General features: G+C 65.7%; 34 protein-coding genes (2 of these 34 cut by a window edge). 20 read left to right on the top strand and 14 right to left on the bottom strand.

The window, feature by feature from the left end:
- On the top strand, positions 1–349 hold the 3' end of the coding sequence (bioA, locus tag EO156_RS04725; protein WP_016851465.1) for an adenosylmethionine--8-amino-7-oxononanoate transaminase. It extends 1,070 nt beyond the left edge of the window; the window shows 349 of its 1,419 coding nt (coding positions 1,071–1,419); its start codon lies off the left edge, out of view; the stop codon is at positions 347–349.
- Positions 340–1,074, top strand: a complete 735-nt coding sequence (locus EO156_RS04720; protein ID WP_003482429.1) for a 16S rRNA (uracil(1498)-N(3))-methyltransferase — start codon at positions 340–342, stop codon at positions 1,072–1,074. The genes bioA and EO156_RS04720 overlap by 10 nt, the downstream gene beginning before the upstream one ends.
- 459 nt (positions 1,075–1,533) lie before the next feature.
- Here EO156_RS04720 and EO156_RS04715 read toward each other — a convergent pair whose 3' ends face one another.
- Positions 1,534–2,532 carry a glucokinase family protein gene (locus EO156_RS04715; protein WP_016851464.1) on the bottom strand — a complete coding sequence of 333 codons (999 nt, stop codon included), beginning with the start codon at positions 2,530–2,532 and terminating at the stop codon, positions 1,534–1,536.
- Positions 2,533–3,252: 720 nt separating this feature from the next.
- Between EO156_RS04715 and EO156_RS04710 the strand changes: the two genes are divergently transcribed.
- The 14 genes from EO156_RS04710 (at position 3,253) to EO156_RS04645 (ending at position 32,722) form a co-directional block, all read left to right on the top strand.
- Positions 3,253–5,916 carry a TonB-dependent receptor gene (locus EO156_RS04710; RefSeq protein ID WP_011052016.1) on the top strand — a complete coding sequence of 888 codons (2,664 nt, stop codon included), beginning with the start codon at positions 3,253–3,255 and terminating at the stop codon, positions 5,914–5,916.
- Positions 5,917–6,123: 207 nt separating this feature from the next.
- A complete protein-coding gene (locus EO156_RS04705) occupies positions 6,124–7,809 on the top strand; it encodes an alpha-L-fucosidase (protein ID WP_016851463.1) in 1,686 nt (561 codons plus the stop codon).
- Positions 7,810–7,812: 3 nt separating this feature from the next.
- Entirely contained in the window at positions 7,813–8,880 is a 1,068-nt protein-coding gene (locus tag EO156_RS04700) for a glycosyl hydrolase family 18 protein (protein WP_016851462.1), read from the top strand.
- Between the two features lie 257 nt (positions 8,881–9,137).
- Positions 9,138–11,585, top strand: a complete 2,448-nt coding sequence (locus tag EO156_RS04695) for a family 20 glycosylhydrolase (protein WP_016851461.1) — start codon at positions 9,138–9,140, stop codon at positions 11,583–11,585.
- A 21-nt stretch (positions 11,586–11,606) separates the two neighbouring features.
- Positions 11,607–14,297 (top strand): glycoside hydrolase family 2 protein, encoded by a 2,691-nt coding sequence (locus EO156_RS04690; RefSeq protein WP_016851460.1) that lies wholly within the window; start codon positions 11,607–11,609, stop codon positions 14,295–14,297.
- 209 nt (positions 14,298–14,506) lie between these two features.
- Complete coding sequence (locus tag EO156_RS04685) at positions 14,507–17,167, top strand: glycoside hydrolase family 3 C-terminal domain-containing protein (protein ID WP_016851459.1); 2,661 nt, start codon at positions 14,507–14,509, stop codon at positions 17,165–17,167.
- A 746-nt stretch (positions 17,168–17,913) separates the two neighbouring features.
- On the top strand, positions 17,914–20,805 hold the full coding sequence (locus EO156_RS04680) for a TonB-dependent receptor (RefSeq protein ID WP_026007294.1): 2,892 nt from the start codon (positions 17,914–17,916) through the stop codon (positions 20,803–20,805).
- Positions 20,806–20,902: 97 nt separating this feature from the next.
- A complete protein-coding gene (locus EO156_RS04675) occupies positions 20,903–22,816 on the top strand; it encodes a beta-galactosidase (protein ID WP_016851457.1) in 1,914 nt (637 codons plus the stop codon).
- On the top strand, positions 22,810–24,177 hold the full coding sequence (locus EO156_RS04670) for an APC family permease (RefSeq protein ID WP_016851456.1): 1,368 nt from the start codon (positions 22,810–22,812) through the stop codon (positions 24,175–24,177). The genes EO156_RS04675 and EO156_RS04670 overlap by 7 nt, the downstream gene beginning before the upstream one ends.
- Positions 24,156–25,091, top strand: a complete 936-nt coding sequence (locus EO156_RS04665; protein WP_230578031.1) for a sugar kinase — start codon at positions 24,156–24,158, stop codon at positions 25,089–25,091. The genes EO156_RS04670 and EO156_RS04665 overlap by 22 nt, the downstream gene beginning before the upstream one ends.
- Positions 25,088–26,512, top strand: a complete 1,425-nt coding sequence (locus tag EO156_RS04660; RefSeq protein ID WP_029829302.1) for a 6-phospho-beta-glucosidase — start codon at positions 25,088–25,090, stop codon at positions 26,510–26,512. Before EO156_RS04665 ends, EO156_RS04660 begins: the two co-directional genes overlap by 4 nt.
- A gap of 277 nt (positions 26,513–26,789) precedes the next feature.
- Positions 26,790–28,253: a glycoside hydrolase family 125 protein gene (locus tag EO156_RS04655; protein WP_029829304.1), complete on the top strand. Its 1,464-nt coding sequence runs from the start codon at positions 26,790–26,792 to the stop codon at positions 28,251–28,253.
- Positions 28,254–28,339: 86 nt separating this feature from the next.
- Positions 28,340–30,682, top strand: coding sequence for a GH92 family glycosyl hydrolase (locus EO156_RS04650; RefSeq protein WP_016849777.1), 2,343 nt, complete (start codon positions 28,340–28,342; stop codon positions 30,680–30,682).
- A 198-nt stretch (positions 30,683–30,880) separates the two neighbouring features.
- Positions 30,881–32,722 carry a beta-galactosidase family protein gene (locus EO156_RS04645; RefSeq protein WP_005924753.1) on the top strand — a complete coding sequence of 614 codons (1,842 nt, stop codon included), beginning with the start codon at positions 30,881–30,883 and terminating at the stop codon, positions 32,720–32,722.
- 49 nt (positions 32,723–32,771) lie between these two features.
- On the opposite strand, the gene xopK is transcribed toward EO156_RS04645, so the two are convergent.
- Entirely contained in the window at positions 32,772–35,426 is a 2,655-nt protein-coding gene (gene xopK / locus EO156_RS04640; protein ID WP_267965706.1) for a type III secretion system effector XopK, read from the bottom strand.
- 505 nt (positions 35,427–35,931) lie between these two features.
- Here xopK and EO156_RS04635 point away from each other — a divergent pair.
- Positions 35,932–36,132 carry a hypothetical protein gene (locus tag EO156_RS04635; protein WP_003482459.1) on the top strand — a complete coding sequence of 67 codons (201 nt, stop codon included), beginning with the start codon at positions 35,932–35,934 and terminating at the stop codon, positions 36,130–36,132.
- Positions 36,133–36,189: 57 nt separating this feature from the next.
- On the opposite strand, the gene EO156_RS04630 is transcribed toward EO156_RS04635, so the two are convergent.
- Entirely contained in the window at positions 36,190–36,519 is a 330-nt protein-coding gene (locus EO156_RS04630) for a RebB family R body protein (protein ID WP_005924745.1), read from the bottom strand.
- Positions 36,520–36,980: 461 nt separating this feature from the next.
- On the opposite strand from EO156_RS04630, the gene EO156_RS04620 reads away from it, so the two are divergent.
- Both EO156_RS04620 and EO156_RS04615 read left to right on the top strand, forming a co-directional pair.
- Positions 36,981–38,141 carry a sialidase family protein gene (locus EO156_RS04620; protein WP_016849774.1) on the top strand — a complete coding sequence of 387 codons (1,161 nt, stop codon included), beginning with the start codon at positions 36,981–36,983 and terminating at the stop codon, positions 38,139–38,141.
- A gap of 355 nt (positions 38,142–38,496) precedes the next feature.
- Positions 38,497–40,113 (top strand): hypothetical protein, encoded by a 1,617-nt coding sequence (locus EO156_RS04615; protein WP_026006970.1) that lies wholly within the window; start codon positions 38,497–38,499, stop codon positions 40,111–40,113.
- Positions 40,114–40,214: 101 nt separating this feature from the next.
- Here the strand turns inward: EO156_RS04615 and EO156_RS04610 are convergent, their stop codons facing one another.
- The 11 genes from EO156_RS04610 to pilG form a co-directional block, all read right to left on the bottom strand.
- Positions 40,215–40,946 carry a copper homeostasis protein CutC gene (locus EO156_RS04610; RefSeq protein WP_016849772.1) on the bottom strand — a complete coding sequence of 244 codons (732 nt, stop codon included), beginning with the start codon at positions 40,944–40,946 and terminating at the stop codon, positions 40,215–40,217.
- Positions 40,943–42,007 carry a N(4)-(beta-N-acetylglucosaminyl)-L-asparaginase gene (locus EO156_RS04605; protein WP_005915130.1) on the bottom strand — a complete coding sequence of 355 codons (1,065 nt, stop codon included), beginning with the start codon at positions 42,005–42,007 and terminating at the stop codon, positions 40,943–40,945. Before EO156_RS04605 ends, EO156_RS04610 begins: the two co-directional genes overlap by 4 nt.
- Before the next feature lie 837 nt (positions 42,008–42,844).
- The gene (locus EO156_RS23905; protein ID WP_230578030.1) at positions 42,845–43,042 is read right to left on the bottom strand and encodes a hypothetical protein; all 198 of its coding nucleotides are present in this window, start codon (positions 43,040–43,042) and stop codon (positions 42,845–42,847) included.
- 136 nt (positions 43,043–43,178) lie between these two features.
- Entirely contained in the window at positions 43,179–43,817 is a 639-nt protein-coding gene (locus EO156_RS04590; RefSeq protein ID WP_003482472.1) for a GNAT family N-acetyltransferase, read from the bottom strand.
- Positions 43,818–44,048: 231 nt separating this feature from the next.
- Entirely contained in the window at positions 44,049–44,525 is a 477-nt protein-coding gene (locus EO156_RS04585) for a chemotaxis protein CheW (protein ID WP_003482475.1), read from the bottom strand.
- A gap of 33 nt (positions 44,526–44,558) precedes the next feature.
- On the bottom strand, positions 44,559–45,746 hold the full coding sequence (locus EO156_RS04580; protein ID WP_003482477.1) for a chemotaxis protein CheB: 1,188 nt from the start codon (positions 45,744–45,746) through the stop codon (positions 44,559–44,561).
- A gap of 7 nt (positions 45,747–45,753) precedes the next feature.
- Positions 45,754–53,010: an Hpt domain-containing protein gene (locus EO156_RS04575; protein WP_029996347.1), complete on the bottom strand. Its 7,257-nt coding sequence runs from the start codon at positions 53,008–53,010 to the stop codon at positions 45,754–45,756.
- A gap of 113 nt (positions 53,011–53,123) precedes the next feature.
- Entirely contained in the window at positions 53,124–55,160 is a 2,037-nt protein-coding gene (locus EO156_RS04570) for a methyl-accepting chemotaxis protein (RefSeq protein WP_003482481.1), read from the bottom strand.
- Between the two features lie 39 nt (positions 55,161–55,199).
- Entirely contained in the window at positions 55,200–55,730 is a 531-nt protein-coding gene (locus tag EO156_RS04565; RefSeq protein WP_003482487.1) for a chemotaxis protein CheW, read from the bottom strand.
- A complete protein-coding gene (locus EO156_RS04560) occupies positions 55,730–56,092 on the bottom strand; it encodes a response regulator (protein WP_016849857.1) in 363 nt (120 codons plus the stop codon). Before EO156_RS04560 ends, EO156_RS04565 begins: the two co-directional genes overlap by 1 nt.
- A gap of 17 nt (positions 56,093–56,109) precedes the next feature.
- Positions 56,110–56,511 carry a twitching motility response regulator PilG gene (pilG, locus tag EO156_RS04555; protein WP_005913706.1) on the bottom strand — a complete coding sequence of 134 codons (402 nt, stop codon included), beginning with the start codon at positions 56,509–56,511 and terminating at the stop codon, positions 56,110–56,112.
- A gap of 236 nt (positions 56,512–56,747) precedes the next feature.
- Here pilG and gshB point away from each other — a divergent pair, with 236 nt between their 5' ends.
- Positions 56,748–57,671 carry the 5' portion of a glutathione synthase gene (gene gshB, locus EO156_RS04550; protein ID WP_016849856.1) on the top strand. The gene runs 27 nt beyond the window's last position, so the window shows 924 of its 951 coding nt (coding positions 1–924); it begins with the start codon at positions 56,748–56,750; its stop codon lies off the right edge, out of view.

Raw genomic sequence — 57,671 nt, 5'->3', positions numbered from 1 at the left:
GAAGATCTTCGCAGACGACGACGTGATTGCGCGCAACCAACCCATCGCCGCGCGCATGCGCGCGCTCGCTGCGCAGATCGGCGAACACCCGTCCGTGGCGGACGTGCGCCAGGCCGGCATGATCGTGGCCTTCGAGCTGACCCAGGGCGGTAACAAGCGTACGCCGTTTGCGTCTGCCGCACGCGTCGGCCTGAAGGCGTATCGCGCGGCGCTCGAAAAAGGCGTGGTGCTGCGCCCGCTTGGCGACGTGCTGTACTGGATGCCGCCGTATTGCGTGGACGAGGCGCAGCTTGCGTTGTTGGCCGACACCACCCGCCATGCCATCACGGAAGCGGTCGCATGCGCCTGACCCGTTCGCATGTCGCGCTGCCGCTGCACTGCGACCAGGAAGTGACATTGCCGGAAGAGTCGGCCAATCACCTGCTGCGGGTACTGCGGCTGCGCGAGGGCGATGCCTGCATCCTGTTCAACGGCGACGGCAGCGACTACCACGCACGCATCACCGTGGCGGGCAAGCGCGATGCACGTGCGCGGGTGGAACGCGCCGAGCCGCTCTCCAACGAATCGCCGCTGCGTATCACCTTGATGCAAGGCATCGCGCGCGGCGAGAAGATGGATCTGATCCTGCAGAAGGCCACCGAATTGGGCGTTGCGGCGATCGTGCCGGTGATCGCCGAGCGCACCGAGGTCAAGCTCGATGCGGCGCGCACCGAAAAACGCGTGGCGCACTGGCGCAGCGTGGTGGTGTCGGCCTGCGAGCAATCCGGGCGTGCACGTCTTCCCAGCGTGGCCGCGCCGCAGGGCCTGCAGGACGCGGCGCAGGCCAGCGACGCGCATGCGCTACGGCTGACGCTGGACCCACAGGGCGAGCATCGCCTGGGCACGTTGGCATCGAGCATCCAGCAACACATCGTCGTAGCGATCGGGCCGGAAGGCGGCTGGTCGCCACGCGATCGCGCACTGCTTGCCGAGGCGGGTTTCAGCGGACTGCAGCTGGGGCCGCGCATTCTGCGCACCGAAACGGCGGGGCTGGCGGCGATTGCGGCGCTGCAGTCGCGGTTCGGGGACCTATAGCGCCATGACGCCGTAGGACCGCACCCGGGCGCGACCAGGCGTTTATCGGCAACGCCGCGTCGCGCCCGGGTGCGCTCCTACCGGAATGTGGGAATTGCTCGGCATTGCGTCGTCCGTTGCATGTGGACGGCTCCGTCTGCGTGTTCCGGCCTGACACCCGCGCTGGCTCGTAGGAGCGCACCTGGGCGCGACCAGGCGTTTATCGGTAGCGCCTCGTCGCGCCCAGGTGCGCTCCTACCGGAATGCGGGAATTTGCTCGGCGTTGCGTCGTCCGTTGCATGTGGACGGCTCCGTCTGCGTGTTCCGGCCTGACACCCCCCCGCTGGCTCGTAGGACCGCACCTGGGCGCGACCAGGCGTTTATCGGCAACGCCGCGTCGCGCCCGGGTGCGCTCCTACCGGAATGCGGAGTTGATCGATCTGGTGCAGCCGGCTCGCTGCACCTGCCGTATGCGAGCGCTCAGCGGCCGCGCTGCAGGAACCAGCTGGCAGCACCGATGACGCCAAGCTGGCCGTGCTCGACGATGCTCACCGGCACCTGCTCCAGCGCGGGACGCAAGGCGCCCTTGTCGAGCAGGCGCGCGACGAAGTCGCTATCGGCGATAAAGGTGGCGATTTGCGGCAGGAAACCGCCAGCCAGATAAACGCCACTGCGCACGCCATACAGCAGCATCAGGTCGCCGACCACGCTGCCCATAAATCCGCAAAACGCCTGCAAGGCGTCGTGCGCCAATCCATCGTTGCCGGCCATTGCGGCCGCGGTGATATCGGCCGGGCTGGCGTGCACCACGGTGTCCCCACGCAAGGCCGCCAGCGCGGTGTACAGATTCAACAGGCCCGGGCCGGACAACAGCGTTTCGGTCCCCACGTGGGTGCGCGTGCGCCGCAGTTCCTGCAGCAACGCCATTTCCAGATCGCTGGCCGGCGCCAGTGCCGCGTGGCCGGCTTCGGTGGGCAGCACCACCGGATGACCATCGTTGGGGATCCACAGCGCCGCGCCCAGGCCCGTGCCCGGACCAAGCACCAACGCCGGGCCTGCGGCACCCTGCACCGGGCCAGACAACTGCATGACCTGGTTGCCGCTCATGTAATTGGCCGCATAGGCGACCGCTTCGAAATCGTTGACCAGATGCAGGGCCTGCATGCCGAGCTGGCGGCGAATCTGCTCCGGCGCCAGTACCCAGGGCAGATTGGTGGTGATCACGCTACCGTCTTCCAGCGCGTAGCCGGCGCTGGCGATCACGCCCCGGCGTACTGGTGCACAACCCAGTTCCGCGAAGAACGCGGCCATGATGTCGGCAAGGCCCGGATAGTCGGCGCAGCGGTACTTGCGATAGTCCAGCACCGTGATCGGCTTGCCCGCGTCATTGCTCTCGCATACCAGCGCCAGGCGCACGTGCGTGCCGCCCACATCGGCGGCAACGAAGGTTTCGGGGCGCGGAAAGGCCACCGCTTCCATTGGACTGCTTGCGCTCACGCATTCTCCTGATCAGTGCCGGCGGCTGGCTCGTCGTCCGTTATCCGACGAACGGCAAACGGGTAGACAACGTTGTCAGCAATCGTCTTGTAACGCAACCGTGGCAACCGCGACATGGCCCGAGCGGAACGGCACGCCTCATTCGCCAAAAATCTGCAGGCGCGCCGGCGATTCCAGCACAACTCCAGGGCGAACCGGTGGTGTTGCGGTCTTTACGATAGTACGCGCCGATGGTAGCAGTCGCGCTCGCAAAGCGCATTGCGCAAAATGCTGCGGCGCAGCGTTTGCCTTTGCCCGGAAATGCTGCATTGCAGCGCAGTCGCGACCACATCAGAGATCTGTGACGACGTGTTGACAACGCTGTCAGGGCTACGCGAGACTCGATTCAAATCGGGGTTCTGGCAGGAGGGGCCATGGACTGTTCGGTACTGAAGAACGGGCATTCCCTCGCCTGGCATTCCAGATTCGCGAGTCGTGCGTCGCCAGACGTTCCCGCTCGCTGATGTGCGTTTAGCTCCACCGCTTCACCACACGGGGGACACCTCCTTCACCACGCGAATCGCCTGCACTCTGCTTCGAAAGAAGCGTGCCAGCGCAATTATCGCGATCGGTCAGGGCGTGTTGTTTTGCCGGCCACGCCGAGCGCGTTGCGCCCTATCTGCAGGGCAGCGCGCTCACAGCACTAACCAATGAGGTTTAGCCATGCACAGCCGCACCACGACGTTAGCACTCTGTATCACCGCCGCTCTGTACTGCTCCGGCTCTGCAATGGCTGCCGGACAAGAACAACAAGCACCGGCCGGCACGCAGTCGAGCACCACCGAGCTGGATACCATCACCGTCACCGGCTACCGCGCGTCGCTGGAGAAGAGCCAGGCGGTCAAGCGCTCGGCCAATTCCATCGTCGATGCGATCAGCGCCGAAGACATCGGCAAGTTCCCGGACACCAATGCGGCCGAATCGCTGGCGCATCTTCCGGGCATCAGCGTCGACCGTCAGTTCGGCGAAGGCGAAAAGGTCAGCATCAATGGCACCGACCCGGCGTTGAACCGCGTGCTGCTCAATGGCCAGACCATCGCCTCGGGCGACTGGGGCGGCAACCCGACCGACACCAGCGGCCGTACCTTCAACTACACGCTGCTGTCGCCGGAAATCATCGGCCTGATGGAGGTCTACAAGACCCCCGAAGCGCGCATCGACGAAGGCTCGATCGGCGGCACCGTGATCGTGCACACCCGCAAGCCGCTTGATCTGCCCAAGAACACCATCCGCGGCTCGGTCGGCTACAACTACAACGACCGCTCCGAAGAAGGCAATCCGCGCGGCTCGGCGCTGTGGAGTTGGAAGAACGACGACGAAACTTTCGGCGCGTTGATTTCGGCCACGCACGACAAGCAGGATCTGGCACGCGCCGGTATCGAGTTCTTCGGCTACAACACCGGCGCAGGCATCCCGGCGACCGCGAACATCTCCGGCGACGGTGGCAGCGTCGCGACCGCCAAGATTCCGGTCGGCATCAACAGCGCCTTCTTCCAGCAGACCCGCGAGCGCAACGGCCTGCAGGGCGCACTGCAGTGGAAGCCGAACGAGCAGAACGAATTCAATCTGACCGGCATCTACATCAAGGGCAAGTACAACAACTTCAGCGAATCGCGTTACGTTTGCCCAGGCTGCGGCGACCAGGACAAGATCACCAGCGCGACCGTTCAGAACGGCTATATCACCCAGGCCACGGTCACCGACGGCGCCGGCAATGGCAACCAGCCCTATGCGCAGTTGGACACCAACTATCGCGAAAGCACCGTCACCACCAAGAGCCTGAACCTGCGCCACGATTTCTACGGCGAGAATTGGGTGTTCACCACCCAGGTCGGCGACACCAAGGCCACCGGCGGCAAGAATCCCGAGTACCTGATGAAGTTCTTGCTGCAGGACGGCGGCTATGACTTCGCCTACGACGGCAGCCATACCGACGTGAACTACCAGAACGGCGCTGCATCCAACTGGGGCCTGCCGGGCAGCCCGGCAGGATTGCCGGCAGGTTCGACCGCCACCGGCGCCATGCAGGCCGGTGGCATCTACTACGCCAAGAGCGAGGACCAGGAAAAGTACTTCCAGTGGGATGCCGCGCGCGACCTGAGCTGGGGCCCGTTCAACAAGCTGCAGTTCGGCTACAAGTACATCAACCACGATAACGGCGTCGATGCCCGCGGCAATCGCATCAACACCACCGATGCGGTGTCGCTGACCCAGTTCAGCCCAGGCACGACGCCGAGCGGCCTGTACGACGGCCTGGGCGCCAGCGGCGACCTGACCAACTGGTCCACCGCCAACCTGCGCTCGGTGATCAACTACCTGCGCAGCCAGCCGCAAGGCCCCTACAGCATCGACTACGGCTCCTCGTTCGATGTCAAGGAAATCACCCATAACTTCTATACCCAGCTGAACTTCGAGTCCGGCAAGTGGCGCGGCAACCTTGGCGTGCGCTTGGTCGACACCAAGGACAAGTCGCTGTACTGGCAGAACAGCGGTGGCAACAACTACAGCCGTGTCGCGCAGAACACCGACTACTTCAAGCCGTTGCCGAGCTTCAACATCGCCTATGACATGACCGACGATTCCGTGCTGCGCTTCTCGGCAGCCAAGGTCATCGCGCGTCCGCGCTATGGCGATCTGGCCGGTGCGTTCACCTTCAACAGCACCAACAGCCAGAACCTGACCGCCAGCGGCGGCAACCCCAACCTGAAGCCGTACGAATCGACCAACTACGACCTCGCGGCGGAATGGTATTTCGCTCCGTCGAGCATGCTGTCCGGTGAAGTCTTCTACCGCGATATCGGTTCCTACATCGTGACCGACACCAGCGAGCAACAACTGACCGATCCGGTCAGCGGGGTCACCGGGCTTTACACGGTCAGTTCGCCGATCAACGTGTCCAATGCAAAGGTCAAGGGCGCATCGATCAACTACCAGCAAGCCTTCGGCTACGGTTTTGGCTTGCAGACGAACTACACCTATGCCGAAGCCGATGCCAGTGAAGGCCTGAACCTGCCCTACCTGTCGCGCAATACCTACAACATCATTCCGTACTGGGAACAGGGTCCGTGGACGGTGCGCGTCAACTACAGCTACCGGTCCAAGTACTTCACCCAGATCGGCCGGCTGGATTCGAAGGTCTTCACCGACGAATACAAGCAGCTGGATCTGACCGCTTCCTATCAGATCAACGACTGGATGGGTATCAGCTTCAGCGCGACCAACCTGCTGGATTCGACGTACTACTGGTACAACGAAGTGAAGTACGCACCGATCGGCATGTACAAGAACGGCCGCGGCTACCAGGCCCAGCTGAACTTCAAGTTCTGACGTAGTCCCGGCGCGCCACCGACCCTCCACGGTGGCGCGCTTTTTTTTTGGACCTGTCGCTGTCCGCAGCGGCAGGTCGATGTCGCACCAAGGAGTGGTACTGGCCACGCCCCTTCGCCGCCGAGGGGGCGTGGCCAGGCCCGCTTTCGCCATCCACGCGCGGCCGCAGCATGACCGACGCGTTTCGCTTACAGGAGTGCAGTTCCCATGACGACCGATAGCCGCCAGTTCGCGGCTCCATCCCGCCGCCACGCCGGAGCTGCACCCAGGAGCCGAATGCTCGCGTTCGCTCTCTTGCTCGCGCTGCCCGCGCTGCACGTCAATGCGGCGCAATCGCCGACCGCCCCCACCGCCGCCACGCTCAGCCCCGAAGCGATCGACCAGCAGTGGCTCGATGCCACCGCTGCCTATGCGCCCGAACGCGAGCGCCTGGTGCGCGAAGCCGAAGCCGGCGCGCGCAAGGGGCCGTTCCGTCCCGATTGGGCGGCACTGAAGGCCTATCAATCGCCGGCGTGGTACGACAACGCCAAGTTCGGCATCTTCATCCACTGGGGCGTGTTCTCGGTGCCGGCGTTCGGCAGCGAGTGGTATTCGCGCAACATGTATCTGCAAGGCTCCAAGGAGTTCGCCCATCACGTGGCGACCTACGGGCCGCAGGCGCGTTCCGGCTACAAGGATCTGATTCCCAAGTTCACCGCGCCCAAGTTCGACCCGACTGGCTGGGCCAAGCTGTTCCGGCAATCCGGCGCGCGCTACGTGGTGCCGGTGGCCGAACACCACGACGGTTTTGCGCTGTACGACTCCAGGTTGTCCGACTGGACCGCGATGAAGATGGGGCCCAAGCGCGACCTGCTGGGCGAGTTGTCCAAGGCCATTCGCGCACAGGGGCTGCATTTCGGGCTGTCATCGCACCGCGCCGAACACAACTGGTTCTTCGATGGCGGCCGCACCTTCGATTCGGACGTCAACGATCCGCGTTACGCCGGGCTGTATGGTCCGGCGCAGGTGCGCTTGCCGGGCAAGGACGATGCCGATGTGGCCAACGACTGGACGCCGGTCTCGCAGGCCTGGCTGGACGATTGGCTGGCGCGCACCACCGAGTTGATCGACACCTATCAACCGGACCTGATCTATTTCGATTGGTGGATTGCCCACCCCACCTTCCGCCGCAGCCTGCCGACGATGCTGGCGTACTACTACAACCAGGGCGCGGCGCGGAACGAAGCAGACCGCGGCGTGGTGGTGAACTACAAGCTCGGCGCCTTCCCCGAAGGCGCAGGCACGCTGGATATCGAGCGCGGCCAGCTCACCGGCATCCACCCCACGCATTGGCAGACCGACACCTCGGTGAGCAACGCCTCGTGGGGCTATATCGAAAACGACACCTACAAGTCGCCCACCTTCATCATCCACATGCTGGCCGACGTGGTGGCCAAGAACGGCAACCTGATGCTCAACATCGGCCCGCGCGCCGATGGTTCGATCCCGGACACCGAGCGCGGCATCCTGCTGGCGATCGGCAAGTGGCTCAAGACCAACGGCAGCGCGATCTACGACAGCACGCCGTGGCGCGTGTACGGCGAAGGCCCCACGGAAGTGGTGGGCGGCACCTTCCAGGACATCAAGACCAAGCCGTACACGGCCGAGGATTTCCGCTTCACCACGCGCGATGGCGCGCTGTATGCGATCGAGCTCGGCTGGCCCAGCAATGGCGAGGCGGTGATCCGCTCGCTCAAGGCCGCCGACGGCGTACGCGCCGTGACCTTGCTGGCAAACGGCAAGAAGATCCCGTTCGAACAACGCGCCGACGGCCTGCATCTGCGCCTGCCGGTCAAGCCGGTTGGCGAGAGTGCCTACGTCTTCCGCATCGACCTTTCCTCCCCCACTCCCTGACGGATGTTGTCTTTCATGAGTAAGCGATTGACCTGGATGTTGCTCGCGCTGGCACTGACCTGCGCCCCGGCCTTGGCCAAAAACCCCACGGCGTTGTTCTATCTGATGAACACGCAGAAATCGACCAACTCCTTCATCGCCAACGTCGACAAGATCGATGTGGTGGTGCCTACCTGGTATGGCGTGGACCAGAACGGCCTGGTCAACGGCACCCCCAACATGTATCTGTACGACATCGCCAAGCAGCACAAGCTGCGGGTCATGCCGATCCTGTCGATGACCACCGGTCGCGAAGGCTTCCACAAGCTGATGCATGACGAAGCCGCCAAGAAGCGCATGATCGAATCGCTGCTCATCCACGGCAAGCAGCACAAGTACTACGGCTTCCAGTTCGATTTCGAAAACATCGCCTGGACCGACCGCGACGCCTACACGCTGATGGTCAAGCAGACCGCAGACGCGCTGCACAAGGCCGGTTTCAAGATGTCGGTCGCCGTGGTGCCGAACGCACCGGGCTATGCCGAAGGCGGCCAGTTCTCCAAGTGGATGTGGGAATACTGGCGCGGTGCGTACGACCTCAAGGCGCTGGGCCAGGCGGTGGATCTGGTCAGCCTGATGACCTACGACCAGCACACGCGCTGGACCACACCGGGCCCGGTCGATGGCATGGTGTGGATGAAGAAGCACCTGGATTACGCCATCACCCAGGTGCCGAAGGACAAGCTGTCGCTGGGCATCGCCACCTACGGCTATCGCTGGTATACCGGCAACCCGGTGAAGGACGACGGCACCGAGGCGTCGAATATTTCCGCAACGTATATCGATGCAGACGAGTCGTTCCCGCTGGCGCAGGAACAGAACGCCACCGTGCAGTGGGATCCGGTCGAGCAGGAATCATGGTTCTACTTCTATCGCGACGACATGCGCGAGTGGGTGTTCCGCCCTGACGCACGCAGCTTCAAGGCACGTTACGAGCTGACCAGACAATACGGCCTGGAAGGATTCAGCTGCTGGGTGCTGGGCGCCGAAGACCCGAAGGTGTGGGACGAGCTACCGACCGCGCAGCGCTGAGCGCAGCTGACGCAACGACGGCACCGTGATCGGGCGGGCGCGGCTGGTGCAAGGAATCGGACTGCCTGGCTGCATTCCGGTTCCAGCGTCGCCCGCGCCGGTTTTGCAGCGACCGACGCCCCTGACGTGATCGCATGACCACGCAGCGCCCGCGCTGCGCAGCGGGACGAAGCGTGCGCCAGTCACTGCGTCTTCCGACACGGCTTTGCTACTGTGCGTGGCTGCCGTGTACCGCCGCCACATCGGGATCTGATTGCATGATGTCGAACTCCGCACCCACCGCACGCCTGACAGCCGTCTCGCCGTTATCCTCGCGCCTGCTTGCGCTTGCATTCGCGGCAGCGTCGCTGGCCGGTTGCGGTCAACGAGCGCCAGGCACCTCGCCGGCCGTTGCAACCGCGGGCGCACCTGCTGCAGCCGCAAACACTGCGGGTACCGCGTTGCCGCTGATTCCTGCGGCAGTGGAGGTCAAACGCGGTAGCGGCAGCTTCACGGTGGGCGCCGGCACGGTGATCTCGATCGTGCCCGGCGATGCCGATGCACGCCGCAGTGCCGAACATCTGGCCGATCTGCTGCAACGCACACGCGGGCTGCGGTTGGAAGTGCGCGCCGAAACCAGTGCCTCGCCGGGCAGCATCCGCCTGGAGCGCAGCGCGCAGGCGCCGGTAGGGCATAAAGAAGGTTACAGCCTGGAAGCCGATGCCAAGGGCGTGCGCATCGCCGCGCGCGATGGCGCCGGCTTGTTGTATGGCGCAATCAGCGCCTGGCAATTGATGACACCGGACGCGCGCAAGGGCGAGGTCCAGGTCCCGGCGGTGGCGATCCGCGACTGGCCGCGTTTCAGCTGGCGCGGCCAGCACCTGGATGTGGCCCGGCATTTCCATGATGTGGACACGGTCAAGCATGTGCTCGATACGATGGCCCTGCACAAGCTCAACGTGCTGCATTGGCATCTCACCGATGATCAGGGTTGGCGTATCGAGATCAAGCGCTATCCCAAGCTCACCGAGGTGGGCGCATGGCGCACGCCGCCCGGCGCCGGCCAGCACGGCACGCCGCAGCGGTATGGCGGCTTCTACACCCAGGAACAGATCAGCGAGATCGTCGCCTATGCGGCGCGTCTGCACATCACCGTGCTGCCCGAACTGGACATGCCCGGCCATGCACAGGCAGCCGTTGCTGCCTACCCCGAAGAAGTGGGCGTACCCGGCGCACGCACGCAGGTGGGCGTGGATTGGGGCGTCAACCCGTATCTGTTCAACACCAGCGAACGCAGCCTGACCTTCATCACCAACGTACTGGACGAGGTGCTGACCTTGTTCCCGTCGACCTACATCCACATCGGTGGCGATGAGGCGGTGAAGGATCAGTGGGAAGCCTCGCCGGCGGTGCGCGCGCAGATGCGCAAGCTCGGGGTCAAGGACGCGCACGCGATGCAGGGCTGGTTCAACGAACAACTGGCGGCCTACCTCACCCAGCACGGCCGGCGCATGATCGGTTGGGATGAAATTCTCGAAGGCGGCGTGCCGGCGAGTGCGTCGGTGATGTCGTGGCGCGGCATCGAAGGCGCAGTGACCGCAGCACAGCAAGGCCACGATGTGGTGCTGGCGCCGGGCGACTGGCTGTATCTGGACAACCTGCAGACCACCCGCAGCGACGAACCGAACGGCCGCCTGACGGTGTTGCCGCTGTCGAAGGTCTACGCATTCGACCCGGTGCCGGCCGAGCTCAGCGCCGAACAGGCCAGGCATGTACTGGGCGCACAAGGCGCGTTGTGGTCCGAATACATCCCCTCGCGCTGGCACGTGGATCACGCACTGTTTCCGCGTCTTGCTGCGGTAGCGGAAGTGACCTGGTCACCGCCGGCAGCGCGCAACTGGAACAGCTTCCTGGCGCGCATGCCGGCGCAGCTGCAGCGCTACAAGGCGCTGGGCATCGACTACAGCGATGGCGCATTCGCTGCCGATATCGCCCTGGAAGGCGGACCCAATCCGGTGCTCGCCGGCGGGCCGGCCAAGGTGGCGCTGAGCACGCAAGCCGGCGCGGGCACGCTTCACTACACCGTCGACGGCAGCGAGCCCACGCCGGCATCGCCGCGCTACAACGCGCCGTTTACGATTCGGTTGCCGACGACGGTCAAGGCGACTGCGTTCGATGCCAACGGAACGCCGCTGGCGGCCACGCGTCGCCGCAGCTTCGATCGCGCGAGTTTGTTGCGGGTGGATACGCAGGGATTGCAGCACTGCGTTGAAACCGGCGCGCTCGGCTTGCGCCTGCCGCTGTTGCCGGAAATGACCGGCGCCGACACGCCGGTGTACAACGTCGACCTGTTCCGTGCCTGCCGCCTGTATCCGCAGGCACGGCTGGACGGTATCGGCGCAATCCGCATCGAAGCCGCACGCTTGCCCAACAACTTCGGACTGGCGCACGAGCAATCCAAGGTCGTGCAATACCCAGCCAAAACCCGCGGCGGTGAGCTGGAAGTGCGTCAGGGCTGCGACGGCGAGTTGATCGCCAGCGTGCAGCTGCCGCGCAGCGACACCCTGGGCGAGCAATTCACCCTGGAAACCGCACTGCCTGCACGCACCGGCGTCCACGATCTGTGCCTGCGCTTCACCGCGCCGATTCGCGGCCCCCTGTACGCCATCGGCGCCGTTCAATTGATTGAAACCACTGCGCAGGCGCCCCCCGCCGCCACGCGCTGAGCCACCCTAGGAGAGTCACGCATGCCCCTGTCCCGTCATCGTGTTGTTCCCACCCCCGCCCGTCTCGGGCTTGCCCTGGCCCTGGCCATCTCGCAGGCCTGGGCAGCGCCGCCCACGGCGGTGACGCTGGATGGCGGCTGGCGGGTGCGGCTGGTGCCGGGTCAGGAGCAGGGCAAGACGTATCCGAAAGCAGCGGCGTGGCTGCCGGCGCAGGTGCCCGGTGCGGTGCAGACCGACCTGATCGCCGCCAAGATCGTGCCCGACCCGTTCTATCGCGACAACGAAGGCAAGATCCAGTGGGCCGGCCTGAGCGATTGGCAATACCAGACCCGCTTCACTGTCGATGCGGCCACGCTCAAGCGCGAACATGTCGAGTTGGTGTTCGACGGCCTGGACACATTTGCCGAGGTCACCCTCAATGGCAAGCAGCTGCTCAGCGCCGACAACATGTTCCGGCAGTGGCGCGTGGACGCGAAATCCTTGCTCAAGCGCGGCGATAACCTGCTGGAGGTCAAGCTGTATTCGCCGATCAAGAAGATCCAGCCGTGGCTGGCCAAGCAGCCGTATGCGCTGCCGGGTGCCTACGATTCGGCATTCGGGGACGAGCCGGAGGCACGGCACAGCTCGACCTATGTGCGCAAGGCGCCGTACAACTTCGGTTGGGACTGGGGTCCGCGCATGGTCAACGCCGGCATCTGGAAGGATGTGCGCGTGGAAGCGTGGGATGCCGTGCGGGTGGACGGGCTGCATATCGCCCAGCAACGGGTGGATGCGCACAGTGCGCAAGTGCAGGCGCAATTGGACCTGCAGGCCGGCCGCAGCGGCCCGGTGCAGGTGACGCTGGATGTACTGGGCCCGGATGGGCAAAAAGTCGGCCAGTTCACCCAGGACGCGGTGGTCGATCCCGGCCAGAACCGCGTCGACCTGGCGGTGCGCATCGCCAATCCCAAGCGCTGGTTTCCGGCCGGTTACGGCGCGCAGGACCGCTACACCTTCGTCGCTAGCGTGCGCGATGCCGATGGCGACAGCCAACAGATCAAGCGCGTCACCGGCCTGCGTTCGGTGGAGCTGCGTCGCGAAAAAGACCCCTTCGGCAAGAGCATGGAGATCGTGATCAACGGCATCCCGATCTTCGCCAAGGGGGCCAACCTGATTCCGCTGGATGCCTTCCCCGCACGTGTCACGCACGAGCGCATGCGCAGCACCTTGCAGGACGCGCGCGATGCCAACATGAACATGCTGCGCATGTGGGGCGGCGGGCATTACCAGGACGACTATTTTTACGACGTCGCCGACGAGCTTGGCATCATGATCTGGCAGGACTTCATGTTCGGCGGCGCGGTACCGCCATACGACGTGGAGTTCCGCGAGAACACCCGGCAGGAGGCGATCGAGCAGGTCAAGCGGCTGCGCGATCACCCCAGTCTCGTGTTGTGGTGCGGCAACAACGAAGTGCAGACCGGTTGGGAAAACTGGGGCGACCGGGTCAAGTTCAAGCAGTCGGTGGACCCGGAAGAACGCACCCGCATCGAACGCGGCATGACCACCTTGTTCGGCACCGTGTTCCGCGAAGTGGTGGCCACCTACGACAGCGATGTGCCGTACTGGGCCACCTCGCCGGGCACCGATTTCGATGGCGCGGCCGACCAGACCAACGATGGCGACATGCATTACTGGAAGGTGTGGGGCGGCCCTGCCCTGCCGGTCACCGAATACCTCAACGTCACCCCGCGCTTCATGTCCGAGTACGGCCTGCAGTCGTTCCCCGATATGCGCACCGTGCGTGCATTTGCCGAGCCCGGCGACATGGACCCGGAATCGCCGGTGATGCGCGTGCATCAGAAGTTCGACAAGGGCAACGGCAACAAGCGGCTGATGCTCTACATCCGCCGCGAATTCGGCGAGCCCAAGGATTTCGAAAGCTTCGTCTACCTGAGCCAGCTGATGCAGGCCGAAGGCATCAACATCGCGGCCTCTCATCTGCGCGCCTCGCGCCCGCAGTCGATGGGTTCGCTGTACTGGCAGCTCAACGATGTGTGGCCGGGTGCGTCGTGGTCCAGCGTGGATTACTACGGCCGCTGGAAGGCGCTGCATTACCATGCACGCCGCTTCTACGCGCCGGAAATGATCGCCGCGTTGCGCAACGGCAAGGGCCAGACCGAGGTGTCGCTGGTGTCCGACCGCACCACCCCGCTGGCGGCACGCTGGCGCATGCGGGTGATGGGCATGGATGGCAAGGTGCTGAGCAAGCGCGAGGAAAAAGCCAGCGTCAACGCGCTGAGCAGCCAACAGGTGGGCAACTTCAGCGACAAGCAATTGCTGGGCAGCGCCGATCCCAAGCGCACCTACGCGGTGTTCGAGCTGCTGGACGGCGACACGTTGCTGTCGCGTGAGGTGGTGTTCTTCGCGCCGGCCAAGCAGCTCGCCTTGCCGGCTGCGAAGATCGACAGCCAGTGGCGTGCCGATGGCGATGGCTACGCACTCACCCTGACCAGCGACACGCTGGCGCGCGAGGTATGGCTGTCGTTCGGCGATGTGGATGCCACGCTCTCGGACAACGCCTTCGACCTGCTGCCGGGCGAGCCGTTGACCGTACGCGTGACCAGCAAGGCGGCGCTGGCGCAGTTGCAATCGGCGCTGCAGGTGCGCGATCTGGCCGCCACGCTGGCTGGTGCGCCGCCGGAGCCGCAGGAGGCAGCGGCTGCGAAATGAAGAGCGGCGCGGCCCCTCATCCGCCCTTCTGGCACCTTCTCCCGCAAAGCGGGAGAAGGGTGAGGGTTCCTGCCATGGGTGTCCTTCTCCCGCTGGCGGGAGAAGGTGCCCGAAGGGCGGATGAGGGCCGCTCCCGCACCACACCGCAACCACTGCAGCACTACCAGAACAATCCCCAGCGGCCTTGTCCGCTGCCCAGGAGTGAATCCATGTCGTCCGTGTTTGTATCGCGCCTTGCCATGGCAGTGGGCCTTGGGCTGACGCTGCCCTGCCTCGCCCTTGCCACCCCCGCCAAACCGGCCGGATCGCCCGACCAGCGCGCCGCCGCGCTGGTCGCGCAGATGAGCCGCGAAGAAAAGGTGGCGCAGGCCATGAACGATGCCCCGGCGATTCCGCGCCTGGGCATCCCCGCCTACGAGTGGTGGAGCGAAGGCCTGCACGGCATCGCGCGCAACGGCTACGCCACGGTGTTTCCGCAGTCGATCGGCCTGGCGGCGAGCTGGAATACCCGCCTGATGCAGCAAGTGGGCACGGTGGTGTCCACCGAAGCGCGCGCCAAGTTCAACCAGGCCGGCGGTCCGGGCAAGGACCATCAGCGCTATGCCGGTCTGACCATCTGGTCGCCCAATATCAACATTTTCCGCGACCCGCGCTGGGGCCGTGGCATGGAAACCTACGGCGAGGATCCGTTTCTCACCGGGCAAATGGCGGTGGGCTTTATCCGCGGCCTGCAGGGCGAGGATCTCAACCACCCACGCACGATCGCCACGCCCAAGCACATCGCAGTGCACAGCGGCCCCGAGCCGGGACGGCATGGCTTCGATGTGGATGTGTCGCCGCACGATGTGGAAGCGACCTATACGCCGGCGTTCCGCGCCGCGCTGGTCGAAGGCCAGGCCGGCTCGGTGATGTGTGCCTACAACGCGTTGCACGGCACCCCGGTCTGCGCGGCGGACTGGCTGCTCAACGGCCGCGTGCGCGGCGACTGGGGCTTCAAGGGCTTTGTGGTGTCCGACTGCGATGCAGTCGACGACATGACCCAGTTCCATTATTTCCGCCCCGACAACGCCGGCTCGTCGGCCGCCGCGCTGAAGGCCGGGCACGATCTCAATTGCGGGCATGCCTATCGCGAACTCGGCACGGCGATCGCGCGCGGCGAAGTGGACGAAGCCTTGCTCGACCAATCGCTGGTGCGCCTGTTTGCCGCGCGCTATCGCCTGGGCGAGCTGGAGGCCCCGCGCAAGGATCCGTACGCACGGCTCGGTGCGAAGGACGTGGACAACGCGGCCCATCGTGCGTTGGCCTTGCAGGCGGCTGCCGAGTCGATCGTGCTGCTGAAGAACGATGCCAACACGTTGCCGCTCAGAGCCGGCACGCGGCTGGCGGTGATCGGCCCGAATGCAGACGCACTGGCGGCATTGGAGGCCAATTACCAGGGCACTTCGTCCGCGCCCGTGACGCCGTTGCTGGGCCTGCGTCAGCGCTTCGGTGCGCAGCAGGTTAGCTACGCACAAGGCGCACCGTTGGCCGCCGGCGTGCCGGGCATGATCCCGGAAACGGCATTGCGCAGCGATGGCAAGCCGGGACTGCGTGGCGAGTATTTCGACAATGTCGACATGAGCGGTGCTGCGCGCGTGGTGCGGCAGGACCGCACGGTGAGCTTCAACTGGGATCAGGTCGCCCCGGCCAAGGGGGTACCGGCCGACCGTTATGCAGTACGCTGGAGCGGCGAACTGCTGCCGCCCAGCGCTGGCGATTACACCCTGGCGGTGCGCGTGGCGCGTTGCTTCGATTGCGGCGGGCACGACCCGGTACGCCTGTATATCGACGACAAGCTGGTGGTTGCCGGCAACGCCGAAGACAAGCACGTGCCGGCCGGCATGCACAACGCCGACGGCCGCAGCGTGGAAACCGTGCTGCATTTCGACGACACCCGCCCACGCAAGATCCGCCTGGAAATGGAGCATCGCGGCCAGGATCAGGGCGTGCGCCTGGAATGGCTGGCTCCTGCCGCCGCGCAACTGGCCGAAGCCGCGCAGGCCGTGGCACAGGCAGACGCCGTGGTCGCTTTCGTTGGCCTGTCGCCGGATGTGGAAGGCGAAGAGTTGCGGATCGATGTCCCCGGCTTCGACGGCGGCGATCGCAACGACATCGCCCTGCCCGCCCCGCAGCAAGCCTTGCTCGAACGGGCAAAGGCGTCGGGCAAACCGCTGGTGGTGGTGCTGATGAGCGGCAGCGCGGTGGCCCTGAACTGGGCCAAGACGCATGCCGATGCGATCGTGGCCGCGTGGTACCCGGGCCAGTCCGGCGGTACCGCGATCGCGCGCATGCTGGCCGGCGACGACAATCCCGGCGGTCGCCTGCCGGTGACCTTCTATCGCTCCACCAAGGACCTGCCGGCCTACGTCAGCTACGACATGAAGGGCCGCACCTACCGCTACTTCAAGGGCGAGCCGCTGTTTCCGTTCGGCTATGGCCTGAGCTACACCCGCTTTGCCTACGACGCGCCGCAGCTGTCCACCACCACGCTGAAAGCCGGCAATCCGTTGCAGGTGACCGCTACCGTGCGCAACACCGGTGCACGTGCCGGCGACGAAGTGGCGCAGGTGTATCTGCAATATCCGGACCGCCCGCAGTCGCCGTTGCGCAGCCTGGTCGGTTTTCAGCGCGTGCATCTTGCAGCGGGCGAGCAACGCACGCTGACCTTCCATCTGGATGCACGCGGCTTGAGCGACGTGGATCGCAGCGGGCAGCGCGCAGTGGAGGCCGGCGACTATACGTTGTTCGTCGGCGGCGGGCAGCCCGGCACCGGCGCCGCTGGCAATGCTGCGTCGTTTTCGATCCAGGGACGCTCGCCGTTGCCCAAGTAATGCCTGTGATCACATGACGCGCAACAGGCGCCGGCTGTTTCAGCCGGCGCCTGTTGCGTTGACGCACGGCAATGCTGCGCCGCACCGGAAATCATCGCCATCGGCGTACCGCGACGCTGTATTCGTCTTCATTGCGCAGCCGGCACGACGATCTGAGCACACACTTCACACCTGCTTGACAGTCGCAACAGCGCGGTCTATCACTCACCTCAGCCGGCAACACACGTCATTGCGATGACCGTGGGCTGATCGACAGCAACAGCGTTTCCACGCAGCACGCGCACCGGGAGATGGTTGTATGCAGCATCGTCGTATCGACCAGCGCCTCCGTGTTGCCGCCCTCGCGTTGCCTCGCCCTGCCCACATGCGCGCGCTCGTTGCACTGGTGCAGCCGGCATGACCAAGCACTATAAATTGAGCGCCATGCGATCGCGCTCCAAGTGCATCGCCGGCTATTCCCCGCCCCGCCACTGACGCCTGCAACAGCTGTCCCAGCTGGCAGACGCTTCGACGTGCATCCCATGCGGTAATACGCGCACGCTTTGACGGCGTGCTGCGCGATGCCGTGTGTGTGCTCCATCGTGCGGACCGTCTGCCCAAGAGCAAAGGCATTGGAGGGCGTTGCCATCGGCAACGTTGCCCAGCATCTGGCGAGGTGGCATGTGGAAAAGCGTGAGCGTTCGAATGGCAAGCAATGGGCCGTGGCAATCCTGACCCTCACCGGCATGGCATCGGCGGCGACGGCAATGGCTGGCACGGTGGAAGGCGACCTGAAGGAAGCCAGCAGCGGCAAGCCGGCAGCGAATGCGAAGGTGCGTATCGCAGGTACCGCCTATAGTGCGGTCGCCGATGCGCGCGGGCATTTCGTCATCCGTGACGTGCCTGCAGGGCAGTACGCGCTGAATCTGGAGTATCCCGGCTTCAGCGCGGCCGAAACCAGCATCCAGGTCGGCGAGACCGGTACTGCGTCGGTGGCGATCGCGCTGGAACAGGTCAAGCAAATGAAGGCGATCAGCGTGGTGAGCAACCGCTACGACGCCAGCGACCTGAAGATCAACGCGGCCAACACGGTCGATGTGCTGTCGGCCAACGACCTGCAACGCACCGCCGTGCACAACGTGGCCGAAGCGCTGGGCCTGATCGCCGGCATCAACATCACCAGCACCGGCTCGGGCTATTTCGGCGGCATCGACGGTGCAGCACGCGGCGAAGGCATGTTTGCCTCGGTGCGCGGGCTACCTTCCGAATACAACGTCAACATGATCGACGGCGTCACCGTGGCGCAGGGCATGCCGTATAGCCGCAGCGTGCAGCTCAGCCTGCTACCGCCGACCGGACTGCAGACCATCGTCGCCAACAAGACCTCCACTGCCGACATGGACGGCGATGCGATCGGCGGCACGTTGGATTTCCGCACCCCCACCGCCTACGACTTCAAGGACACCACCAGCGGCAGCGTGACCGGTAGCGGCCGGGTGGAAAGCCGCGCGCGCGATTACGGCGGCGATGGCCTGGGTGGCGGCTTCGGTGGCGAGTTTCAGCACAAATTCGGCGATGCGCAGCAGTTTGGCGTGTATGCCAGCGCGTACTACGACTACCGCACCACCACCAACAGCGAAGTGGCCGCGGCCACCAGCGCGCTCAACGATGGCTCGTGGGAATATTTGAACACCGACGCCAACGGCGGCAACGCCGCCGGCTTCGATCCGCAACACAACCTCACCAGCACCGGCATGAATGTCGGGATTGCCGCAGGCTGGGAGCGCCGCTACGGCGGCAATGCATCGTTTGATTGGCACGTGGACGACACCCTGTCGCTCTACGCGCGCATGACCTACGCCTATGCCAAGACCGATCAGGGCACCACCTTCGTGCAGCTACTGCCGCAGGATGTGCGCTACGTGCCAACCGGCACGCCTGGCGTGTATACGCCCAACATCGGCCGCATCGCCTCGCGTTTCTGGTACGAAACCAACCCGGAAATCGCCGATCTGGCCACCTTTCAGATCGGCGCGAAAAAGACCGTGGGCGGCTGGACCTTCATGCCCAACGTGTTCTACAGCTTCGGTGACAACGACCGCCCCGACCATGTCGAGATCGATGGACGCGAAGACAAGTTCACCCAGGACAACTACGCCTATTCCGGCAATACCCTGGTGGCCTATGGCGGCGGTGCATTTCCATACCCGCAGCTCACTCCGGCGCTGCAGGCGCAGGTCAACAACATCCCCTCACTCTATGCTGGCAGCTATGGCGAGCTGACCAAGATCTACTCCGGCCAGAAGAAAGGCGGCGCACGCGTCGATACCCGCTACGACTTCGAAGAGGACGGCGCACTGCGCTCGGTGCAGTTTGGCGTCAAGTACAGCAAGAGCCGTCGCCGCTACACCAACCGCGACTGGTATACCGGCGGCGTGGATGGCACCACCACGCTGGGCGAGCTGGGCATCTTCACCGGCACCTATGCATCGATCTTCCCGGGTAAATACGACTGGAACACCCCGCGCGTGAGCGAAGCCGCGGTGGCCGGTGTGATTGCGCAACATCTCACCGACGACGATCTGGACACCTGCGGCAACGCGTTCTACGTCAACAACTTCAACTGCAACACCATGCGCGGCACCGAGGCGGTCGGTGCCGCCTACGCCAGCGCCACCTTCACCATGGGCAACCTGGACATCGTGCCCGGCGTGCGCTTGGAACACGCCGCGATCAACAACACCTTCTGGGTGAGCCCGACGGACGCCGACGGCAACGACATTGCCGGCTACTTCGACCATAACCACACCTCCTATAACGAGCCCTTGCCCAGTGTGTTCCTGACCTGGCGACCGGATCTGCGCACGGCGTATCGCGCCTCGCTGTGGACCGGCTACACCCGGCCGGCCTTCGTGCAGCTGGGCGGCGGCAGCCAGATCGACATCTCCAATGGCGTCACCACCATCACTCAGGGCAACCCGGACCTGAAGCCGATCGAATCGACCAACCTGGACCTGTCCGGCGAATGGTCCACGCAGCACGGCGGCTTTTTTTCGCTGGCCGGCTTCTACAAGCAACTGCGCAACTACATCTACGATGCCGGCTCGGCGCAGGCCAATGGCAGCACCACCGGTAGCGGCACGGTGCTGTACCACATGCCCGCCAATGGCGGTGACGGCAAGATCTACGGCGTTGAAATCAGCGCCCGGCAAAAATTCCAGGACCTGCCCGCCCCGTTCGACGGCCTGGGCGTGAGCGCCAACGCCACCCGCCAGCACGCGCGTGCGGACCTGGGCCTGGACGGTTTCGAGAACGAGCACATGCAGTCGGCGCCGGCGGCAATGGCCAACCTGGAAGTGTTCTACGAACACAACGGGTTCTCGCTGAACCTGAGCTACCACTTCAGCAGTTCGTACCTGCTGGGCTACGACTTCCTGCACGAAGGCGCGCCGTGGAACGACCTGTGGGCACGCCCCACCCGACGTGTGGATCTGCACACCGGCTACCGCTTCGACAATGGCGTGAGCATGGATCTGTCGATCTCCAACCTGACCGAGGAATACAGCTATTGGGCGCATGTAGGCCGCCGCAACCTGGCGATCTCCGACATCGTCGATGCCGGAAGCACGGCGCTGTTCACTGTCAAGTATGCGTTCTAGCAGTGGGCCGCGCTGCGCCGCAGACCTGGCGGCGCGGCATGGCGCGCCGCGATGCGATCGATATAACGCGGCAGTTCCTTTCCTGGCTGGAGAGACGATGAAACGCAGGAGTCTATGCACGTTTGGGCTGCTCGCGCCGTTCGGCCTGGCGGCCGCGCCGGCGCTGCTGTCGTCGCTGCGTGCGCCTGTGCCGGATGGTCGCCCGCATGTATTCGGCTTCGACCGCGGACAGTTCGTGCTGGACCAGCAGCCGTGGCAGTTGCGCAGTGGCGAGATGCATCCGTTGCGCATCGCCCGTGCGGATTGGCTGCAGCGCATCCGCATGGCCAAGGCGATGGGCTTGAACACGATTGCGCTGTACCTGATGTGGAATGCCTACGAGCGCGAGCCGGGGCAGTTCGACTTCGCGACCGACGAGCGGGATTTCGTCGCCTTCATCAAGCTCTGCCAGCAGGAAGGCATGTGGGTGTATCTGCGACCCGGCCCTTACGTGTGCGCCGAATGGACGCTGGGCGGGCTGCCGCCCTACCTGCTGCGCGAACCGGGCATGCGGTTACGCGACGCCAATGATGCACGTTACATGGCAGCGGTACAGCGCTATATCGCCGCGGTGGCGCCACACCTCGCACCGCTGATGGCCGGTGCCGGCGGGCCGGTGCTGATGCTGCAGATCGAGAACGAATACAGCATGCACGGCAGCGACGTGGGCTATCTGCAGGCGCTGGCTGCGCTTTGGCGCCAGCACGGCATCGATGGCCCGTTTTCGCTGGCCGAAGGCATGAAGGACCTGCGCCGACGCAAGGCCTACCTGCCCGGCGCGGCGCTGGGTCTGGATGGTGCGGATCTGCAGGAGTTACAGCAGGCCAGAACCATCGCAGGTGACGCGCCGGTATGGGTGGCCGAAGGCTACCCGGGCTGGTTGACGCATTGGGGCGATGCCGTTGTGGCGCGCCGCGACTACGCACCGATGCTGCAGCACCTGATGGCAGCCGGCTATTCGTTCAATCTGTATGTGGTGCACGGCGGCAGCAACTTCGGGCTGAGCGCTGGCGCCAATGCCGAAGACGACGGTTCGCAATTCCAGCCGGTGCTCACCAGCTACGACTACAGCGCACCGATCGACGAACGCGGCTGCGCCACGCCGGCCTACACGGCACTGCGCAGCATCATCGCCCAACACAGCAGCGGCCCGCTGCCGGCGATTCCGGCGGCGCCAGCGCGCACCCGCTTCGACGCGGTCATCGCACACCCGGTCGCATCGCTGTGGGACAACCTGGGCGACCAGCCGGTGCCTACCGACCAGCCTGCCGACAACCAGACCCTGCTCAGGCAGAACCTGGGCCTGGCGGTCTATCGGCGCCGCATTGCCGCCGGCACGCAACTGGACCTGGGCCAGGTGCACGACTACGCAGCAGTCCACCTGGATGGCCGCGAGATCGGCCATGTCTCGCGCATGCGGCATGCGCACCTCAACAGTGCAACGCAACTCGCCCTGCCGAACGCCGCCGCGAAGGAACGCCAGCTCGACATGCTGGTCGACAGTTTCGGCCATATCAATTTCGGCCCGGCACTGGGCGATGCCAAAGGCCTGCTCGGCCCGGTGCGACTGGATGGCAGCGAGCTGCGCGGCTGGCAGGTGTACGGCGTAGCGCTGGATAGCGACACCGCGCCCACGTTGCGCCCACTGCAAGCGCCAGCCGCGCGCCCCGGCCTGTTCTTCGCCGCCGATATCGCACTGCAAACGGTCGGCGACGTGTACCTGGACATGCGCCAGTGGCGCAAAGGCTATCTGTGGGTCAACGGACGCCTGTTGGGGCGTTACTGGAACGTCGGCCCGCAACAGTGCCTGTTCTGCCCCGGCGCTTGGCTGCGCAAAGGCAACAATGCGGTGCTGGTGCTGGATCTGCATCAACTGGAGGCCACCGCGATCCACTGCGCCGACAGCCTGCGCGCTGCCCATGACGCAGCCACCACAGCACGCAGCACGCATGCGGCGTACAGCGCATGCTGAGCCCCTCGGTGGTGCCGCCATCGTCCACAGCTGCAGGCGCCCCGCCGCGCACGCTGGGTTTCTGGAGCGCGCTGTCGGCCAATCTGCTCAACATGATCGGCATCGGCCCGTTCATCACCATTCCGCTGGCGTTGTCGGCGTTGGCTGGCCCATCGGTGTTGATCGGCTGGGTGGCCGGTGCGCTGCTGTGCATGTGCGATGGGCTGGTGTGGGCCGAACTCGGCGCTACGATTCCGCGCTCGGGCGGACCGTACCACTATCTGCGCGAGGCATACGGGCGCGAACGCTGGGGGCGCCTGTTCGGGTTTTTGTATCTGTGGCAAACGCTGCTGACCGCACCGCTGTCGGTGGGCTCGGCGGCGGTGGGCTGCGTGCAATATCTGGCGTTCCTGCTGCCCGGCCTGGGCCATGCCCGGCTCACCGCCATGGCGATGGCGCTGTGCGCGTTCAACACACTGCTGCTGTATCGCAAGGTGCGTTCGGTGCAAGTGCTGTCGTTGCTGGTGAGCGCAGCGGTGATCGGTGCCTGCGTGTGGATCATTTGCAGCGGCGTGCTGCATTTCGATCTGGGCATCGCCGAGGATTTCCTGCATGCGCGCCCGGCTTCGCCGCACGGCTTCTGGCTGGGCTTGGGCGCAGTGGCATTGATCGCGGTGTACGACTACGGCGGCTACAACAACGTGTGCATGCTCGGTGGCGAAATCCGCAAGCCACGCCGCACCATTCCGCGGGCGGTGCTGGTCTCGATCCCGATCGTGGCGCTGCTCTATCTGGGCCTCAACGTCACCTTGCTCGGCGTGCTGCCTTGGCAGCAGGCGGCGCAATCCAAGGCGGTGATGGCCGACTTCATGCAGGCCATCTACGGGCCGGCGGGCAGCACCGTGGCAGTGGCGTTGATCGTGCTGGCCAGCTGGGGCTCGGCACTGGTGGTGTTGCTGGGATATTCGCGGGTGCCATATGCCGCCGCCGCGGCCGGGCAATTCTTCGGCGTGTTTGCGCGGCTGCATCCACGTGGCGGCTTTCCCACCGCATCGCTGCTGTTCGTCGGCGCAACGTCCGTGCTGGCCTGCCTGCTGTCGCTGGACGATCTGATCGCCACCTTGATGATCATCCAGATCCTGTTCCAGTTTCTGGCGCAGTGCCTGGCCGTGGTGCTGTTGCGACGCAAGCGGCGCCGCCGTGCATTTTCGATGCCGCTGTATCCGTGGCCGCTGTTGATCAGCGTGGCCGGTTGGCTGTATCTGCTGGCCACCAGCCCCGGCCATCGCGTATTGGCGGCAGTGCTGGCGCTGTGCGTGGGCAGTGCGCTGTATCTGATCCAGGCACGGAGGGAGCGCGCATGGCCGTTCCAGCTGCAATGAGCGCCGCACAGATCATGGTGGTCGGCGAGGTGTATCTCGACCACATCTTCAGCGGTTTCGAACGCTGGCCGGCACCCGGCGAAGAAGCGCTTGCGCGTCACTACACGCGCGAGTTGGGTGGCGGCACGCTGATCACCGCCTGCGCGCTGGCACGGCTGGGCTGCAGCGTGCGCGTGCTCGGTGCGATCGGTGCGCAGGACCGTCCGGTGTTCGCGCAGCGCCTGGGCGAGTTCGGCGTGTCCGCCGATGGCTTGGTCGACTCACCGGCCGGCACCGGCGTGACCACCAGCGTGTCGCTACAGGACGACCGCTCGTTCTTCACCTACCACGGCGCCAATGCCGACCTGAGTGCGCTCCTGCTGGATGAAACCTCCATCGCCGCGATGTCTGCGGCCACCCACGTGCACTTCGCCCTGCCGCTGCCTGTTGCGGTGGCGCAGCCCCTCCTGCCGCTGCTGGCGCGTGCCGGCTGCAGCACCTCGCTGGATGTCGGCTTCAACCCGGCCTGGCTGGCCGATCCTGCCAACCACGCCACCTGCCGCGCGGTGACCTGGTTTCTGCCCAACCAGAAAGAAGCCGCGCTGATGGGCTGCGGCGATGGCCCCGACGCGTGTCTGGCATGGGCACACGCACTCGGCCTGCGCCAGGCGGTGATCAAGCGCGGCGCTGCCGGCGCGATGGTGATCGATGACGCCGGCGCACGCCGGGTCGCCGCACCCATCGTGCCGGTGCGCGACACCACCGGCGCCGGCGACGCCTTCGATGCCGGCTTTCTCGCCGCCCAGCTGCGCGGCCTGTCGCCGGATGAGAGCGCACAGCACGGCTGCCACGCGGGCGCGGCCTGCTGCAGCGCGCTCGGTGCGCTCGACGGCCTGTTTCTCCTATCTCCCCCCACACGCGAGGACGTTCCATGAGCAGTTCTGTCGACAATCGCAAGCTCACCCTGATCGGCGGCGGCGGCGTCCGCACACCCTTGGTGGTGTACGGCGTCAACGAAGCCGCCGAGGCGCTGGGCGCGCGCGAGATCGTGCTGTACGACCCCGATCAGGAGCGGCTGGCGCTGATGGTGGCGATGGGCCGCGCCGTCGTGGCCGACGCCGGCGGCGCGTTGCAGGTGCATGCGGCGCCCTCGCTGGAAGCGGCGATCGAAGGCGCGCATTTCGTGCTCAACAGCATCCGCGTCGGCGGCATCGCCCAGCGCGCCTCCGATGAGCAGACCATCATCGGCCATGGCTATTCCGGCCAGGAGACCACCGGCCCGGGCGGCGTGGCCAAGGCGCTGCGCACGGTACCGGTGGCGATCGAACAGGCGCGCATGATCGAACGCCTGAGCCCGGACGCCTGGCTGGTGAGCTTCACCAACCCCGCCGGGCTGATCACCCAGGCCATCAGCGCACACACCCGCGCGCGCGTGGTCGGTATCTGCGATACGCCGGTGGAGTTGTTCCACAACATCGCACGCGCGCTCGGCGAGCCGGCTGCCGATGTGGAATGCGACTACGTCGGGCTCAATCATCTGGGCTGGATCCGCGCGGTGCGCCTGCGCGGCGAAGACATCCTCGACCGCGTGCTCGCCGACGACGCCATCCTGCGCCAGCTCTACCTGGCGCCCTTGTTCGACTTCGACATGCTGCGCGCACTGCGGCTGATCCCCACCGAATACCTGTATTTCTTCTACGAGCGCCGCCGCGCCCTGGAGAACCAGCGCGCCAGCGGCGCGAGCCGTGGCGGCGAGATCGAGCGGCTCAACCGCACCCTCATCGGCGACCTGCGCAGCCGGCTGGACGCCGGCGACACCACCGGTGCGGTACAGACCTATGCGGCCTATCTGGCGCAGCGCTCCGGCTCGTACATGAAGCTGGAGGCCGAGGCCGGCTCGGCCTTCGCGCCGGACCTGGCGCCGCAGCCGGACCCGTTCCGCGCCAGCACCGGCTATCACCGCATCGCGGTGGACGTGATGAGCGCGCTGACCGGCGCCCGGCCCGCGCGGCATGTCGTCAATGTGCGCAACCAGGGCGCGATGGGCGAGCTGGCCGACGACGACATCGTGGAAATCGCCGCAGACATCGATCGCGACCGCATCGTGCCGGTCCCGGCCGCGCCGCTGCCCAGCGCCGTGCAGGGGCTGGTGCACACGTTCAAGGCGTACGAGCACGCCGCCATCGAGGCGGCGCTCAGCGGCAGCCATCTGGACGCCTGCAAGGCGATGCTGATCCACCCGGCGATCGGCGAATGGAGCCCGGCGCGGCGGTTGCTGGACGCGTTGTTCGGCCACGCACACGACGATGGCCACTGCGCGGGGCCGGCACAGTGGCGTGGACATGCGGTGGGCTGATACCGAGGTTGATGCCGTGCCGTCGCTGCCGGTGGGGTCATGACACTGGCGTGCCGGTCGTCTGCGCGTTTCAACGCCGCCGGCAACGAAGACCCAGCGCAATCCGCCACGCAGACGGCGGAGAATTGTGCGGCCGCACTATGCACATTTGGCGCACACGTTGTATGGTCATCGGGAATTGGTCATGCATAGGTCTCATCCTTAGCCGGCGGGTAGCGCGGCGCTGGAGCGGCACTGGTGTGCAGGCCTGCAGTCGAAATCCAAGGAGTTCCAGGTCATGCACACCCGCCGCGACATCCTTCAACTCCTAGGCGCCAGTGCCGGTGCCGGCCTGCTCGCCGCCGCACTGCCCGCCATTGCGGCCGCGCCCGCCACCGGCGCGTCCAGCGTAGCCAGCGGCTTTGTCAGCAAGCGCCCGCCCAAGGCGCAGCGCCGCTTCGTCAGCAAGGCGGTCGAACAGCAGATCGCGCAGATCAAGGCGCGCATCGCCGATCCGGAACTGGCCTGGCTGTTCGAGAACTGCTACCCCAACACCCTCGACACCACGGTGGAAACCGGCACCCGCAACGGCAAGCCGGACACCTTCGTCATCACCGGCGACATCCACGCGATGTGGCTGCGCGATTCCTCCGCGCAGGTGCACCCGTACGTGCCGCTGGCCAGGCGCGACCCGGCGTTGCGGCGCATGTTCCATGGCCTGATCCAGCGCCAGGCCGCGTGCATCGCGCTCGACCCGTATGCGAACGCGTTCCTGCCCGATGGCCAGACCCAGCGCCTGAAATGGTCGCTCAACGACATCACCGAAATGAAGCCCGGTGTGGGCGAGCGCAAGTGGGAAGTCGATTCGCTGTGCTACCCCATTCGCATTGCGCACGAATACTGGCGCGCCACCGGCGACGCCGCACCGTTCGACGACGACTGGCGCGCGGCGATGCACGTGGTGGTCAAGACCTTCCGCGAGCAGCAGCGCAAGAACGACCGCGGCCCGTACGTGTTCCAGCGGCCTTCGCCGCTGGCCACCGAAACCCTGGTGCTGGAAGGCTACGGCCAGCCGACCAAGCCCAATGGCATGATCCACTCGATGTTCCGCCCCTCCGACGACGCCTGCGTGTTCCCGTTGTTCGTGCCGGCCAACCTGTTCGCGGTGACCTCGCTGCGGCAGCTGGCCACGATCAGCACCGCCTTGCATCGCGACACCGCCTTTGCCGCCGAGTGCACCGCGTTGGCAGACGAAGTGGAAACCGCCACCCGCCAGTTCGGCCAGCAACGCGATGCCGACGGGCAGGCGTACTGGGCGTTCGAAGTGGATGGCTTCGGCAACCAGTTGTTCATCGACGACGCTAATGCACCGGGCCTGCTCAGCCTGGCCTACCTGGGCTGCTGCGACCGCGCCGACCCGGTGTTCCTGCGCACGCGCCAGCTGGCCTGGAGCGAGCGCAACCCGTATTTCGCGCGCGGCCAGGCGGCCGAAGGCGTCGGCAGCCCGCACAGCGGCATGGGCACGATCTGGCCGATGTCCATCATTCAATACGCACTGGTCAGCGACGACGACGCGCAACTGCGCCAATGCCTGCAGTGGTTGAAAACCACCCACGCCGGCACCGGCTTCATGCACGAAGCCTTCGACAAGGACAACCCGAACACCTTCACCCGCGACTGGTTCGCCTGGGCCAACACCTTGTTCGGCGAACTGATCATCGACCTGCATCAACGCAAACCCCAGCTGCTGCGTAGCCTCTGACCTTTCCTTCTCCCTTTGGGAGAAGGTGCCCGAAGGGCGGATGAGGGTGCCCCGGCATCGGCCCGCAACATTCCGAGACCACACACATGGCAACACGACGCGGTTTTCTCCAAGGCGCCATCGCCGCAGCCCTGTTCGGCAGCGTCGGCCTGCCCGGCCTGGCGCGCGCGCGCGCCGGCAACTACGCGCTACCGGCCGATGCGCGTACCGGCGCCGACCTCGCCCGGCATGTGGATGTGTTCATCGGCACCGGCGGCCACGGCCATACCTTCCCCGGCGCCACGTTGCCGTTCGGCATGGTGCAGCTCAGCCCGGACACCTATAACGCAGTGTGGGATTCGTGCTCGGGGTACCACGAGTCCGATGGCTCGATCATGGGCTTTTCGCACACGCACCTGTCCGGCACCGGTATCGGCGACATGCTGGACTTCCTGCTGGTGCCCGCCACCGGCGAGGTCAAGTTGGTGCCCGGCCCGCTCGACAACCCGGACGCCGGCTACCGCTCGCGCTACGACCATGCCGATGAAGCCGCATCGCCGGGTTACTACCGCGTGCGCCTCAAGGACAGCGGCGTGCATGCCGAACTCACCGCCACCGCGCGGGCAGGCCTGCACCGTTACCACTTTCCCAAGGGCAAACCCGCGCATGTGTTGCTCGACCTGTGCCACGGCATGCAGGACAAACCCGGCATTCCCACCCGCATCAGCGATGCGCAGTTGCGCGTGGTCGACGAACGCACGCTCACCGGCGGACGCCGCGTGTACCAATGGGCCAAGGGCCGCTACATCTATTTCGCCATGCGCCTGTCGCGTCCCTTCAAACAGGTGCAGTTGTACGACGAAGACCAACCGCTGGCCGCCGGCACGCGCAGCGCCGACGGCACCCACCTCAAGGCCGCGTTGCATTACCCCGATGCTGCCGACGCCCCGCTGCTGATCAAGGTCGGCATCTCGGCCGTCAGCGCCGACAATGCACTGGCCAACCTGGATGCCGAATTGCCGGACTTCGACTTCGCGCGCGTGCATGCGCAAGCCGTCGCCGCCTGGGAAAAGGAACTGGCCCGCGTGCGCATCGACAGCGATGACGACGCGCAACGGCGCATCTTCTACACCGGCCTGTATCACAGCCTGCTGGCGCCTACGCTGTTCTCCGACGTGGACAACCGCTACCGCGGCATGGATCTGCAGATCCACAGCGCGCCGAAGGGCTACAACAACTACAGCACCTACTCGTTGTGGGACACCTACCGCGCCGCGCATCCACTGCTCACGCTGGTCCAGCCCGAGCGCGTGCCCGACCTGGTGCAATGCCTGGTGCGCGGCGCCAACGAATGCCCGGACGGGGTGGGCATCTGGCCGCTGCAGGGCGTGGAGACCGGCTGCATGATCGGCTATCACTCCGCCGTGGTGCTGGCCGAGGCGCATGCCAAGGGCTTTACCGGGATCGACTACAAGGCCGCGTGGCCGGCATACCGCAAACGCGCGATGGACGACACCACGCATGGCCTGGGCGAGTACCGCAAGCTCGGTTACATCCCCGCAGACAACGTGGACGAAGCAGTCAGCCGCACGCTCGAATACGCCTACGACGACTGGGCCTGCGCACATCTGGCGCACGCCGCCGGCGCCAGCGACGATGCGCGCGCGCTGCGCGAACGCTCACGCAACTACCGCAACGTGTTCAATCGCGATAGCGGCTTTGTACAGGCGCGGCTCGCCGACGGCAGCTGGGCCACGCCGTTCGACCCGCGCGGCATGGGCCACATCGCCAAATGGCGCGATTTCACCGAATCCAACGCCTGGCAGGCCACCTTCCTCAATCAGCACGATCTGTACGGGTATATGGACTTGTACGGTGGTCGCGACGGTTTCGTCGCCAAGCTGGACGAGCTGTTTTCCACCAGCTCCGAACTGCCCGCCGATGCACCGCCGGATATCGACGGCATGGTCGGCCAGTACGCGCATGGCAACGAGCCCAGCCATCACGTGGCGTATCTGTTCGCCTATGCCGGCCAGCCGTACAAGACCCAGGCGATGGTGCGCCGCTTGCTGCGCGAGCAGTATCACGACGCGCGCAACGGCCTGTCCGGCAACGAAGACTGCGGGCAGATGAGCGCATGGTTCGTGCTCAGCGCATTGGGTCTGTATGCGGTGGATCCGGTCAGCGGCAACTACATCGTGGGCAGCCCCTTGTTCAAGCGCGCCACGCTGGAGGTGGGCAACGGCCGCACGCTGCGCATCGTTGCCAACAACAGCAGCGAAAAGAACGTCTACGTGCAGTCGCTGAAGTGGAACGGCGCACCGACCAACCGTGCCTGGCTGCGTCATGCCGATCTTGCCGCAGGCGGCACCCTGGAGTTCGAGATGGGGTCCACGCCCAATCTGAGCTTCGGTGCCAACAAGAAGGATCTCCCGCCCTCGTTTGCCTAGCGGGCGCACAGCCGCGGCAGCTTGACCATGACAGTTCCCGTTAGTCCCCTTCTTCCGCAAGCAGGGGCGCGCTGCCTTCCTTCTCCCGCAAGCGGGAGAAGGTGCCCGGAGGGCGGATGAGGGCCACCATCAACACCGATCCACCCAAAACCTCATCCACCGCCATCACCCGTCATTGGTTACCGCCGAGAATCGCTCATGCTGCGCACCACCCTTGCACCGCTCGTCCTGGCCCTCGCGTTCGCGCTTCCTATCACCGGCACAGCCGCAGAGACCGAACGCTGGCCGAACTTCGGCACGCAGGGCACGCAGTTCGTGCGCGACGGCAAGCCCTACCAACTGCTTTCCGGCGCCATCCATTTCCAGCGCATTCCGCGCGCCTACTGGAAAGACCGCCTGCAAAAAGCGCGTGCACTGGGCTTGAACACGGTGGAAACCTACGTGTTCTGGAATCTGGTGGAACCGCAGCAAGGCCAGTTCGATTTTTCCGGTCACAACGATGTGGCCGCGTTCGTGCGCGAAGCCGCCGCGCAGGGGTTGAACGTCATCCTGCGGCCCGGCCCTTATGCCTGCGCAGAGTGGGAAGCCGGCGGCTACCCGGCCTGGTTGTTCGGCAAGGGCAACATCCGCGTCCGCAGCCGCGACCCGCGCTTTCTCGCCGCCAGCCAGGCGTATCTGGACGCACTGGCCAACCAGGTGCAGCCGCTGCTCAACCACAACGGTGGGCCGATCATCGCCGTGCAGGTGGAGAACGAATACGGCTCTTACGCCGACGACCACGCGTACATGGCCGACAACCGCGCCATGTACGTCAAGGCCGGCTTCGACAAGGCCTTGCTGTTCACCTCCGATGGCGCCGACATGCTCGCCAACGGCACCTTGCCCGACACCCTGGCGGTGGTGAACTTCGCACCCGGCGAGGCCAAGAGCGCATTCGACAAACTGATCAAGTTCCGCCCCGATCAACCGCGCATGGTCGGCGAATACTGGGCCGGGTGGTTCGACCATTGGGGCAAGCCGCACGCCGCCACCGATGCCAGGCAACAGGCCGAGGAGTTCGAGTGGATCCTGCGCCAGGGTCACTCGGCCAATCTCTACATGTTTATCGGCGGCACCAGTTTCGGCTTCATGAATGGCGCCAATTTCCAGAACAATCCCAGTGACCACTACGCACCGCAGACCACCAGCTACGACTACGACGCCATCCTCGACGAAGCCGGGCACCCTACGCCCAAGTTCGCGTTGATGCGCGATGCCATCGCCCGCGTGACCGGCGTGCAACCGCCCGCATTACCGGCGCCGATCGCGACCACCACGCTGCCAGACACGCCGCTGCGCGAATCGGCCTCGCTCTGGGACAACCTGCCCGCACCGATCGCCATCGACACCCCGCAGCCGATGGAGCAGTTCGGCCAGGATTACGGCTACATCCTCTACCGCACCACCGTCACCGGCCCGCGCAAGGGCCCGCTGTATCTGGGCGATGTGCGCGATGTGGCGCGCGTGTACGTGGATCAACGACCGGTCGGCAGCGTCGAACGGCGTTTGCAGCAGGTATCCCTCGATGTAGAGATTCCTGCAGGCCAGCACACCCTGGATGTCCTGGTCGAAAACAGCGGCCGCATCAATTACGGCACGCGCATGGCCGACGGCCGCGCCGGCCTGGTCGACCCGGTCGTGCTGGACAACCGGCAACTCACCGGCTGGCAGGCCTTCCCGCTGCCCATGCGCACGCCCGACAGCATCCGCGGCTGGACCCGCAAGGCCGTGCAAGGCCCGGCGTTCCACCGCGGCACCCTGCGCATCGGCACGCCGACCGACACCTATCTGGACATGCGCGCCTTCGGCAAGGGCTTCGCCTGGGCCAACGGTGTCAACCTGGGCCGCCACTGGAATATCGGCCCGCAGACCGCGCTGTATTTCCCCGCGCCGTTCCAGCGCAAGGGTGACAACACGGTGGTGGTCTTCGATCTGGACGATGTCGCCACCCCCAGCGTGCGCGGCCTGAAGCAGCAGGTGTGGCTCAAGCCGAAGGAGTGAGTCTCACGAGGCGGCGGCGGCCGACGCATGTGCGCGCGCACAGCCGCCATCAGGTCGTGGACGCAGGCGTCGCGGCAGCGGCCTGTTCGCGGATGCGTGCTGCCTGGACTTCGGTCGCCAACAGCGTGCCGCGCACATGGGGCGTGTTCTGACGGGCCTGTTTCATGCAGAACCGGGCGAACCCTGCAACGCCCTCTTGCGGCGCGATCGCGTTCGAAGTCAGCACCCGGATCAGGCGCTGCTGCAAACCGGGCATCCTGGCGGCGGCGCGCGCCTGGCTTCGGGCATCGGGGTTTGCCAGTTCCTGCTCGGCCATCTCCAGTTCCTGCAGCATCAGGCTGACCGCTCGCTGCTGGGTGTCGTCGCGCGTGCGCACCTGGTGCAATTGCGCCAGCAGACGTTCCGGCGCCCGATCGACCGTCGCAATAGGCGTTTGGCCATGAGAATGCGGATCGTCGTGCACGTCGGGCTGCGGAAGGTCCGCCTGCGCGCCGAGCTTGGCGTCGAGATACTTCGTCTGCAGTTCGAGGCAGCATTGCATGTAGGCGATCTGCGGCTTCACCGAGCCGGGCGTTTGCAGCCACTGCGCAAGCGCGGTTTCGGTCAGCACCGCGCTGTGCTTGGCATGGCTGCGCATCGCCTTGGCTCGCGCCTGATGCGGCTTACCGGTCACTACCGCGCGTCCGTAGTTCGCGGCTGCGCGCAGGGCGGCATTGACGCGCCGACTCAGCGGCGCCGCATGTGCCGCTCGACCCGAGCCCTTGCTCTGATCTGTCGAGCGCGGCTTGACCGGATGCCGTTTCTGCAGGTCGTCGGCGCCGCTCTGCAGAAACGCGTCCAACGCCTTTTCCTGCCCGTCGATGCAGGCGTAAAGCGCGCTCCGCAACTCGAAACCGTGTTGGGGAACAGCATTGCCTGCCGCTCTTGCGTCGGCAGCCGAAGCATCGGGTTGCGGCATTGCCGGTTGAGCATCACCTGCGGCAGAGGCGCCTTGGCGATGCTTCGGCTCCAGGCCGGGATCGGCTTCTGCAACGATATCGTCTTCATCGCTCCCCGCTGATTCCTCCGCCACTGGCGTCAGTGCAACGCCGAGCGCGGTTGGCTGCAACTGGTCGGCGACGTTGGGCGTTTCCTGGACTGCGGCACTCTCCGCCTCGCGTGCAGGCAATAGATCCGCCACCGCCAGTAGCGCGCGATCGACGCCAGGCATGTCCTCGGTCTGGTACCTGCGGTAGCGCTTCTGCTTGCCGTGCGCCAGTAGGAATTGATGGCTGCCGACCCCCATCGTGGCCGCACCGAGCAGACCTGCGCCGATGATCAGGCCGGTGCCCACCGGTGCGGCCACCGTGGCGCCGGCAACGACGGCCGCGCTGACGCCGACCTTGGTCAACGTACTGGCGGTGTAGGTGATTCCACCCACGACAAAGCCCTTGTTCCACTGGTTGAACCGATGCGCAAAGCGGTCGTACTTGCCCAACTTGGTGCTCACAAAGTACTGGTATCGCTGTGCGCCAGGACTGAGCTCGCTAGGTTCGAGGTCTTGCAGGAAGCGCTCGACCCTGCCGACATCCACGGCAACACGCGCCCTTTCCCGACGCGACTGGTGCAGGAAGGTGCCCCCCAATGCGGTCGCCGCCACGCTCGCCAACGGCGCGAGCACGAAGCTGCCGGCGATGCCCGCCGCAGAGGCAGCACCTGCGGCAGCGGCGCTGTGGCCCACCAGGCCCGCCGCATTTGGGCTCTTGCTGGCGATTGCCAGCCCGCCCTGGATGCCGAGTTCGCTCGCTGCCTTGGTGAAGATCACCCCGGCAGAGGCCATGGAGGTCGCGGCGATGGCACCGTCGCGCGCATTTCGCCGCTGTAGATAGGCGTTGGTATCGATCGCCTCGCTCAGTGCATGCGCGTGCGCATTTGCAGCGCCTGCAGGCGCTGCCGTGCCCAAGGCAGACTGCAGTGCCGCCTGCTCCGAGCGCAGGCGGCGTTCCCGCTGCCGCAAGTGCGTGCGCTGCTCGGCGACTTCACGGGTTTCCTTGTACGCGGCATAGATCGCAAGACTCGACAGCGGCAGCATCGCGCCGCTGATGCCCAGGCTCATCGCCAGATCGAATGCGCCTGCCGGGGCGCCTTCCTCGGCGAGGGCGTGCAGGACGCCTTCCTTCGCTGCATGCCCAACCGCTTGCGGATCCGCCGGATGCCCGGCGCCGGCATGCGGCGCTTGGTGTCCCTCCGGCGTCGGCGCATGCGGGGCATGGGCAGCGTGCGGCTGTGCAGGATGTGCGGTCTGCGGTGGGTGTGACGGGTGGCCATCCGGTGCCGCTGCATGGTCGGCCGGTGGGTGCGCGGGCGGATGCGCTGACTCCCCGGCTTCGGCGGAGTGCTCGGGTTCGCCGCGGCGGGGAATGTCGTTGATCAATTCGGCCGTTTTGTCCGCGGTTCCGTGCAAGGGGTCGGCCACGTACTTGGCGACCACGAAGACGTCATAGGCCGTCTCCGCTTCGGCAACTCGGGCGTTGGCATCCCCGTGGTGCACTCGTCGCTCGCTCTCATCGCGATGTGTGCGTCTGGGCAGTGGTCGCGTCTGCAGCGCGTTCAGCCCCAGTGGCCAACCCTGTCGATCTTGCGGCGATTCCGCTGCGGGCGGCGTTTCGACGGCCGCACAATCGCGTGTGACAAGATGCTGTGCAATGGATCGTTGGACGCGCATGAGCAAACTCCAACCGGTGCAAAGCGGCGATGGTGCGCCTGTCCTTTCCATCCAGTCTTGCTGGGACGAACACGCGATTCCGTAAACGAACGCTCCGGCCCGACCACGCGTCGCGCGATTTATCCCGGAGAAAGCCCGCCATTGGGTACCTCCACGCCGGATTGGCAAGATGCAAGCCGCCGCATGGATGGCCTGGCGGAGCTGGCGATGCGCCAGGACGCGCCGGCACAGCAATCCAGCTGTTGAGCCCCCGCGTTCTAGCAAGACGCCCATCGCCTTCAGCCCTATTGGGCAATCAAAAATAACCGACGGAGCAGATTTCACCCGATGACGCTTTAGACCTGGCCGCAGCCGCCGTTATCAGAACGTCCGGTGCCGCTGCGCCGCCCGCGTACCGTCGAGGTATCGGACGGCACAGATTCCAGGCAATATCACCGGCTGACTCCGTTACGGACGCGCTTGCTTGCGACGTAGACGGCTTGATTGCAGGTTCCAGGAGCGTTGCATGTCGTCGTCTACCGTTGCACAAGAGTCCGTTTCCGCCGTTGCCGAGCACACCCAAAACGCCTTCGCCGAGCAGATCCACAGCAAGCCCATGGGCAGTGCCGAAGCCGCACACCTGATGACGTTCCTGTGCCAGACCGAATCGGCCAAGAAGCCGCAGACGCTGCTGCCGCCGCAAATGCGCGATGACAACGCCGCCTGAGCGACGCGTTTGCGCGAGCAAGCGTGGCGACAGCCGTGACGCTGTCGCCAGACGCGGTTACTTTGCAGTGTCGAACGACCTGAGCACGGTCAACAGACTGTTCAGATTGTCTGCGGCACCACCTTGCGCAACGTTCTCGACATCTGCCGCGCAAGCGCCCGTATCGACACCATAGGTCTGGATCACGCCCTGATTGGTGGCCGCCTGCGCCAAGGTGTCTTGCTGCTGTTGTGCAGCGACCGCATTCTGAAACAGGATGCCGCTCGAATGGGCCATGCTTTGGTAAATCGAACTCATTGCAACCGCTGGCGCTTCGCCAACGACCTTGACGTTGGTCTGGGTGACGGCATCGGTGATCTGCGGATTGACTGCGGTTGGAAAAGCCATCAATGCACTCCTGAGTGAATGGATGCACGGCGATTTGTGTTGTGCAGGCCCATCGGCGCTAAGAACGCATCGCGGTTATGTTCCCCGCATCGCCGCCGGCGTACCGCCACACCACGCTCGCTGTGCCATCACGATAGCGGCCGGCGCGCGCGCAACTCGACCCTCGCATTGCCACGCTTCAGCGCGCGTCGCAACCTCGGTGTGATCGTGCGCGCGGGTGCAATGCGGCTGAGTCATCGCTGCACTGAAGGCTTTACCGCGGCAATGCTGCACGATGGCCGTGTACACAGTCGCGCCAGGGTCAGGCCAGGTGCCACCAGCTAGTAGCAGCCGGAGCAGAGCGGCCACATCGCTATGCGTCTGGTGATGCACTTCGACCAAGCCGCCTCGACGGACGGAACACGTGGTATTTAAGAGATAATAAAAAGGTCTCTTTAAACTTGGCACAGGACTGGACCACGATGCATCCGCCACGCCTGCTGAGCCGTCTCGTTGCGAGCCTTGCTGCAAGCCTGGGTGCGCTTGTCGCACAGGCGCAATCGCCTGCGTTGCCGCCTTCGCCGATCGTGCTCAGCGAGTTCATCGCCGACCCGGCTCCCACGCCGCAGGCTCACGCCTCCACCTTGCTGGAAACGCGCGATGGTCATCTGCTGGCTGCCTGGTTCGGCGGTGAGCACGAAGGTGCGGCCGATGTCGGCATCTGGCTCGCTCAGCGCGGCCCGCAGCAATGGCAGACCCCACGCCCTATCGCCGATGGCGCACACGCCGGCGTCGATGGCACTGCAGTGCCAGCATGGAATCCGGTGTTGTTCCAATCGGCCACCGGGCCGGTGCAGCTGTACTACAAGCTCGGACCCAATCCGCGCCAATGGTGGGGGCTGCGTCTGCTCTCCACTGACGATGGCGCGCACTGGTCGCCACCGCAGCGGTTGGCCGACGGCATTCTTGGGCCGATCAAGAATAAGCCGGTGCAATTGCCGAACGGTCGCATCCTGGCGCCCAGCAGCAGCGAAGACCGCGGCTGGCGCGCGCATTTGGAATGGAGCGACGACGACGGCGTGCACTGGCAACGCGGCATGCCGCTCAACGACGCGAAGGCGATCGGCGCGATCCAGCCCAGCCTGCTGATGTATCCGGATGGCCGCCTGCAGGCATTGGGCCGCAGCCAGCAAAACAAGCTTTTCAGCACGTTCTCACTCGATGGCGGCCTGCATTGGCAGCCCATGCACTTGCTGGAGGTGGAAAACCCGAACTCCGGCACCGACGCGGTGGTGCTGCACGACGGTCGTGCGTTACTGGTCTACAACCCGGCCATTGCCGGCAAGGACTGGTGGGACGGGCGCGGCACCCTGGCCGTTGCCGTCTCCAACGATGGCGTGCACTGGCAACGCGCGCTGACCCTGGAAGACAGCGCCGGTGATGAATTTTCCTATCCGGCCGTGATCCAGACCCGCGATGGGTTGGTGCATGTCAGCTACACCTGGAAGCGCCGACGGATCAAGCATGTGGTGCTCGATCCCACGCGGTTCGGCGAGTGCAGCCCCTGCCAGGCGCCCGTCCCCGCAACGCTGCCTGAGCGCTGCACAACGGCATGCGCCCACGCCGCCGATCCTTCGTCATGATGACGACGGCTTCACCCCTCGGAATTCGCCAATCGCGTTGCATGCCGATCATCGTCATCGAGCGACAGCCAAGAAGAGGAATGCGATGCGACGCGTCGATCAACCACGCCCGCCGGGCACGCCGTTAGGACTGCGGGAGCAGAATGCGTCCAATGCGGATGTGCCCGCGCGCAGTGTCCCACCCGCACACCCCGCGACCGAGCGCCCTAGCGGCATGCTCGGCGGCCTAACCAGATATGTGCCTGGTGGCCGGTCCGGGCGACCGTCGGCAACGCCTGCCGATGCCGAGACCTCTCGCCGGCCAACCACATCCGCTCCCCCACTTCCCTACGGCGGATCCGGCAGCGCCGCGCGGATGAACGAGGCGGCTGGACATCCTTTGCAAACCCCGGAATTGCCACAGCTCAGCGACATAGAACGCGCTCGCTTCCACTCCGTCACCACCGATTCGCAGCACTTGCGGCCGGTGCGCCCCCGTATGCCACCGACCGTGGGCGCTTCACCATTACGGCGCTCCCCAGCGATTCGCCCTTACCGCGACGTGCTGTCGCAATGGCAACGCCACTACAGCGCAGATCGCAATCGCTGGCACAGCGCATGGCGCCAAGCCAACAGCAACAACCCGGAGGTCGAGAGAAGAACGAGCCGGGCGCTGAAGGCGACAACCGACCTGCTGGAGGACGCAACCGCACCGGAGCAGGTCGCGCTGGAGCTGCGCTCAGTTCCGCTGCCGCAATTTCCCGACCAGGCATTCCGTCTGTCTCATCTGCAGCACATGACGATCGACGCGGCGGGGTTGATGGAGCTCCCGGACACCATGCAGCAATTTGCGGGCCTGGAAACACTGACGCTGGCACGCAATCCGCTTCGCGCGCTACCTGCATCCATCGCAAGCCTCAGCCGATTACGCGAGCTCTCCATCCGCGCCTGCCCGGAACTGACGGAACTTCCCGAACACCTGGCGAGCACCAATGCATCCGGCGAGCACGAGGGCTTGGTCAACCTGCAGAGCCTACGGCTGGAACGGACCGGAATCACATCGCTTCCGGCGTCCATCGCCAACCTGCAAAATCTGAAAAGCCTAAAGATACGCAACTCGCCGCTGTCCGCCCTTGGCCCGGCCATCCATCAACTGCCAAAATTGGAGGAGCTTGATCTGCGGGGCTGCACCGCGCTGCGCAGCTATCCGCCGATTTTCGGCGGCAGTGCGCCATTGAAGCGACTGATTCTGAAAGACTGCAGCAACCTGCTCACGCTGCCACTGGACATTTACCGCCTGACGCAGCTGGAAAAACTCGATCTGCGAGGTTGCGTCAATCTCTCCAGACTGCCCTCGTTGATCGCCCGATTACCTGCCAACTGCATCATCCTGGTGCCGCCGCATCTCCAAGCGCAGCTCGACCAGCATCGTCAGGTTGCGCTCGAACTGAACAAGGTTGCGCTCGAACGCATCGAAGACACCGCACAGGCCATGCTGAGCACGGTCATCGATGAGGAAAGAAATCCTTTTCTGGAAGGTGCCCCATCTTATCTTCCAGAAAAGCGCCCGCCCGGCACTCCCACCACCTTCGGCGAGATTCCGGTATTGCAGAAAATGCTCGAAGAAAGCAGGGATCCCCATTTCCTGCAACGCGTGAGCGACATGGCAGGCCCATCCCCCAGAATCGAAGACGATAGCGAGGAAGGCCTCCGCCTCCATTACACGAACGTCAGCAACTGGAAGGCGCAGCAGAGCGCGCACCTGGGCATCGTCGATCATCTCGGGCAGTTCGTTTATCACGAAGCAAGCCAGCTCGACGCAGCGTCGCTGGCCAAGGCAGTCCAGATGTGGAAGACCCGCGAGCTGATCGTCAACGCACACCCGCAAGACCGTACATCCTTTCCTGACTTCACGCTGCACATTCCCGAGCAGGTCAGCGACGACGCTGATGACGAACAGCAAACAAGCCCGGCACCTTCACGCGATCAGTAAAGGGCAAACACGAGATGCGCCGTCGCCAATCGAGCATCGCCGTCATGTGCCTGCGCAAGTCAGGCGACGCCTCCCTGGCCGAACGGAGCGTTGCGCGCGTTTCACGCTTGCTGCAACGCGCCCACCATCCGTTGTACCCGCGCGGTATCGGTCCGCTGGTAGTCCCCGCCCAGATCGCGGATATAGGGGTGCGGCGACGGCACCTGGGCGGCGATCACGCCACGCGCCGACGCATGGAATTCGTGGGCGCCGGTGTGCTGCCGTAGGGCGCGGATGTTGTGCTCGGAAAGCCCGGCACCGGGCATGATGCCGATGCGCCCGGCTGCCTGCCGCACCAACGCGGCGATAGTGTCGATGCCCTCCAGCGCACTCGCACGTGCGCCCGAGGTCAGCACCCGCTCGCACCCCAGCGCGATCGCATCCTCCAGCACGCGCGACGGGTCGGCACTGACATCGATCGCGCGATGAAACGTCACCCCCAACGACCCTGCTGCCTGCATCAACACGCGCATTGTCGCCAGATCGACCTGCCCATGCCGGTCCAGCGCGCCAAGGACCACGCCATCGCATCCCAGCCGGACGCACTGCTCCACATCGCGGCGCATCACCTCGACTTCGGCGGCGTCGAACACGAAGTCGCCCACGCGCGGACGAATCAGCACATACAGCGGAATCCGCAAACGTTCGCGCACCACCGCCAACGTGCCGAACGACGGCGTCAGCCCGCCGCCATCCAGCCCGCCGCACAGCTCCACGCGCATCGCACCGCCTGCTTGCGCGGCCAATGCCGAGGCCACCGAATCGGCAGCCACTTCCAATCCCACCGCGCTCATGCTGCCGGCTCGCTGGTGTAATGGCTCTCGCCAGGCACCAGCAGATCCTGCCGCTGCGCGTCGCACACCGCGTAACTGAAGCCCTTTTGGATCGCGAACGCTCCCACTTCGCCGCGCTTGTTCATTGCCAGAAAGCCGACCTGCAATGTGCGCGTCAGCTCCGGCTTGCGACGGATCAGCCGCATCACCACCTCGCGGCAGGCATCGGCGGGCGATTTGCCCTGCCGCATCATTTCCACCACCGCAAAACTGCCGACGTTGCGGATCACCTCCTCGCCCACACCCGTCGAGGTCGCCCCGCCCACGTCGTTGTCCACGTACAGGCCCGCGCCGATGATCGGGCTGTCGCCCACGCGGCCGTGCATCTTCCACGCCATGCCGCTGGTGGTGCATGCACCGGATAGATTGCCGTGCGTATCCAGCGCCAGCATGCCGATGGTGTCGTGATTGTCCTTGCCGCCGGGCAACTTGGCATCGCGCCAGGCGCGATTTTCGACATTGGCTTCGGGCGAATACTTGGAGCTCTTCAACCACTCTTTCCAGGCCGCTTCCGAGCTTGGAGTCAACAGCTTGGTTTTCGGAAAACCCTGTTCGAAGGCGAATTGACGCGCGCCGTCGCCCACCAACATCACGTGCGGGGTTTTCTCCATCACCGCACGTGCCACCGAAATGGCGTGCACCACGTCTTCCAGCGATGCCACCGCGCCGCAATTGCCCAGGTGATCCATGATGCAGGCGTCCAGCGTTACCCGGCCATCGCGGTCCGGATAACCGCCCAGGCCGACGGTAGGATTGTTCGGGTCCGCTTCCGGCACACGCACGCCGGCCTCCACCGCATCCAGCGCAATACCGCCGCTGCTGAGAATCTTCCAGGCTTCCTGATTGGCGGCGACGCCGAAATCCCAGGTGGAGATCACCCGCGCCGCACCACGCGGCAGCGCCGTCGGCCGCATGCCTGGCGTGGCGCCTGCCGCGGCTTGCGCGCGGGCGCCCCAGCCGGCCAACCCGGACGCAATCGCGCCTAGCGTGGCGCTCTTGAGGAAGTGACGGCGTTGAAGCATGCGGATGACTCCATGACGGAAACGAGCGGCCGCGCAGTGCGGTACCAGCCTTCCATCATGCGACAGCGTGGCGTGCGGATAAACCTTATTGCGGCGTTGTCGCATGCGGATCCGTGCATAACCCTTGCCTGGCTGGGCTAACCCTGTCTCAGCCGCTGCGTCTCCGATGCATGGATCCGGCTGGCGGCTGGCGGCGGGCAACGGACGGTGCCATGCGCGGCCACGCTGGATCGGCGTTGGATCAGGGGATGACGCAGCCACGGATGTCCTCTTCGTCGCCCCCTCATCCGGCGCTGCGCGCCACCTTCTGCCGGTGGAAGAAGGGTTTCAACGCCAGACGCTTGTAGCGAGAGGTCGGCCGCATCGCATCAGCCAACGCGGGGGTATCGAAAAAAACTTCCACCCGGTTGACCCCATTCGCCGCACTGGCCCGTTTCACTGACAGAGGCGCAACCTCGGGCTGTCCGGTCGTCCATCCATCCCACCTCGCCCTGCAAAAGATTCCCATGTCACGTCACAGCCTGACTGGGCTCGCCTTGTGGCTGGGCGCCTGCTCGCACGCATCCGCTGCATCGATCAGCGAACGGTCGCGCAGCGAATCTGTGCCACTACCCGCGCAAGCGCGGCGGCCCGGCAAGGCAGCGCAGCGCTCGGAATGCAAGGTCAGCTTGCGGTACCCGTCCGCGCGCGGGCATTGGTAACGCCATCGGCACCCGGTCCGCCGTCGCCGCCCATCCAGGCGATGCCGGTCCCGGTCAGCGCGCCACGTCCCGCACCTGTCTGCCCCCCTGCCTCCGCGCCAGACGAGATGCTGCTTAGATGGTGCCGGAGCCGGCGCTAGACGATGCGCAAGCCGCGATGGCGCCGCCCCCACTGCCTGCACCCATCACCGTGCACAACGACGATGTGCAGGCCAATGGCGCGCTCGCGGCAGGCGCGGATCACAGCGCGCTTGCCCCGCGATGAAGCGACGTTGCTGAAATTTTCCACATCGCCAAGCGATTGGCTGGCGGACCATGCTGTTTCCGGGAGCACGCAGATACCGATCACGCTCCGCATCATGGCGGCCACGCCGACTGCAGCGGCCGTGCAGACCTGGGCGAGACAGTTGCGCAATCAGCTCACATAACGTGGCTGGCCAACGCAGATCGTGCTTGCGCAAGACAGCAATCTAGCCACCGATGGATGACGGATCGAGCTCTCGGGCACTGTGACCTGAAAGCGGCCGACCATCCACCGTGCCTTCGCCGAGAGCGCCGTCGTCGCGCAACCTGCTGGTGAGCACATGATCGCGCCAGTGACCATTCAACTGCAGATAGCGCCGCGCATAGCCTTCGATCTGAAAACCCAGCCGCTGCAGCACACGCGCACTGCGCAGATTCTCCGGCACGTATTGCGCCATCACCCGGTGCAGGCCGAGTGGGCCAAAGGCAAAGGCAATTCCTTGCGTGGCTGCCCACTGGATCAAGCCGCGTCCCTGCTGCGCCGCGTCCAGGCCATAGCCCATGTGGCACGCCTGGAACGCGCCACGCTGGATCTGGGTGAACCCGGTGGTGCCGATCACGTGCTCGCCCTGTAACAAGACCAGTTGCAGCTCACGCTCGCCAGGCATCGCGCTGCGGTATGCCACGCACAGGCGGCGCCAACCCTCGACGGTGTAGAACGCGGGCGGCCGCAGCGGCATCGCATCGGCCAGATGGACGCGGTTACGCGTGTGGTAGTCGGCCATTGCGGCCGGATCGACAACGGCCAGATCGCAAAGCACCACGCCATCGGCGCGGCGGATCGGCGCAAATCGCGGAAGACTCATGACGGCCGCGCCTCAACCATGCATGTCATCTTGCTGCGAGGTGCATCCGGCTGATGCATACGATCATGCTCCGCAAGCCGTCTCCATAGCAGTGCGTCGTCCGATGCACGAGATGGAGTGCCCGCCTGTCAGCAACACCCTCACTGCGCATCATTCAGAGCACGGCGCCATCCACTGCGCGAGGCGACTGCACCCGCCTGGCAGCGAGCACAGCAGGTGTGCCGCCCGCTCTCAGGCGGCAGCGACCGCAAGCGCCTGGCCGACCTGCGCTTCGATGGCGTCCAGGTTCGGCAACAGGGCGCTTTGCTCGCCCAGCAACACGCGCATGTGCACACCGTCGGGCAGCGCATCTTCCGAGGCATCGGCCAGCAGGCCATCGCGCGGCACCGAAATCAGCTGCGGGAACGAGGCAGTCAGCAGCGCGAAATACGGCAACGCCGGGTTGCCGCCCAACGCCTTCAACACGATGACCTTGTTGTTGACTGCGGTGGGCTCTTCGCCCATGCCGCTGAGGCGCGCGAACGACAGCAGCGGCACCTTCCAGCCGTACCAGTCGATGCGTCCGACCACCCAGCGCGGCATGTCGGGCAGCGGCTCGACCGCCACACGCGACATCACCTCGGCCACCGTCGCGTTCGGCAGCAGCACGCGCTCGCTACCGGCCTGGATCAGGACGCCGCGGATTTCGTCGTTATTGGCGTAGCTCATCGCATGATTCCGATTCGAAAGGGAGCGCCCGGCTTATGCCGGCCAACGCTGTGCCAGCGCCTGCGCCAACTGCGCAGGGTCGCCGGTCAGAATGCCTTGCCGCGCCAGACGCGCCGCGGCCGCGGGGTCGTAACAGCCATCGGTGGATTGCCCGGCCAACCAGCCGCCTTGCTCGGCCAATGCCAGCGATGCCTCCACCAGCGCCTCGTTGGCACCGCTGAGCATCAGCACCGCGCTGTCGGCCGGCGGCAGCGCCGCGATCAGCCCGGCCGGATCGGCCGGTGCCACGAACGCCAGCGCGCCGGCATGCTGTTGCACGCCGACCTCGTCGGAGAGCACATACACCTTGCCCGGTGCGACCACTTGTCCCGGTTCACCCAGTTCGACCGGCAACGCAGACACGCGCCCCATCTGCCGCACCAGGTTGCCGTACTGGCCGCCATCCAGGGTCATGCGCACCAGCACCGCGCGCGGGAATTCCGACGGCAATGCGGCCAGCAAGCGACGGATCGCATCCGGCCCACCGATGCCAGCGACGACCAGCACTGCGCCGGTGACGCTGCCGCCGTACTCCAGATCCACCAGCGACAAGCCGCCGGTGGACAGGGCCGCCACATCGGGTTCGGCGCGCGGGCGCACCACCACGGCTACCTCGTCCACCAGGCCCCAGGTACTGGAATCGCCCAGCGTCGGGCCCGGCTTTTCCACAGCGACCGGTGCCGCCTCCTGCATGGAGGCGTGCGCGAACAAGGCATCGCCAGGCACGCTGTCGAACGCATGCGCGGCCGCTTCCAGGTGCTGATCCAGCTGCAGGTCCGAGTGCTGGTGCGCGACCAGCGCCAGACCCGGCTCGGGCTGCAGCGACGGTTCGCTCTCGGTGCCAGGCGGCAGCACGTCGGCATGGCCGTGCAGTTTGGCGGCCAGATGGCGCACCCAACGCTGCGCTTCCCAGCCTTCGCGACGCACCGTCAGTTCGGCCTCGTCGAAGATCACGGTGACGCCAGGCATGTTGAAGGCCGGCTCTAGCGCTTCGAGCGCGTCTTCGATGGACGGTTCGAGTGCCACCAGCACCGCCACCGGCTCGGCGTCGCGCAGCATCTGCACGTCGACCGCCGCTGGCTCGTCTTCCAGCACCACCTGCGCACCGGCCAGGCCAAGCGCTTCGCGCAGGCGCTCGCGCGCCTGACCGGGACGGCCCAGCAAAGCAACCGGAGTTCCCATTGCGCCATTAGTCTCGGACACGGGCGATCCCCAGCAGGTCATACACGTTTCGCATCAGATCCAACTCTTGGTAGGGCTTGCCCAGGTAACGCTGCACGCCGATCTCGAAGGCGCGCTGGCGATGCTTCTCGCCACTGCGCGAGGTGATCATCACGATCGGCACCGCCTTGAAGCGCGGGTCGGCCCGCATCGCGGTCGCTAGCTCGTAGCCGTCCATGCGCGGCATTTCGATATCCAGCAGCATCAGGTCGGGCACGCGCTCTTCGAGCAGTTCCAGCGCCTCGACACCGTCGCGTGCGGTGGACACGTCCAGGTTGTGGCGTTCCAGCACGCGGCTGGTGACCTTGCGCATGGTCAGCGAATCGTCGACCACCATCACCAATGGCACCTGGCGCTGCGCTTCGGCCTGGGTTTCCAGCGACGGACGCGCCGGCTGGGCCAGGAAACGACGGACTAGCGGGGCGACGTCCAGGATCACCACCACGCGGCCATCGCCTGTGATGGTGGCGCCGTAGATGCCCGGCACCGAGGCGATCTGCAGGCCCACCGGCTTGACCACGACTTCGCGGTTGCCCAGCACCTGATCGATGGCCACCGCGGCACGCAGGTCGCCCGCACGCACCAGCAGCAACGGCACCTGCGCCTGACCATCGGCACGCGCGGCGGGCTGGCCGACCAACGAGCCGAGGTCGTGCAGCACGTACTCTTCGCCGGCGTAGTGATACCCGCCCTCGCCCGACTCGTAACGGGTGCGCGAGATGCGGCCGATACCGCTGACCGAACCCACCGGCACCGCGAACGTCGTTTCGCCGATGCGGACAAACACCGCCTGGGTGACCGCAAGCGTTTGCGGCAGACGCAAGGTGAAGGTGGCGCCCTGCCCGCGTACCGAGTGGATATCCACCGAGCCGCCGAGCTGACGCACTTCGTTGCGCACCACGTCCATGCCCACGCCACGGCCGGCCAACTGGCTGACCTGCTCGGAGGTGCTGAAGCCGGAGGCGAAAATGAGGTGATCGAGTTCGGCTTCGCTCAGCTCCTGGCCCGCTTCGATCAGGCCGCGCTCTTCGCCGCGGCGACGGATCGCCTCGCGGTCCAGCCCGGCGCCATCGTCGGCCACTTCCAGCACGATTTCCGAACCTTCGCGGCGCAGACGGATCGCAATGCTGCCTTCTTCCGGCTTGCCTGCGTCGCGCCGTTGCTCGGGCGTTTCCAGCCCGTGCGCCACCGAGTTGCGCAGCATGTGTTCCAGCGGCGCGACCATGCGATCGAGCACGTTGCGATCCAGTTCGCCCTGGGTGCCTTCCAGCACCAGATGCACCTGCTTGCCGGTGTCGCTGGCCGCCTGACGCACCACACGACGCAAACGCGGCACCAGACCGTCGAACGGCACCATGCGCGCGCGCATCAGGCCGTCCTGCAGTTCGGAGCTGACGCGCGACTGCTGTTGCAGCAAGCCGTCGTACTGACGCGACAGATCTTCCAGCACGCCCTGCAAGCCGCCCAAGTCGGCCGCCGATTCGTTCAACGCACGGCTGAGCTGCTGCAGGGTGGAGAAGCGGTCCAGTTCCAGCGGATCGAAGGTACGATCGCCCTGGTCCTGTTCGCGCTGATAACGCGCGACGATTTGAGCTTCGGTTTCCAGATCCAGACGTCGCAACTGATCGCGCAGACGAGCGTTGGTGCGATCCAGTTCGCCCATGGCGCCACGGAACGCGCCCAACTGCTGCTCCAGGCGCGAGCGGTAGATCGCCACTTCGCCGGCGTGGTTGACCAGGCGGTCGAGCAGGTCCGCGCGCACGCGCACCTGCTCCTGCTGCACGCGCGGCAGGAAGTCTTCTTCGGCCTGGCCCTCCATCGGAACCGGAGCGGACAGCGGCGCCGGTTCCACCGACGCCTTGGCGATCGCGCGGACATCGGCGTCGCTGGGCGCTGCGGCATTGCGGCCACGGGTACGGGTTTCGAAGGCTTCCACCAGATCGGTCGGCATCGTCACCGCACGGTGCATGCCGGTGCGGGTCAGCAACTGATGCAGGCGGTCGAAGCCCCGCTCGAACAGACGCACGTCGTCGCGATCGATGTCGGTGCGGTTGGCCGCCACGGCTTCGAGCAGCGATTCGATCGCGTGACCGAGATCGCCGATGGCGTTGATGCCGGCCATGCGCGCACCGCCCTTGAGCGTGTGCAGATCGCGTTGCAGTCCGTTGAGGACATCGCGGTCTCCCGGCACTTCGCGCATGCGGGCGATCAGGCCATCGCAATGGTCCAGCAGGTCGCGACCTTCTTCGACGAAGATGTCGACCAGCTCGCCGTCGAGTTGATCGAAGTTCAGCGGGCCGGCATCGAATGCCGCGCCGATATCGTTGCTAGCCGTACCGGCACGCCCCGCGTCTTCGACCGGGGCGCTGAACGCAGCGGCGGTGGTGTCTTCCGGCTCGTCGGCACTGCGGTCGGTAGCGTGCTGATCTGCGGAGTCGTCGGCATGCTGATTGGCACCGGCGTGGTCGCTGGCTTCCGTTTGTTCGGCGTGCGCTGCGTGTTCTGCGCTTTCGAACTGTTCTGCGCGCTCGGCGTGATCGGCGTGATCGACCACGTCAAACGCATCGACTGCGGCCTGCGCGCCGGCCTGCGCCGCCTCGTCGGAGGTGACAGCCTGCGTGTCGTACAGCTCCGGCGCAGTGTCCGACTGCGGATCGCCCGCCTCTTCCACCTGATCGGCCGCATGCGCCATTTCGAATGCCTGCACCGATTCGACGGTGTGATCGGGCAGGACGCCGGCATCGGCCTGCGCGGCGCCAACACGGTCGGCGTCTGCGTGCTCTGCTTCGGCATGCTCTGCGTCGGCATGCTCTGCGTCGGCATGCTCGGCAGCCACATGCTCGGCTTCGGAGTGCTGCGCTTGGGAATGCGCGGTCTCGACGCGCTCGTGATCGGTCGTGTGCTCGGCGTCGCCAGCGTGTTGGTCGGACTGCGCGTGCGTTTGCAGCTGCTCGTCGGCATCGACGTACTGGTCAGACGGCACCTGCTCGTGGACGTGCTGCTGCGCATCGGCAGACGCGCCATCGCCCGAATCCATCTGTTGATTCGCAGACGCATGCGCTTGTGCCTCTGCGTGCTCGCCCAGCTGCGCCGCTTCTTCCAGAGGTTGGTCTTGGCCCGCATCCGGTTCGCCATCCTGCAGCCGTACCGCGTCGCCGTGCTGCGCCGCCTCGCCTACCGGCTGCTCGCCCGCATGTTCCTGCGTGTCGGCGGGCTCGTGGCCAGGCTGATCGGCCGGCACGCTGTCCGGCGCTGCGGTTTCCGGGGTCCAGTCTTCGGCGGTCGTTGCATTGGCGTCATTGGCGTCATCAGCCAACGCAGCGTCGGCGTGCACGGCCTCCGGCGCTTCGATGCTCTCGACCGCCTCGTCAGTGTCTGCCGTAACCTGATCGTCGTGCGCGGGCACATGCTGTGCCTGCGCGTCCACTGCCTGCTCGGCATCGGCTGCAGCCAGCGTCTGCGCACCGCCCAAGGCAGCTTCTGCATCGGCCAACTCGTCTACCGCAATGCCGTCGGCGTGCGTGCTGGTCGCGTCGGCGTCATGCCCGCTGGAGACAACCTCGGCAGACGCCTCACCGGGCTCTGCCGCGTGCTCGCCCGGCGCGTGAGCGTGCGGTGCGGTCTGCGCATGCTGCAGTTTGGTGGCGTCCCAGGCCTCGGCTTCGACCAGCGGCTCGTCGGCCGGCAGGTCGTGTGCATCGATGCCCTGCGATGCGGCCCGGTCTGCCTCTTCGTCTGGCGTAGCATCGCCGTGCGGCGCATCGGCAAGCTGCCCGGATGCGGCGACCGGTACCGGCGCGTCGCCGCTCGATGCGGGCACAGACTCGGCAGAGGCGTGGACATCTTCGTGCACGGCGGCATGGCTGCCGTTGTCGACCGCATGCGGTACAGGCGCGTCCAGTGCGAGTGCCGAATCATGCTCGGCCTCGGCCTCGGCCTCGGCCAGCTCGTCCACGGCAATCGGCGCGTCGTCCGGCTGCGGCTGCGCGTCTTCGGCATCTTGCGTCGATGCGGGCGCGTCGGACGGCAGCGCGCCGGCATCCAGGTACTGCGACAGATCCTGCGCACCGGTCAGTTCGACCGGGGCATCGCTGCCGTCCACCGTGGCGCCTGGGGCGTCGACATCGTCCAACTCGTCCAGGAACGCCTGCGGCGGCCACTGCGCTTCCGGCAAGGTGTCCACCAGCGCGCGCAAGCGCTCGGTCAACGGTGCGAACGACGGAATCAACGGCGCATCGGCGCGTAGCGCTGTCACCGTGGCGGCAATCGCAGCAACGGTGGCGGTGAGCGCTTCGAGCCCCTCCGCCGACGGCGTGACAGACGCGGCCAGCAATCGCTTGACGTAGCTTTCGGCCGGCGTCGTCACCAAGGTGATTTCCGGCACGTCGGTCATCGCGAACGCGCCACTCATCGTGTGCACGGCGCGCAGCACTTCTTCGGTCGCCAACTGCGGCTCGGCCTGGCTGGCCTGCAGCCAGCCGTTGACCGTGTCCAGATGCGTGGCGACCTCGGCTTCCAGGATCTCGCGCAGCACGCTGTCCACCGAAGCCGGCGTTCCACCGCTGGCGGCAAACACGCCTGCGGCTGCCGCCGGAATCGCAACGGCGCCGGCCACCGGTGCCGCGGCTGCGGGCACGTAGTAGACCTCTTCGCCAGCAGCAACGCGCTCGGCGATACCCTGGATTTCAGGCAGATCGGCGCTGATGCGGCCTTGGTCGCGCAGCGCGGCATTGAATTGCGGCAACACCGCGTAGGCCAGTTCGACCATTGACACGACCGCCGGGCTGGCAGGCCGCGAATTATCGAGCACGCGGTTGAGCATGCTCTCGATCTTCCAGCTGAACTCGCCGAGCACGCTGGCACCGACCAGACGCCCACTGCCCTTCAGGGTATGGAAGACGCGGCGGATCGGGCGCAGGGTTTCCGGGTTGGTGGGCGCGGCGCGCCACACCGGCAACAGCTGCCCCAGGTTGACCAATTCTTCGTCGAATTCTTCCAGGAACACGTCGCGGATATCGTCGTCGATATCGCTATCGCCAAAACCGCCGAAAATGCCGGCGTCGGCAGCCTCCAGAGCGCCTTGGCTGGATACCGGTTCAGCGCTTGCCTGCGCGGGTTGCGCATCGGCTGCCGCTGTCGGTGCCTGCGGGCGCTCCACGTCGAACTGCGCGGCCGCTGCATCGAGCTGGGCCAGGAACGCAGCGGAAGCGTCGTCCAGCTCGAATTCGCTGACCACCGCCTGTTGCACGCGTGAGGCGACCGGCTCGGACGCTGCTTCGGACGGGACGTCCTGCGGCTCCTGTGCCGGCTCGACGAACGGGTCGTCCACTTCCTGCGGCGGACTTGGCGGCGGCGAGAAAGCGTCTTCGATGCTGGTCTGCGCGCGACGCGTTGCGTTCTCGGCGATGAACTCCAACGGTGCGTCGGTCTGGTCGGCGTCGCCCGGCAGGTCGATCTGCTCGATCTGCAGCGGCGCGTCCTCGGCAAGCACCGGCTCGGCGGCGTGCTCCTGCTCCAGCGCGCTCAGATCCACCGTGTAGCTGACCTGCGCGGTTTCGTTGCCATCCTGCTCGGCCGATACCGGGTCGAACGTAGAGGTGGCGATCGGCGCGGCCTGCTCCGTGGTTTCCAGGTGCCAGTCACCGGGCGCCTGCGCGCCGTCGTCCGAAAGATCCAGCGGCGCCACGGTGAACGGCACGTGCGACTGGCCGGACACGGTTTCTTCGGCGGCTACCGGGTCGAACGAGAACACCGTATCGGTCGCCGCAGCGCCGGTGTCGTGCACCACGCTGGCGGCGAACGGCGTCTCGACCACGGTTTCGTTCGCCCATTCCAGCGATGGCAAAGACGCGCCGTCGTTGGCGGCCTGCGGCGCGTCCGCGTGCCGCAACGGCGGGGCGGCCGCCGGCTGCGGCTCGGCCGCGCTGCCCGGCTGGTCCGCGCCGACCGGCAAATCGGACGGCTGGCCCGACGGCAGCGGCCAGTAACGCAGCGTTTCCAGGCTGTTACGGGTGATATCCAGAATCTCTTCGCGGCCGGGACGGCGCTCGCGCAGGGCTTCCAGGTAGTACTCCAGGCTGGCCATCGCGTCGGCCAGGGTGTCCAGCTGGCGTCCGCTGGGCACGCGCTGCTTGCCGATCAATTCCAGATCGACGTAGCGACGCACGCCTTCCAGATAATCGGCGGCCTGCGGCAGCTCGAGGATGCGCAACGCACCGCCGACTTCGCCGAGCAGGTGCGGTACCTCGGCCAGACGCGCATGGTCCCAGTTGGTTTCGATGAAGGCGACGAAATGTTCGCGCGCCGCACCGAAGTTGGCGATCGCCTCTTGCGCCAGCACATCGACCGTGCGGCGTACTTCCGAGGAGTTGGCGCTGTTGCTGACTTCGGTGCCGTCGCCAGGGTCGGCGCCGAGGCTGGCCACCTGATCGTCCAGCGATGCATCCACGTACAGCAGCGCGCCGGCAATATCCAGCAGCACGCTTTCGTCCATCTGGGTCTGACCATCGACCACGCGTGCCAACGCATCGCGCTGCTGCACGACGACGCTGCGCGCCACGCCCAAGCCCATCATGCCGAGGGTGTCGGCAACGCTCCCCAGATCGTTGACCTGGGTCTGCAGCTCGGCGATCTCGCCGCCGGTGCGCAGATGCAGATCCAGCGCGTCCTTGACGCGCAGCAATTCTTCCTTGACCGCATTGCCGACGGTGTCGAGCAGCTCGCGATTGCGCCCGCTCAGACTGCCGCGCGCATGATCCAGCTCGGCCTCGGTGGCAACACCGGCCTGCGGGTCGAACGCGAACAGCACGCTCTCGTTGAGACCTGGCTGGCCACGGGTGGCGCGGATCTCATTGAGCAGCGGCAACAACACGATCGGAATGTCGCGGTGCCCGTTCTGCAAGCGCTCCAGGTAATCGGGCAGCAGGACGGTGCCGCGCATCAGCATCGCGCAGGCTTCATCGCGATCGGCGACCTCGCCCACCTGCACGGCCTGGGCCAGCAGCTCGAGCTCTTCGGCCACCATCGCCGGCGCATACAACTCGACCATGCGCAGCGTGCCCTGCACCTGGTGCAGGTAGCCGGCGCAGAACCGCATCCGACTGGTATCGGACGGTTCTTCGGCAAAATATTCGATCTCGTTGCGCGCCTGGCGCAACGTCTCGTCCAGCTCTGGCTTGACCCAGCCCAGTGCGGCGTGACTCATCGCATCGCGAAGCGCACTCATTGCAGCCCCCTGACTACGACCGACTCGCCGCCAGCGCGGCAACCGGTCACTTCCTGCATCGACGTAACGCTACTACGCGCCATCTGCTGATCCTTTCCCGTTCCGCGTCGTGGTCACGCCGGCAGCTTGAAGTCGGCGACCGAACGGCGCAGATCGGCAGCGAGCTGAGCCAGGTTGCCGATCGATTCGGCCGTCTGCTCCGCACCCTGCGATGTCTGGCTGGTGATCTGTCGGATCACGCCCATGGTCTGTGTGATATCCGTCGCTGCGGCCGACTGCTGGTGCGCAGCGATGGAGATGTTTTTAATCAGGTTGTTCAAGGCGTTGGACACGCGCTCGATTTCGGTCAGCGCGGTGCCGGCGTCTTCGGCCAGGCGCGCACCGGACACCACTTCGGACGTGGTCTGTTCCATCGAACTGACCGCTTCGTTGGTATCGGCCTGAATGGTCTGCACCAGACCTTCGATGCGTCGGGTCGCACTGGAGGTGCGTTCTGCCAGGCGCTGCACTTCGTCGGCCACCACAGCGAAACCGCGACCGGCTTCGCCGGCCGACGCTGCCTGCACCGCGGCGTTGAGCGCCAGGATGTTGGTCTGCTCGGAAATGTCGTTGATCAGTTCCACGATCGAGCCGATCTCCTGCGAGGATTCGCCCAGCCGCTTGATGCGCTTGGAGGTTTCCTGGATCTGGTCGCGGATCTGGTCCATGCCCTGAATCGTCTCGCGCACCACGCCGGCGCCCTCGGCAGCGATGACCACCGAGCGCTGCGCCACTTCGGCCGACTCGGTGGAGTTGCGCGACACCTGTTCGATGCTGGCAGCGATTTCGCTGATGCGCTCGGAGGCAGTCGTGATCTGGTTGGCCTGCTGGCCGGCCGCTTCGGCCAGTTGCATGGCCGTGGCCTGGGTTTCCTGGGTCGACACGGCCACCTTCGCGGAGGTGTCGTTGATGGTGGTCACCAGGTGGCGCAGTTCGTCCACGGCGTAATTGATCGCGTCCGCGATGGCGCCGGTCATGTCCTCGGTCACCGAGGCCTTCACGGTCAGGTCGCCCTCACCGAGCGAGCTGATTTCGTCCAGCAACCGCATAATCGCCTGCTGGTTGCGGCTGTTGAATTCCACCTGCGACTGGTAGCGCACGTCCTGCTCGCGGGTCCGCACGCGCACCGAGCTCCACACGAAGCCGATGATCGCCAGCAGCGCGACCAGGCCGGACACCACGCCCAGCCAGAAGTTCGGGAACAGGCGCGTATCGCGCACCGAACCGAACGCCGAGAACGCATCGAAGAGCTTCTTGCTGTCTTCGAGCATCTTGCCGGAGCCGGCCGTCAGTGCGGCGGCCGAGGACTGTGCGGCGAACAGGTTGCGCGAGCTGGCGAGGATGGCGTCGACGTCTTTCTTCATCGTCGTCCACTGCGCCTGCGACTGCTCCAGCGCCGACAACGCGGCCGGGTTGCGCACCGCGGCGATGCCGAGTTCTTCGTTGCCTGTGCGCAGGCCTTCGAGCATCTGCGTGAACACCACCGAATCGCGTGCCAGTGCGTCGCCCGAGGCGGCTGCATTGGCGCCACCGGCGCGCATTTCAGTGACCCGGCGTGCCATGGTGCCGGCGACCACCACCTGCTGCAGCGTGTTGTAGATCTGCGAGGCAGGCGCGCCGCTGACCGTCATCGCGCGCACCACTTCGTTCAACTGCGCCTGCAACTGCGGCACGCTGCCGGAGAAGCGTTCGGCGTTGCCGGCCAGACCGAGCACCGCCGGCTCGCTGGCGATGACCTGATCGGCGTTTTTGCTCAGCGGCACCCAGGTCGCCTTGAGCTGCGCCATCGAGCTGGCGATCGAGCTTTCCTGGCCGTAACGGCCATCCAGCTCGCTGACCGTGCCGTCGATGCGGCCCTTGGTTTCCTTGAATGCGGCGAAGGCCTTGGCGTCGCCGGACACCGCTTCGCGGCCCTGGTTGGCCAGCTGCTGCGAAAGCACCTGCAAGTCGGCCGCGCCGGTGCCGGCACCGGCAAGACGACTGCCCTGCCAAGTCGCGACGCCGGTGTTGGCGCCAAACACGATCATCGACAACACCAGCAAGCCGAGCCAGAAGCTGGTGCTGACGCTGCCGAGCTTGTTGGTCTTGCGGGCGTCCGGGGCGGTACTCATGGTTCGACCTCGATCTGTATGACGTGGCGGGGTCGCGGCTTAGGCCGCGGCCTGCCGGAATTCAGGAGTGCGCGACAGCAACGCCAGGGAAAACACACCCCAGTCCTGCGTCTCGTTGCGGAAGGCACGGTCGATGAAATGGGCGTAGCGGCCTTGCGCCAACTCGCCGGGTTCCACCGCCTGGACCTGCTCGAAGCTGCGTTGGCCGTACAGCTCATCGATGGTCAGCGCGACGTCGCCACCGCTCTGACGCATGATCAGCACACGCTGGCCTTCCTGCAGCACCGTGCGACGGCCCTCCAGGAACTGCTTCAGATCGATCACCGGGAACAGATTGCCGCGCAGGTTGCCCACGCCCAGCAGCCAGGGCTGTGCGCCCGGCACCGGAGTGACCGGCGGCATCGGCACGATTTCCGCGACTTCGCGGAAGTCCGAGACCAATCGCCGGGTACCGACGCGATACCCCACGCCGCGCCAGATATCGGCCGAGAACTGGCGTTCCGGCAGCGGCGTGGCGTGCGCCAGACTACGACGCTCGTAGTCTTCGAGAATGTCGAATGGAGAGCGCATCAACGCACCAATTGTCTGATGCGCGCGATCAGATCGTCTTCGCGCGGCGGCTTGACGATGTAGTCGCTGGCACCTTGTCGCAAACCCCAGGCCCTGTCGGTTTCCATGCCCTTGGTGCTGACCAGCAGCACGGGAATGTCCTTGGTTGCCTGGTCGCGTGCGAGAGCACGGGTTGCCTGGAAGCCGCTCATGCCGGGCAACACCACATCCATCAACACAAGATCGGGCGTTTGGCTGCGAACCAGCTCAAGCCCCTCTTCTGCATTATCGGTGGCGACGACCGTATGGCCTGCTTTTTCCAGCCATTGACTGAAGACTGCCCTGTCGGTGGGCGAGTCCTCGATCAATATAATTCGAGCCATGTTGCCTTTCCCCCTGGTCAGGCGTGGACGTACGTGCGGATCGCGCTCAGTAGTTCTTCACGGGTGAACGGCTTGGTCAGATATTGCTCGGAACCGACGATGCGGCCGCGTGCCTTGTCGAACAGGCCGTCCTTGGACGACAACATGATCACCGGCGTCGATTTGAAGAGCTGGTTGCCCTTGATCAACGCGCACGTCTGGTACCCATCCAGGCGCGGCATCATGATGTCGACGAAAATGATCTGAGGTTGCTGGTCCGCAATTTTGGCCAGTGCCTCGAAACCATCCGTTGCTGTCACTACTTCACAACCTTCCCGCTTCAGCAGCGTTTCGGCGGTGCGGCGAATGGTTTTGGAGTCATCGATGACCATCACCTTCAGTCCTGCGAGTTCCCCACCCGCAGCAATGTTTTCACTCATGCAAATATCCCCGGGCGCGCGACGCTTCATCCCTTCCGACGTCGCTACGAAACTGCATGTATATCCCAAGACCCGCATCGACTGTCAAGGGCGCATTGCCGGGGCCCCGCCAGGCGGACGTTCCGACCACGTCTGGGTGCGTCCCGGCCGGCAAGTCGCGCACTACGACCCGCCGGGCGCGCCATCGCCCATCGCTTGAAGTTACCATCGGCAGCCTGTTCGAAAGGTTTAGCCCCATGTCGCTCGACGTCGTTGTGGTGATGGATCCCATCGCCTCCATCAAGATCGCCAAAGACACTACGTTTGCCATGTTGCTGGAAGCCCAGCGCCGTGGCCACCGTCTGCACTACGTGCGCCCCGGCGGGCTCAGCCTGCGCGAAGGGCGCGCGGTGGCGCAGGTGGCGCCGCTGAGCGTGCGCGAGGACAAGACCAGCTGGTTCACGCTGGGCGAGTTCGCCGAACTGGCGTTCGGGCCCGGCCAGGTGGTGCTGATGCGCAAGGACCCGCCGGTGGATGCGGAGTTCGTCTACGACACCCAGGTCCTGAGCGTGGCGCAGCGCGCCGGCGCGCAGATCGTCAACGACCCGCAGGGACTGCGCGACTACAACGAGAAGCTGGCCGCACTGCTGTTTCCGCAATGCTGCCCGCCGACCCTGGTCAGCCGCGATGCCGCCGCGCTCAAGGCCTTCGTGCTGGAACATGGCGAGGCGGTGCTCAAGCCGCTCGATGGCATGGGCGGACGCTCGATCTTCCGCAGCGGCAGCGGCGACCCCAACCTCAACGTGATCCTGGAAACGCTGACCGACGGCAACCGCAAACTGACCCTGGCGCAGCGCTTCATCCCCGACATCACTGCCGGCGACAAGCGCATCCTGCTGATGGACGGCGTGCCGGTGGATTACTGCCTGGCGCGGATTCCGCAGGGCGACGAATTCCGCGGCAACCTGGCCGCCGGCGGGCGCGGCGAAGGCCGGCCATTGTCCGAACGCGACCGCTGGATCGCCGCGCAGGTGGGCCCGGAAATGCGCCGTCGCGGCATGCGCTTCGTCGGCCTGGACGTGATCGGCGATTACCTGACCGAGGTCAACGTCACCAGCCCCACCTGCGTGCGCGAACTGGATGCGCAGTTCGGCCTGAACATCGCCGGGCTGCTGTTCGAT

Source organism: Xanthomonas sp. DAR33341 (assembly GCF_003992815.1).
Classification (GTDB): Bacteria; Pseudomonadota; Gammaproteobacteria; order Xanthomonadales; family Xanthomonadaceae; genus Xanthomonas; species Xanthomonas cissicola.
This window is presented reverse-complemented; position numbering and strand designations above follow the sequence as displayed.

Excerpts from the sequence above, each read along its gene's own strand:
- EO156_RS04720 (WP_003482429.1), top strand. The coding sequence starts at position 340 with ATGCGCCTGACCCGTTCGCATGTCGCGCTGCCGCTGCACTGCGACCAG.
- EO156_RS04715 (WP_016851464.1), bottom strand. The coding sequence starts at position 2,532 with ATGGAAGCGGTGGCCTTTCCGCGCCCCGAAACCTTCGTTGCCGCCGAT.
- EO156_RS04710 (WP_011052016.1), top strand. The coding sequence starts at position 3,253 with ATGCACAGCCGCACCACGACGTTAGCACTCTGTATCACCGCCGCTCTG.
- EO156_RS04705 (WP_016851463.1), top strand. The coding sequence starts at position 6,124 with ATGACGACCGATAGCCGCCAGTTCGCGGCTCCATCCCGCCGCCACGCC.
- EO156_RS04700 (WP_016851462.1), top strand. The coding sequence starts at position 7,813 with ATGTTGTCTTTCATGAGTAAGCGATTGACCTGGATGTTGCTCGCGCTG.
- EO156_RS04695 (WP_016851461.1), top strand. The coding sequence starts at position 9,138 with ATGATGTCGAACTCCGCACCCACCGCACGCCTGACAGCCGTCTCGCCG.
- EO156_RS04690 (WP_016851460.1), top strand. The coding sequence starts at position 11,607 with ATGCCCCTGTCCCGTCATCGTGTTGTTCCCACCCCCGCCCGTCTCGGG.
- EO156_RS04685 (WP_016851459.1), top strand. The coding sequence starts at position 14,507 with ATGTCGTCCGTGTTTGTATCGCGCCTTGCCATGGCAGTGGGCCTTGGG.
- EO156_RS04680 (WP_026007294.1), top strand. The coding sequence starts at position 17,914 with ATGGCTGGCACGGTGGAAGGCGACCTGAAGGAAGCCAGCAGCGGCAAG.
- EO156_RS04675 (WP_016851457.1), top strand. The coding sequence starts at position 20,903 with ATGAAACGCAGGAGTCTATGCACGTTTGGGCTGCTCGCGCCGTTCGGC.
- EO156_RS04670 (WP_016851456.1), top strand. The coding sequence starts at position 22,810 with ATGCTGAGCCCCTCGGTGGTGCCGCCATCGTCCACAGCTGCAGGCGCC.
- EO156_RS04665 (WP_230578031.1), top strand. The coding sequence starts at position 24,156 with ATGGCCGTTCCAGCTGCAATGAGCGCCGCACAGATCATGGTGGTCGGC.
- EO156_RS04660 (WP_029829302.1), top strand. The coding sequence starts at position 25,088 with ATGAGCAGTTCTGTCGACAATCGCAAGCTCACCCTGATCGGCGGCGGC.
- EO156_RS04655 (WP_029829304.1), top strand. The coding sequence starts at position 26,790 with ATGCACACCCGCCGCGACATCCTTCAACTCCTAGGCGCCAGTGCCGGT.
- EO156_RS04650 (WP_016849777.1), top strand. The coding sequence starts at position 28,340 with ATGGCAACACGACGCGGTTTTCTCCAAGGCGCCATCGCCGCAGCCCTG.
- EO156_RS04645 (WP_005924753.1), top strand. The coding sequence starts at position 30,881 with ATGCTGCGCACCACCCTTGCACCGCTCGTCCTGGCCCTCGCGTTCGCG.
- xopK (WP_267965706.1), bottom strand. The coding sequence starts at position 35,426 with ATGCGCGTCCAACGATCCATTGCACAGCATCTTGTCACACGCGATTGT.
- EO156_RS04635 (WP_003482459.1), top strand. The coding sequence starts at position 35,932 with ATGTCGTCGTCTACCGTTGCACAAGAGTCCGTTTCCGCCGTTGCCGAG.
- EO156_RS04630 (WP_005924745.1), bottom strand. The coding sequence starts at position 36,519 with ATGGCTTTTCCAACCGCAGTCAATCCGCAGATCACCGATGCCGTCACC.
- EO156_RS04620 (WP_016849774.1), top strand. The coding sequence starts at position 36,981 with ATGCATCCGCCACGCCTGCTGAGCCGTCTCGTTGCGAGCCTTGCTGCA.
- EO156_RS04615 (WP_026006970.1), top strand. The coding sequence starts at position 38,497 with ATGAACGAGGCGGCTGGACATCCTTTGCAAACCCCGGAATTGCCACAG.
- EO156_RS04610 (WP_016849772.1), bottom strand. The coding sequence starts at position 40,946 with ATGAGCGCGGTGGGATTGGAAGTGGCTGCCGATTCGGTGGCCTCGGCA.
- EO156_RS04605 (WP_005915130.1), bottom strand. The coding sequence starts at position 42,007 with ATGCTTCAACGCCGTCACTTCCTCAAGAGCGCCACGCTAGGCGCGATT.
- EO156_RS04590 (WP_003482472.1), bottom strand. The coding sequence starts at position 43,817 with ATGAGTCTTCCGCGATTTGCGCCGATCCGCCGCGCCGATGGCGTGGTG.
- EO156_RS04585 (WP_003482475.1), bottom strand. The coding sequence starts at position 44,525 with ATGAGCTACGCCAATAACGACGAAATCCGCGGCGTCCTGATCCAGGCC.
- EO156_RS04580 (WP_003482477.1), bottom strand. The coding sequence starts at position 45,746 with ATGGGAACTCCGGTTGCTTTGCTGGGCCGTCCCGGTCAGGCGCGCGAG.
- EO156_RS04575 (WP_029996347.1), bottom strand. The coding sequence starts at position 53,010 with ATGAGTGCGCTTCGCGATGCGATGAGTCACGCCGCACTGGGCTGGGTC.
- EO156_RS04570 (WP_003482481.1), bottom strand. The coding sequence starts at position 55,160 with ATGAGTACCGCCCCGGACGCCCGCAAGACCAACAAGCTCGGCAGCGTC.
- EO156_RS04565 (WP_003482487.1), bottom strand. The coding sequence starts at position 55,730 with ATGCGCTCTCCATTCGACATTCTCGAAGACTACGAGCGTCGTAGTCTG.
- EO156_RS04560 (WP_016849857.1), bottom strand. The coding sequence starts at position 56,092 with ATGGCTCGAATTATATTGATCGAGGACTCGCCCACCGACAGGGCAGTC.
- pilG (WP_005913706.1), bottom strand. The coding sequence starts at position 56,511 with ATGAGTGAAAACATTGCTGCGGGTGGGGAACTCGCAGGACTGAAGGTG.